Origin of the sequence: Aquabacterium humicola, assembly GCF_030167915.1 — a bacterium.
In the GTDB taxonomy this organism is placed as follows: domain Bacteria; phylum Pseudomonadota; class Gammaproteobacteria; order Burkholderiales; family Burkholderiaceae_C; genus Pseudaquabacterium; species Pseudaquabacterium humicola.
The window spans coordinates 221,314-277,503 of record NZ_JARGNB010000008.1 but is presented as its reverse complement, the minus strand read 5'-3'; the positions used below and the strand labels follow the sequence as shown (position 1 = coordinate 277,503).

47 protein-coding genes and 1 pseudogene (2 of these 48 cut by a window edge) are annotated in these 56,190 nt (G+C 71.8%); 26 read left to right on the top strand and 22 right to left on the bottom strand.

What is annotated here, in order from left to right:
- From ahcY to P1K89_RS28185, 4 genes are all read left to right on the top strand, one after another.
- On the top strand, nt 1–763 hold the 3' portion of the coding sequence (gene ahcY / locus P1K89_RS28200; RefSeq protein ID WP_284619863.1) for an adenosylhomocysteinase. Its footprint begins 689 nt before the window's first position; the window shows 763 of its 1,452 coding nt (coding positions 690–1,452); the start codon falls outside the window, past its left edge; the stop codon is at nt 761–763.
- Nucleotides 763–1,629: a methylenetetrahydrofolate reductase [NAD(P)H] gene (gene metF / locus P1K89_RS28195; protein ID WP_439898042.1), complete on the top strand. Its 867-nt coding sequence runs from the start codon at nt 763–765 to the stop codon at nt 1,627–1,629. Before ahcY ends, metF begins: the two co-directional genes overlap by 1 nt.
- A gap of 498 nt (nt 1,630–2,127) precedes the next feature.
- Complete coding sequence (locus tag P1K89_RS28190; RefSeq protein ID WP_284619861.1) at nt 2,128–5,292, top strand: DUF2135 domain-containing protein; 3,165 nt, start codon at nt 2,128–2,130, stop codon at nt 5,290–5,292.
- Nucleotides 5,293–5,438: 146 nt separating this feature from the next.
- The gene (locus P1K89_RS28185) at nt 5,439–5,624 is read left to right on the top strand and encodes a hypothetical protein (RefSeq protein WP_284619860.1); all 186 of its coding nucleotides are present in this window, start codon (nt 5,439–5,441) and stop codon (nt 5,622–5,624) included.
- Nucleotides 5,625–5,698: 74 nt separating this feature from the next.
- Here P1K89_RS28185 and ggt read toward each other — a convergent pair whose 3' ends face one another.
- Entirely contained in the window at nt 5,699–7,534 is a 1,836-nt protein-coding gene (ggt, locus tag P1K89_RS28180; protein WP_284619859.1) for a gamma-glutamyltransferase, read from the bottom strand.
- An 85-nt stretch (nt 7,535–7,619) separates the two neighbouring features.
- Between ggt and P1K89_RS28175 the strand changes: the two genes are divergently transcribed.
- Nucleotides 7,620–8,528, top strand: a complete 909-nt coding sequence (locus tag P1K89_RS28175) for a LysR family transcriptional regulator (protein ID WP_284619858.1) — start codon at nt 7,620–7,622, stop codon at nt 8,526–8,528.
- Between the two features lie 58 nt (nt 8,529–8,586).
- Entirely contained in the window at nt 8,587–9,507 is a 921-nt protein-coding gene (locus tag P1K89_RS28170) for a LysR family transcriptional regulator (protein ID WP_284619857.1), read from the top strand.
- Here P1K89_RS28170 and P1K89_RS28165 read toward each other — a convergent pair.
- The 4 genes from P1K89_RS28165 to P1K89_RS28150 all read right to left on the bottom strand — a co-directional run bounded on the left by P1K89_RS28165 (nt 9,464) and on the right by P1K89_RS28150 (nt 14,911).
- Nucleotides 9,464–11,311, bottom strand: coding sequence for a DUF885 domain-containing protein (locus P1K89_RS28165; RefSeq protein ID WP_284619856.1), 1,848 nt, complete (start codon nt 11,309–11,311; stop codon nt 9,464–9,466). The genes P1K89_RS28170 and P1K89_RS28165 overlap by 44 nt on opposite strands.
- 62 nt (nt 11,312–11,373) lie before the next feature.
- Nucleotides 11,374–11,610 (bottom strand): hypothetical protein, encoded by a 237-nt coding sequence (locus tag P1K89_RS28160; protein ID WP_284619855.1) that lies wholly within the window; start codon nt 11,608–11,610, stop codon nt 11,374–11,376.
- A 123-nt stretch (nt 11,611–11,733) separates the two neighbouring features.
- A complete protein-coding gene (locus P1K89_RS28155; protein WP_284619854.1) occupies nt 11,734–13,326 on the bottom strand; it encodes a flavin monoamine oxidase family protein in 1,593 nt (530 codons plus the stop codon).
- A 94-nt stretch (nt 13,327–13,420) separates the two neighbouring features.
- Nucleotides 13,421–14,911: a cytochrome P450 gene (locus P1K89_RS28150; RefSeq protein WP_284619853.1), complete on the bottom strand. Its 1,491-nt coding sequence runs from the start codon at nt 14,909–14,911 to the stop codon at nt 13,421–13,423.
- A gap of 174 nt (nt 14,912–15,085) precedes the next feature.
- Here P1K89_RS28150 and P1K89_RS28145 point away from each other — a divergent pair, with 174 nt between their 5' ends.
- Nucleotides 15,086–16,156 carry an alpha/beta fold hydrolase gene (locus P1K89_RS28145; protein ID WP_284619852.1) on the top strand — a complete coding sequence of 357 codons (1,071 nt, stop codon included), beginning with the start codon at nt 15,086–15,088 and terminating at the stop codon, nt 16,154–16,156.
- Between the two features lie 36 nt (nt 16,157–16,192).
- Here P1K89_RS28145 and P1K89_RS28140 read toward each other — a convergent pair whose 3' ends face one another.
- The 5 genes from P1K89_RS28140 to P1K89_RS28120 form a co-directional block, all read right to left on the bottom strand.
- Nucleotides 16,193–17,605 carry a gamma-aminobutyraldehyde dehydrogenase gene (locus P1K89_RS28140; RefSeq protein ID WP_284619920.1) on the bottom strand — a complete coding sequence of 471 codons (1,413 nt, stop codon included), beginning with the start codon at nt 17,603–17,605 and terminating at the stop codon, nt 16,193–16,195.
- Nucleotides 17,606–17,663: 58 nt separating this feature from the next.
- Nucleotides 17,664–18,467 (bottom strand): ABC transporter permease, encoded by an 804-nt coding sequence (locus P1K89_RS28135; protein WP_284619851.1) that lies wholly within the window; start codon nt 18,465–18,467, stop codon nt 17,664–17,666.
- Nucleotides 18,457–19,401, bottom strand: coding sequence for an ABC transporter permease (locus tag P1K89_RS28130; RefSeq protein WP_284619850.1), 945 nt, complete (start codon nt 19,399–19,401; stop codon nt 18,457–18,459). The genes P1K89_RS28135 and P1K89_RS28130 overlap by 11 nt, the downstream gene beginning before the upstream one ends.
- Entirely contained in the window at nt 19,398–20,456 is a 1,059-nt protein-coding gene (locus P1K89_RS28125; RefSeq protein ID WP_284619849.1) for an ABC transporter ATP-binding protein, read from the bottom strand. Before P1K89_RS28125 ends, P1K89_RS28130 begins: the two co-directional genes overlap by 4 nt.
- Nucleotides 20,457–20,545: 89 nt before the next feature.
- The gene (locus P1K89_RS28120; protein ID WP_284619848.1) at nt 20,546–21,727 is read right to left on the bottom strand and encodes an ABC transporter substrate-binding protein; all 1,182 of its coding nucleotides are present in this window, start codon (nt 21,725–21,727) and stop codon (nt 20,546–20,548) included.
- Nucleotides 21,728–21,935: 208 nt separating this feature from the next.
- On the opposite strand from P1K89_RS28120, the gene P1K89_RS28115 reads away from it, so the two are divergent.
- The 5 genes from P1K89_RS28115 to P1K89_RS28095 all read left to right on the top strand — a co-directional run bounded on the left by P1K89_RS28115 (nt 21,936) and on the right by P1K89_RS28095 (nt 26,927).
- Nucleotides 21,936–22,634 (top strand): GntR family transcriptional regulator, encoded by a 699-nt coding sequence (locus P1K89_RS28115; RefSeq protein ID WP_284619847.1) that lies wholly within the window; start codon nt 21,936–21,938, stop codon nt 22,632–22,634.
- Complete coding sequence (locus P1K89_RS28110) at nt 22,627–23,931, top strand: malonyl-CoA decarboxylase (protein WP_284619846.1); 1,305 nt, start codon at nt 22,627–22,629, stop codon at nt 23,929–23,931. Before P1K89_RS28115 ends, P1K89_RS28110 begins: the two co-directional genes overlap by 8 nt.
- Nucleotides 23,932–23,973: 42 nt before the next feature.
- Nucleotides 23,974–24,966: a Bug family tripartite tricarboxylate transporter substrate binding protein gene (locus P1K89_RS28105; protein ID WP_284619845.1), complete on the top strand. Its 993-nt coding sequence runs from the start codon at nt 23,974–23,976 to the stop codon at nt 24,964–24,966.
- Nucleotides 24,967–24,985: 19 nt separating this feature from the next.
- Nucleotides 24,986–26,545: a malonate--CoA ligase gene (locus P1K89_RS28100; protein ID WP_284619844.1), complete on the top strand. Its 1,560-nt coding sequence runs from the start codon at nt 24,986–24,988 to the stop codon at nt 26,543–26,545.
- 169 nt (nt 26,546–26,714) lie between these two features.
- On the top strand, nt 26,715–26,927 hold the full coding sequence (locus P1K89_RS28095; protein WP_284619843.1) for a hypothetical protein: 213 nt from the start codon (nt 26,715–26,717) through the stop codon (nt 26,925–26,927).
- A gap of 66 nt (nt 26,928–26,993) precedes the next feature.
- Here the strand turns inward: P1K89_RS28095 and P1K89_RS28090 are convergent, their stop codons facing one another.
- On the bottom strand, nt 26,994–27,968 hold the full coding sequence (locus P1K89_RS28090) for an AraC-like ligand-binding domain-containing protein (protein WP_284619842.1): 975 nt from the start codon (nt 27,966–27,968) through the stop codon (nt 26,994–26,996).
- Between the two features lie 191 nt (nt 27,969–28,159).
- Between P1K89_RS28090 and P1K89_RS28085 the strand changes: the two genes are divergently transcribed.
- The 7 genes and pseudogenes from P1K89_RS28085 (at nt 28,160) to P1K89_RS28055 (ending at nt 36,320) form a co-directional block, all read left to right on the top strand.
- Nucleotides 28,160–29,365, top strand: coding sequence for an amino acid ABC transporter substrate-binding protein (locus P1K89_RS28085; protein WP_284619841.1), 1,206 nt, complete (start codon nt 28,160–28,162; stop codon nt 29,363–29,365).
- Between the two features lie 119 nt (nt 29,366–29,484).
- Nucleotides 29,485–30,372 carry a branched-chain amino acid ABC transporter permease gene (locus P1K89_RS28080; protein ID WP_284619840.1) on the top strand — a complete coding sequence of 296 codons (888 nt, stop codon included), beginning with the start codon at nt 29,485–29,487 and terminating at the stop codon, nt 30,370–30,372.
- Nucleotides 30,369–31,283 carry a branched-chain amino acid ABC transporter permease gene (locus tag P1K89_RS28075; RefSeq protein ID WP_284619839.1) on the top strand — a complete coding sequence of 305 codons (915 nt, stop codon included), beginning with the start codon at nt 30,369–30,371 and terminating at the stop codon, nt 31,281–31,283. The genes P1K89_RS28080 and P1K89_RS28075 overlap by 4 nt, the downstream gene beginning before the upstream one ends.
- Entirely contained in the window at nt 31,280–32,020 is a 741-nt protein-coding gene (locus tag P1K89_RS28070) for an ABC transporter ATP-binding protein (RefSeq protein WP_284619838.1), read from the top strand. The genes P1K89_RS28075 and P1K89_RS28070 overlap by 4 nt, the downstream gene beginning before the upstream one ends.
- A gap of 17 nt (nt 32,021–32,037) precedes the next feature.
- A pseudogene (locus tag P1K89_RS28065) lies at nt 32,038–32,520 on the top strand (ABC transporter ATP-binding protein); the annotation flags it as partial.
- 291 nt (nt 32,521–32,811) lie between these two features.
- The gene (locus tag P1K89_RS28060) at nt 32,812–34,266 is read left to right on the top strand and encodes an aldehyde dehydrogenase (RefSeq protein WP_284619919.1); all 1,455 of its coding nucleotides are present in this window, start codon (nt 32,812–32,814) and stop codon (nt 34,264–34,266) included.
- 65 nt (nt 34,267–34,331) lie between these two features.
- The gene (locus P1K89_RS28055) at nt 34,332–36,320 is read left to right on the top strand and encodes a PAS domain-containing hybrid sensor histidine kinase/response regulator (protein WP_284619837.1); all 1,989 of its coding nucleotides are present in this window, start codon (nt 34,332–34,334) and stop codon (nt 36,318–36,320) included.
- Nucleotides 36,321–36,355: 35 nt separating this feature from the next.
- Here the strand turns inward: P1K89_RS28055 and P1K89_RS28050 are convergent, their stop codons facing one another.
- Entirely contained in the window at nt 36,356–38,566 is a 2,211-nt protein-coding gene (locus tag P1K89_RS28050) for a hybrid sensor histidine kinase/response regulator (RefSeq protein ID WP_284619836.1), read from the bottom strand.
- Between the two features lie 40 nt (nt 38,567–38,606).
- Entirely contained in the window at nt 38,607–39,329 is a 723-nt protein-coding gene (locus P1K89_RS28045; protein WP_284619835.1) for an HAD family hydrolase, read from the bottom strand.
- Nucleotides 39,330–39,413: 84 nt separating this feature from the next.
- Here P1K89_RS28045 and gcvA point away from each other — a divergent pair, with 84 nt between their 5' ends.
- The gene (gcvA, locus tag P1K89_RS28040) at nt 39,414–40,385 is read left to right on the top strand and encodes a transcriptional regulator GcvA (RefSeq protein WP_284619834.1); all 972 of its coding nucleotides are present in this window, start codon (nt 39,414–39,416) and stop codon (nt 40,383–40,385) included.
- A gap of 33 nt (nt 40,386–40,418) precedes the next feature.
- Here gcvA and P1K89_RS28035 read toward each other — a convergent pair whose 3' ends face one another.
- Together P1K89_RS28035 and P1K89_RS28030 are read right to left on the bottom strand one after the other, a co-directional pair.
- Nucleotides 40,419–43,526 (bottom strand): efflux RND transporter permease subunit, encoded by a 3,108-nt coding sequence (locus P1K89_RS28035; RefSeq protein ID WP_284619918.1) that lies wholly within the window; start codon nt 43,524–43,526, stop codon nt 40,419–40,421.
- Between the two features lie 59 nt (nt 43,527–43,585).
- A complete protein-coding gene (locus P1K89_RS28030) occupies nt 43,586–44,743 on the bottom strand; it encodes an efflux RND transporter periplasmic adaptor subunit (RefSeq protein WP_284619833.1) in 1,158 nt (385 codons plus the stop codon).
- A gap of 214 nt (nt 44,744–44,957) precedes the next feature.
- Here P1K89_RS28030 and P1K89_RS28025 point away from each other — a divergent pair, with 214 nt between their 5' ends.
- Entirely contained in the window at nt 44,958–45,230 is a 273-nt protein-coding gene (locus P1K89_RS28025) for a hypothetical protein (protein WP_284619832.1), read from the top strand.
- 53 nt (nt 45,231–45,283) lie between these two features.
- Nucleotides 45,284–47,341 (top strand): ATP-dependent helicase, encoded by a 2,058-nt coding sequence (locus P1K89_RS28020; RefSeq protein WP_284619831.1) that lies wholly within the window; start codon nt 45,284–45,286, stop codon nt 47,339–47,341.
- On the opposite strand, the gene P1K89_RS28015 is transcribed toward P1K89_RS28020, so the two are convergent.
- A complete protein-coding gene (locus P1K89_RS28015) occupies nt 47,342–48,595 on the bottom strand; it encodes a glutamate carboxypeptidase (protein WP_284619830.1) in 1,254 nt (417 codons plus the stop codon).
- A gap of 19 nt (nt 48,596–48,614) precedes the next feature.
- Nucleotides 48,615–50,105, bottom strand: a complete 1,491-nt coding sequence (locus P1K89_RS28010; RefSeq protein WP_284619829.1) for a PQQ-dependent sugar dehydrogenase — start codon at nt 50,103–50,105, stop codon at nt 48,615–48,617.
- Between the two features lie 222 nt (nt 50,106–50,327).
- On the opposite strand from P1K89_RS28010, the gene P1K89_RS28005 reads away from it, so the two are divergent.
- Both P1K89_RS28005 and P1K89_RS28000 read left to right on the top strand, forming a co-directional pair.
- Complete coding sequence (locus P1K89_RS28005; RefSeq protein WP_284619828.1) at nt 50,328–50,819, top strand: GNAT family N-acetyltransferase; 492 nt, start codon at nt 50,328–50,330, stop codon at nt 50,817–50,819.
- 193 nt (nt 50,820–51,012) lie between these two features.
- Nucleotides 51,013–52,455: a response regulator gene (locus tag P1K89_RS28000; protein ID WP_284619827.1), complete on the top strand. Its 1,443-nt coding sequence runs from the start codon at nt 51,013–51,015 to the stop codon at nt 52,453–52,455.
- Here the strand turns inward: P1K89_RS28000 and P1K89_RS27995 are convergent.
- The 5 genes from P1K89_RS27995 to P1K89_RS27975 all read right to left on the bottom strand — a co-directional run bounded on the left by P1K89_RS27995 (nt 52,359) and on the right by P1K89_RS27975 (nt 54,753).
- Nucleotides 52,359–52,904, bottom strand: a complete 546-nt coding sequence (locus P1K89_RS27995) for a hypothetical protein (protein WP_284619826.1) — start codon at nt 52,902–52,904, stop codon at nt 52,359–52,361. The genes P1K89_RS28000 and P1K89_RS27995 overlap by 97 nt on opposite strands.
- Nucleotides 52,901–53,284 carry a hypothetical protein gene (locus P1K89_RS27990; protein ID WP_284619825.1) on the bottom strand — a complete coding sequence of 128 codons (384 nt, stop codon included), beginning with the start codon at nt 53,282–53,284 and terminating at the stop codon, nt 52,901–52,903. Before P1K89_RS27990 ends, P1K89_RS27995 begins: the two co-directional genes overlap by 4 nt.
- On the bottom strand, nt 53,284–53,700 hold the full coding sequence (locus P1K89_RS27985) for a hypothetical protein (protein ID WP_284619824.1): 417 nt from the start codon (nt 53,698–53,700) through the stop codon (nt 53,284–53,286). Before P1K89_RS27985 ends, P1K89_RS27990 begins: the two co-directional genes overlap by 1 nt.
- On the bottom strand, nt 53,697–54,194 hold the full coding sequence (locus P1K89_RS27980; RefSeq protein WP_284619823.1) for a thiol-disulfide oxidoreductase DCC family protein: 498 nt from the start codon (nt 54,192–54,194) through the stop codon (nt 53,697–53,699). Before P1K89_RS27980 ends, P1K89_RS27985 begins: the two co-directional genes overlap by 4 nt.
- A 73-nt stretch (nt 54,195–54,267) precedes the next feature.
- A complete protein-coding gene (locus P1K89_RS27975; protein ID WP_284619917.1) occupies nt 54,268–54,753 on the bottom strand; it encodes a GbsR/MarR family transcriptional regulator in 486 nt (161 codons plus the stop codon).
- A gap of 271 nt (nt 54,754–55,024) precedes the next feature.
- Here P1K89_RS27975 and P1K89_RS27970 point away from each other — a divergent pair, with 271 nt between their 5' ends.
- Both P1K89_RS27970 and P1K89_RS27965 read left to right on the top strand, forming a co-directional pair.
- A complete protein-coding gene (locus P1K89_RS27970; RefSeq protein ID WP_284619822.1) occupies nt 55,025–56,155 on the top strand; it encodes a PQQ-dependent sugar dehydrogenase in 1,131 nt (376 codons plus the stop codon).
- Nucleotides 56,152–56,190, top strand: partial view of a D-amino acid dehydrogenase gene (locus tag P1K89_RS27965; protein ID WP_284619821.1) — the beginning only. Its footprint extends 1,215 nt past the window's final position; the window shows 39 of its 1,254 coding nt (coding positions 1–39); its start codon is at nt 56,152–56,154; its stop codon lies beyond the right edge, outside the window. The genes P1K89_RS27970 and P1K89_RS27965 overlap by 4 nt, the downstream gene beginning before the upstream one ends.

Below are 56,190 nucleotides of genomic sequence, written 5' to 3'. Positions count from 1 at the left end.
GGTCACCAAGAGCAAGTTCGACAACCTGTACGGCTGCCGCGAGTCGCTGGTCGACGGCATCAAACGCGCCACCGACGTGATGATCGCCGGCAAGATCGCCGTGGTCGCCGGTTATGGCGACGTCGGCAAGGGCTCGGCGCAGGCGCTGCGCTCGCTGTCGGCGCAGGTGTGGGTCACCGAGATCGACCCGATCAACGCGCTGCAGGCGGCGATGGAAGGCTTCCGCGTCGTGACGATGGACTACGCGGCCGACAAGGCCGACATCTTCGTCACCGCCACCGGCAACAAGGGCGTGATCACGCACGACCACATGGCCGCGATGAAGCACAACGCGATCGTCTGCAACATCGGCCACTTCGACAACGAGATCGACATCGCGTCGGTCGAGAAGTACACGTGGGAAGAGATCAAGCCGCAGGTCGACCACATCATCTTCCCCGGTACCGACGGCAAGCCGGGCAAGCGCATCATCATGCTCGCCAAGGGCCGCCTGGTGAACCTGGGCTGCGCCACCGGCCACCCGAGCTACGTGATGTCGTCGAGCTTCGCGAACCAGACCATCGCGCAGATCGAGCTCTTTACGCACAGCGACTACTACGAGCAGGGCAAGGTCTACGTGCTGCCCAAGCACCTGGACGAGAAGGTCGCCCGCCTGCAGCTGAAGACGCTGAACGCGCAGCTGACCGAGCTCTCCGACGAGCAGGCCGACTACATCGGCGTGCCCAAGCAGGGCCCGTACAAGCCCGACACCTACCGGTACTGATGGCCATGGGCAACGCTCATCCCGACTTGCCCGTCAGCATCGAGTTCTTCCCTCCGAACACCCCCGTCGGCAGCGAGAAGCTGAAGACGGTGGTGCAGGAGCTCTCGGTGCTGAAGCCGGAGTTCTTCAGCGTCACCTACGGCGCCGGCGGCTCGACGCGCGAGAAGACGCTGGCCACCGTGCGCGACATTGCCGCAGCCGGCTTCGAGGCCGCGCCGCACCTGTCCTGCGTCGGCTCGACGCGCGAGGGCATCGCGGAGATCCTGCGCACCTACCGCGCGCAGGGCATCCGCCGCCTCGTTGCGCTGCGCGGCGACCTGCCCTCGGGCACGGCCGTCGCCGGCGAGTTCCGCTATGCCGCGGAGCTGATCCGATTCATCCGCGAGACGCAAGGGCCCGACTGGCTGATCGAAGTCGCCGCCTACCCCGAGTACCACCCGGAGCAGCGCTACGCGCGGCGCGACCTGCAGCACTTCGCCGACAAGGTGCGGGCCGGCGCGAACTCGGCGATCACGCAGTTTTTCTTCAACCCGGACGCCTACTTCCACTTCGTCGACGAAGTGCGGGCGATGGGCGTGGACGTGCCGATCGTGCCGGGCGTGATGCCGTTCCACAACTTCTCGCGCGTGGCGCAGTTCGCGGCGCGGGACGGCATCGAGATCCCGCGTTGGGTGGCGCTGAAGATGGAAGGCTTCATGGACGACGCCGCATCGATCCGCGCCTTCGGGCTCGACGTCGTCACGAAGCTGTGCGAGCGCCTGATCGCCGGCGGCGCGCCGGGCATCCACTTCTATGCGCTGAACCAGTCTGCGCTGACGCTGGAGATCGGGCGGCGGCTGGGCTTCGGCACGACGAAGGTGGACTGACCCCGTACTGCCGTTCTCGCCCCGTCGCGGACGGTCGCCACGTGCCGCATGCATGCACCGTGGAAGATCAGGCCGGCGGGGCGCTCTGTTCCGCTCATGTCCTCCGGGCCGGGCTGCGCTGTGACGCCATGGCGGAAATCCGGCCGGCCCTCCTCCTTGACTTCGCTCCACAGAGCGCCCCGCCGTCCTGATCCGCTCCGCCCTGGCAAGGGATCGCACGCCACGGTGTCGCATGAGCCAAGGGCGCTGGGTGCCCGGCGTAGCGAAGTCAAGGAGGAGGGCCGGCCGGGATGCGGCCTGAGGCGTATCGGCGGCGCACGGCCCGGGGGACATGAGCGGAGCCGGGCACCCAGTGGCCTTGGCGCGCTCGGTGCAAGCACGCAAGGTCTCAGCACGAACGCCCGCAACGGGCCGAGAACAGTCGAAGCGACCAGCATCGCGGGCTAACCCCGTTCGGCCCGGCCGGCCGTGCAAGGTGTATCCGACGAGGAGACCACCATGCCCGACCCCCACCGAATCCCTGCGTTCATTGCCCTCACCCGCCGCGGCCTCGCGCGCGCCGCGCTCGCTGCGCTCTCGATCGCCGCCGTACCGCTCGCGCAGGCGTTGACGCCGCCGCAGCCCAAGGTGGCGACACCACCCCCGCTGGCACTGCCGCGCTTCGTCGTGCCGGCCGGTGCCGGCCAGCCGATCGAGCTGCGCCATTACCGCCAGGACACCGAGGTCATCGGCCGCTCGGTGCTGACGCGGCTGACCTTGCAGTTCCACAACCCGAACCCGCGCGTGCTCGAAGGCGAGCTGCAGTTCCCGCTGCCCGACGGCGCGGTGGTCTCCGGTTTCTCGCTGGACATCGACGGCCAGCTGCGCCGCGCGGTGCCGGTCGAGAAGGCCAAGGGCCTGCAGGTCTTCGAGGACACCATTCGCGGCCGCATCGACCCGGCGCTGCTCGAAGCCACCGCCGGCAACCAGTACAAGCTGCGCGTCTACCCGCTGCCGCCGAACGGCCAGCGCACGGTGGTGATGGACCTGGTGCAGGCGCTGCCGCCGGGCACGGCCAACGAGCTGCGCCTGCCCTTCGGATTCGACGGCGGCGCGGCGCGCGCCGAGCTGTCGCTGAAGCTCGCGGGCGTCGACCGCGCGGGGCTGAAGGCGATCGCCCACGGGCTGCCGGCCGGCACGCTGCAGGTCGACGCCGGCGCGCCCGGCGGCACGCGGCTGCTGATCGCGCCGCGTGCGCTGAAGCAGCCGGTCGAGCTGCAGCTGCGCTACGCCGCGCCGGCCGCGGCGCCGGTGCAGGCGGCGGCCTTCGACGGCCAGCATTTCGTCTATGCCGAGCTGCCGGTGCCGGCGATCGAACGCCCGCGCGCGGCGCCGAAGCGCATCGCGCTGGTCTGGGATGCATCGGGCTCCGGCGCCCAGCGCCAGCGCGCGGCCGAATGGGCGCTGCTGGACGCTGTCTTTGCGCGTTGGCCATCGGTGCAGGTGCAGCTGCACGTGCTGCGCGACCGGCTGGAGCCGGCGCGCGCCTTCAGCGTGCGCGGCGGCGACTGGACCGCGCTGCGCCAGGCGATCGAGGCCGAACCCTTCGACGGCGCGACGCAGCTGGGCGCGATCAACCTGGCCGCCGGATCGGCCGACCTCGCGCTCGTCTTCAGCGACGGCCAGTCGACCTTCGGCGCACCGACGCCGCCGGTGTTCGGCCTGCCGGCCTTCGTGCTGCAGTCGGCCATCGGCAGCGCGCCGGCCGCGCTGCGGGCCGCCGTCGAGCCGCAAGGCGGCGCGGTGCTGGACCTGCTGTCGCTGCCGGCGCCGCGGGCCGCGCATCGCATCGCGCACGAGCTGCCGCGGCTGATCGAGCTGCGCAGCCGCGACGGCGCGCAATGGGTGGCCGCGTCGCGCACGGCCGAACACGGCCGGCTCGCCGTGGCCGGCATCGCGCACGCGGCCGAAGGCGTGCTCGAAGCGCGCTTCGAGCTGCCCGGCCGCGGCGTCGACGTGCAGCGCGTGCGCTGGTCGGCCGCGGCCGACACCGGCGCCGCGACGCTGCCGCCGGTCGGCGTGCCGCCGGGCACCGCGCTGCCGGACGACGATTCGAGCCCGCCGCTGCCCGCGCTGCGCTGGGCGACGCTGAAGCTCGACGCCTTGGCCGGGCAGCCGAAGCTGCACCAGCGCGAGATCCAGCGCATCGGCCAGCGCTTCGGGCTGGCGACGCCGGAGACCTCGCTGATCGTGCTCGACAACCTGGCCGACTACGTGCGCCACGGCATCGAGCCGCCGGCCGGCCCGCTGCGCACCGCCTGGCACCAGCAGCGCACGACGGTGATCGCCGGCGAGCAGCGCCAGCAGCGCGACCAGATCGAGCACCTGGTGCGGCGCTTCCGCGAGCGCCAGAGCTGGTGGGCGACGAGCTTCCCGAAGGACGACCCGGCGATCGCGCGCAAGCGCGAGGCCGACACCGCGACGGCTGCCATCGGCGCGTTGCAGGAACGGGCCGAGGCCCGGCGCGATCTCGCGGCCGCGGCCGGCCCGCGGGAGGCGGCCAAGAGCGCCGAAGCGGCGCGCCCGGCCGCGCCGGCCGCGCCGGTCGCGCAGGCCGCTGCGGTGGCACCGGTCGCGCCGCCGGCGCCGATGGCGATGCCGTCGGCCCTGGCCGCAGCGCCGGCCTTGCGGGGCGCGGCCAATGCAACGGCCGACGCCCGCCAGGCCCCGGCCGGCGGCGAAGCCGCGCCGGCCGCCATCGCCCTGGCCCGCTGGCAGCCCGATACGCCCTCGGCCCGCCGCCTGCGCGCGGCCGCGCCGAAAGAGCGTTATGCGGTCTACCTCGACGAACGCCCGCAGCACCTGAAGAGCACCGCGTTCTTCCTCGATGCCGCGGACCTGTTCTTCCAGCAGGGCGACGCGGCGCTCGGCGTGCGCGTGCTGTCGAACCTGGCCGAGATGGAACTGGAGAACCGTTCGCTGCTGCGCATCCTGGGCTACCGGCTGCTGCAGGCCGAGCGGGCCGAGCTGGCGGTGCCGGTGTTCGAGCGCGTGCTGGCGATCGCGCCGCACGAGCCGCAATCCAGCCGCGACCTGGGTCTCGCGCTGGCCGATGCGCAGCGCTGGCAAGGCGCCGCCGACGCGCTGTGGCAGGCCGCGACGCACCGCGGCAACCTGCAGGGCCGCTTCCCGGACATCGACCTGACGGCGGTCACCGAGCTCAACGCGCTGGTCGCCAAGGCCGCGCGCGCCGGCAAGCCGGTGGACACCGCGGCGATGGACCCGCGCCTGCTGGTGCACATGCCACTCGGCCTGCGCGTCGTGCTCGGCTGGGATGCCGACAACACCGACATCGACCTGCACGTGGTCGACCCCGATGGCGAGGAAGCCTTCTACGGCCGGCCGCGCACGCGCCAGGGCGGCCGCATGTCCGCCGACTTCACCGGCGGCTACGGTCCCGAGGAGTTCGCGCTGCGCTCGCCCAAGCCCGGCGTCTACAGCGTGCGAGCCCGCTTCTACGGCCACCGCCAGCAGGTGCTGGCGCCGGCGACCACGCTGATGCTGCGCCTGGTCACCGGCTTCGGCACCGCGGCCGAGAAGGAGCAGCGCGTGATGCTGCGCCTGTCCGGCAGCGGCGAGGACGTGCGGGTCGGCGAATTCCGCGTCGGCGCCTTCCAGGACTGAACGGCGATGACATCCATCGGCGCCGCGGCCGCTTCGTCCGCGCGCCGATGCGGTTCATCGCAACCCGCTGTCGCGTGACGAGGCCGCTGCCTACAGTCCACTCCATCGCAAGACGCCACACCCCACGAAAGCAGACGGAGCCCACCATGTTCAAGCAGATCAGCACCCAAGCCACCGCCTTCGGTTTCGCCGCGCTGGTGACGCTGGCCACGCTGGCCAGCCTGAACAGCCTGGCATCGCACAGCGCCGCGACCAACCCCGAGCTGGCGCGCGTCGAGACGCCGGCGACCTTCACCGTCGTGATCGTCGGCAAGCGCATCGCGCTGAGCTGACCGGGCCGGCCGTCCCCAACGACAAAGCCCCGCATCGCGGGGCTTTTGCATTTCAGGCGCCTTGACGAGTCCGATCAGTCGCCGGCGACGATGCCCTCGCGCCGCGGATCGGCGCCGCCGAAGAGGCCGCCGGCCGGCATCCGCTGGATCGCCTGCAGTCCGCTGGTCATCGCCGTCTCGCGCACCTCGTGGCCGCGCGCCTTCAGCGCCTCCACCGTCGCCGCCGGGAAGCGCTTCTCCTCCAGCAGGGTCGGGCCGTTGGTCGAGCCGAAGTTCGGCAGGCTGATCGCCTGCTGCGCGTTCAGGCCCCAGGCCAGCGTGCCGAGCAGCGTCTTCGCGGTGTAGTGGATGATCAGCGCGCCGCCCGGCGAACCGGCGCTCATCAGCAGCTGCCCGCTCGCCTTGTCGAAGACCAGCGTCGGGCTCATGCTCGACCGCGGGCGCTTGCCGGGCTGCACGCGGTTGGCGATCGGCTTGCCTTGCGCGTCCGCCGGCGCGAACGAGAAGTCGGTCAGCTCGTTGTTCAGCAGGAAGCCGCGCACCATCTGGCGCGCGCCGAACTGGTCCTCGATGGTCGTGGTCATCGCGATCGCGCGGCCGTCGCCGTCGACGATCGAGATGTGCGAGGTGCCGTACTCGACCTGCTCGGGCATCGCGGCCTGCGCGAGCTTCGCGCCGCCCGGCGTGCCCGGCTGCGCCACCTTCATCGACTGCGCGCCGATCAGCGCCGCGCGCTGCTTCAGGTACTCGGGGGCGATGAGGCTGCGCCAGTCGCCGGCCGGCGGCGCGACGAAGTCGGGGTCGCCCAGGTACATCGCGCGGTCGGCGAAGGCCAGGCGGGCGGCTTCGGTGTAGCGGTGCAGCAGGTCGGCGCTCGGCAGGCCGTTCTCCAGCGCCGGGCCCTGGGCCGGCGCCTGCTCCAGCATGCCCAGCATCTGCATGATCGCGATGTGGCCCGACGACGGCGGCGGGAAGCCGCAGAGCCGGTAGCGCTGCCAGTCGCTGCACATCGACTCGCGCTTCTTCGGCTGGTAGGCGGCGAGGTCGGCTTCGCTGAGGGTGCCCGGGTTCGTCGCATGGCCGCGCACCTTGGCGACGATGTCGCGCGCCACCTCGCCGCGGTAGAACGCATCCGGCCCCTGCGCGGCCACCGCGCGCAGCACAGCGGCCAGGGCCGGGTTCTTCAGCACGGTGCCCACTGGATGGGGCTCGCCGTCGGCCTGGTAGAAGTAGGCGGCGGCGGTCGGGTCGAGCTTCAGGAACTTCTCGCCCTTGAGCAGCGTGTGCAGCCGCGGGCTCACCTTGAAGCCCTGCTCGGCCAGCACGATCGCCGGCTGGAAGAGCTGGGCCCACGGCAGCTTGCCGTGCTGCTGGTGCGCCATCTGCAGCACGCGCAGGGTGCCCGGCGTGCCCACCGAGCGGCCGCCGACCACGCCTTCGTGGAACGTCATCGGCTTGCCGTCGGCCTTCAGGAACAGCTTCTCGTCGGCGGCGGCCGGCGCGGTCTCGCGGCCGTCGTAGGCCTCGACCGCCTGGCCGTTCCAGTGCAGCACGAAGGCGCCGCCGCCGATGCCGCTGGATTGCGGCTCCACCAGCGTCAGCACCATCTGCACGGCGATTGCCGCGTCGACCGCCGAGCCGCCGGCCTTCAGCACCTGGTAGCCGGCATCGGTGGCCAGCGGATTCGCCGCGGCGACCGCGAAGCGCTTCGTCGACCAGCCCGGCTTTTCGGTGTAGCCGCTGGCGGCTTCGGGCGCGACGTACTTCTCGACCTTCGCCGCTTCGTCGGCCGGCGGCTGGTAGCGGAAGCCCGCGGGCGCGCTGGCGCAGGCGGCGAGCAGCGCGGCGAGCGCGGTGGGCACGAGGCGGACGGTCAGGCGGTCCCGCAGGCGGCGATCGGTCGTGGTCATCGGATGGACATCGAGTGGCAGCAGCGCGGCACTCTAGGCAGCCCGGCGGCCGATCACAATCGCAGCGGCGCCAAAAGACTCTTCGATGGAATTTGACAATCTCGACGACCTGCGCGTGCTGCTGGCCACCGCCGACACCGGCAGCCTGACCGCCGCCGGCCGGCGCTGCGGCCTGAGCACCGCGGCGGTCTCGGCGGCGATGAAGCGGCTGGAGAGCGCGCTCGGCGCGCGGCTCTTCGACCGCACGACGCGCTCGCTGCGACCGACCGCCGAAGGCGAGGTGATGGTCGACCATGCCCGGCGCGCGCTCGACCTCGTCGCCGAGGGCCAGGCCAAGGTGCGCGGCGAACGCGGTGAGCTGGCCGGCACCATCCATATCACCGCGTCGAGCGCGATGTCGCAGCGCCTGCTGGCCGGCTGGCTCGGCGAGTTCGCCGCGCTGCATCCGAAGCTGGAGATCGACCTGCAGGTCAGCGACTCCTGGCTGGACCTGGTGAAGGACGGCGTCGACCTCGCGCTGCGCAACGGCCCGCTGCCCGACTCGACGCTCGCCGCGCGGCTGCTCGCGCCGGCGCATCGCCAGGCCTTCGCCAGCCCCGAGTTCCTGTCGCGGCAGGGCACGCCGGGGCACCCGGCCGAGCTGTCCGAGCTCGACTGCATCATCGGCCGCCTGCGCGGCCGCCGGCTCGACCGCTGGCGCTTCACGCCGCGCGCGCAGGGGTGCGAGCCCTTCGATGTGCCGGTCCACGGACGGCTGGCCTGCGACAACGCGGCGGTGGCGCTGCAATGGGCGCGGCAGGGGCGCGGCATCGTCTACCTGTCCGAGGTCGACCTGCACGAACCGGTGAAGCGCGGGGAGATGACGCGCCTGTTCGACGGCTTCGACGGCGAGGCGGCGCCCTTGTATGCGGTGCTGCCGAGCCACCGCTTCACGCCGCACCGCGTGAAGGTGCTGGTGGACGCGCTGGCGGCGTGGTTCGCGAGCCGGACATGAGCACGCCAGGCCGCCCGAAGGGCTCATTCGGCAGCGCGCAGCGCGGAGGTCGGGGCCGGTGAACCAGCGCCACGTCACGCTGCGCCAGTTCCGCTACTTCGTCGCCGTGGCCGAGAGCGGCTCCGTCGCCGCCGCCTCCCGCATGCTGGCGATCGCCCAGAGCGCGTTGACCAAGAGCCTGGGCGAGCTGGAGGACGAGCTCGGCAGCGCGCTGTTCGTGCGCAGCTCCAAGGGCATGACGCTGACCCCGCAGGGCCACCGCTTCCTGGCCAGCGCGCGCAAGGTGATCGGCGCGGTTGCCGACGCGGTGCGGCTGCATGCCGAGCAGGCCAGCGGCGCCCTCAGCGGCACGCTGGCGATCGGCGTCACCAGTCTGGTCGCGGGTTATTACCTCAGCGAGCTGCTGAGCCGCTTCCGCCGTGTCGCGCCCGGCGTGCAGGTGCTGGTGACCGAGGAGACGCCGCCCTTCCTCGAGCACCTGCTGATCAACGGCGAGGTCGATGTCGCGATCATGGTCAGCAGCGCGCTGGGCGAGCCGCAGGCGCTGGTGGTGGAAGTGCTGACGCGCAGCGCGAACCGCGTCTGGCTGCCGGCCAACCACGCGCTGGCCGAGCAGGAGGAGATCGCGCTCGCCGACTGCGCGCTGCACGACCAGGTGGTGCTGGAGGCCGACCGCATCGACGAGCTGATGGCCCGCGTCTGGGCCCGCCACCAGCTGAAGCCGCGCGCGCTGCTGCGCACCAGCTCGCTGGAGGCGGTGCGCTCGCTGGTGGGCGCCGGCGCCGGCATCGCGGTGCTGCCGGACTTCCTGTACCGGCCGTGGACGCTGGACGCCGAGCATGTCGAGGCGCGGCGGCTGCGCGACGAGGTGCCGACGGTCGACGTCGGCCTGGTCTGGCGCCGCGGCTCGGGGCTGAAGCCGGCGGCGCAGGAGTTCATCGACCTCGCGCGCGAGCAGTCGAAGACGCGCCGCTCCTGACGTCGTTCTTCGCGGCGCGGCTTTCGCCCGCAATCCACTCCTCGATGCGCCGCTGCAGCAGGGTCAGCGGCAGCGGCCCGTCGTCGAGCAGCGCGTTGTGGAACCGCCGCAGGTCGAAGCGCTCGCCGAGCGTGGTTTCCGCCTGCTTCCGCAGCGCCTGGATCTTCAGCTCGCCGAGCTTGTAGCCCAGCGCCTGGCCCGGCTGCAGCAGGTAGCGATCGACCTCGCTCGCCGCGTAGGCCTCGTGCAGGCCGGCCTCGTCGACGAGGTAGCGGATCGCGCGTTCGCGGCTCCAGCCGAAGGCATGCAGCCCGGTGTCGACCACCAGGCGGCAGGCGCGCAGCATCTCGGCGCTCCAGGCGCCCAGGCGCGAGTACGGGTCCTTGTACAGGCCCAGCGCCGGCCCCAGCGTCTCGGCGTAGAGCGCCCAGCCTTCGCCGTAGGCGACGTACCAGCCGGTGCGCCGGAACTTGGGCAGGCCGCGGATCTCCTGCGCCCGGGCCGTCTGCAGGTGGTGGCCGGGCACCGCCTCGTGCAGCAGCGTGTTCTCGATGTCGTAGGTCTGGCGCGTGGCCAGGCTGGTGACGTTGGCCTCGAAGAAGCCGGCGCGGCTGCCGTCCAGCGCACCCGAGGTGTAGAACTCCGACGCGTCGCCGTGGTAGGCCTCCATCGCCCGGATGCCGTAGGGCAGGCGCGGCAGCTCGGCGAAGAGCCGGGGCAGCTCGGCGTCGACGCGCTTGGCGATGTCGCGGTAGGCGCGCAGCATCTCGTCGCCGCTCTTGAAGCGGAAGCGCTCGTCGGCGCGCAGGCCGGCCATGAACTCGGCGCGCGGGCCGCGGCCGCCCAGCTGCCGCACCAGCGCATCCATCTCGCGGCCGATTCGGGCGACCTCGGCCAGGCCGGTGTCGTGCACCTGGCGGGCTGTCAGCGTCGTCGTCGAGTGCTCGCGCACCGCGAGCTCGTAGTACGCCATGCCGGCAGGCAGCTGCGACGCCGCCAGCGTCTGGCGGCACGCGGGCAGGTACTCCTGCTCGACGAAGCGGCGGAAGGCGACGAAGGCGGGCCGCACACGTTCGGCGAAAACGGTGCGCGCCGCCGCTTCGAGCCGAGTGCGCTCGGCCGCCGGGATCGCCGCCGCGAAGTCCCTGAACGGCGCGAACAGCGGGTCGGCGTCGAGCGCACCGGTGGTGAACGGGTCGAACTGCGCCGGCACCCGGCTCATCGCCTCGGCCGCCGGCAGCCAGCCGCTGCGCATGCCGATGCGCAACATCGCCACCTGCTCGTCGAGCGATCGCGGCACCAGCGCCAGGCGCTTGAGATACCGCTCGTAGTCCGCCACGGTCTCGAAGCGGCTGGCCTTGGCCAGCGACGGCAGGTCGTGCTGCGGGCCGCTCGTCGGGCCGACGAACTGCCAGCCGCCCAGGCCCGAGAACGGCAGCGGGCCGTACAGCGCGTCGATGCGCTGGCCGAGCTCGAGGTCCTCGATCATCAGCGCGCGCGACAGCCGGTCCTGCGCATTGAGGCGCCGCGCATCGAAGCGCCGCAGCTCGGCCAGCAATCCCTGGTAATGCAGGCGGCGCCGTGCGTGCGCGGCTGGCGTGCGCTCGGTCAGGCGATCGTCGAAGCGGCGGTCGCCGACGTAGGTGGCGCTCTCGGGGTCGTCCTGCAGCTGCCACTGGTGGGCCCGCTCGAAGAGCGCGGCCAGCGCGCGGTCGGGCGGCGGTTCGGCGCTGGCCGCCTGCAGCGGGGCGGCCGCGAGCAGCGCCGCCGCCGCGATGGCCGTCAGGGCCCGCGGGGTGATCATCTGTTTTCTCCCTTCATCTTGTCGAAGGGCGAGAGGCTAGCGCAAAGCCCGGCGACCGCCGCTCAGCGGGGCGGGGCCTGCGTGGTGTCGTCGAGGGCCGGGCGCAGCGCCTCGGCCGGCGGCCGCGGTGCCGCGCAGCCGCGCCCCAGCAGCCAGCACACCGCATCGCGGTTCAGCGGCACGCCGCGCTGCCAGGAGGCACGGGTCAGCGTCGTCGCGGCTTCCTCGATGGAGGTCACGGTGGCGTCGCAGAACGCCGCGGAAGCCGGCGGCGACGGCTGATCGAGGGTGGGGGTCATGGCAGCGCTTGTGACGTGGGGGATTGGTGCCCATCGTCTCGCGCTTCGCCGCGCCGGTCGTCCCACAATGGCACGACGCCGCTGTGCGCTAGTGCACTGCGGCGGTGGCGGCGGCCCGGCCGGTCAGCGCAGCGCCCGCCAGACCTGGTCCGCCGCGCGCGCCCCGGACAGCAGCGCGCCTTCCATGAAGCCCTGATAGCTGTAGAACGAATCGGTGTGCTCGCCGGCGAACCACAGGCCGGGCGCGCCGGGCTTGGCGCACTGGCCTTCGAGCGTCGTGAAGTAGCCGGGCTGGTTGTTGGTGTAGGCACCGCGGAAGAGCGGGTTGCGCGACCAGTTCTCCAGGTGCGCGATCGCCCGGCCCTGCGCATCGCGCCGCACGAAGGCCCCGCAGCCGGGCCAGATGCGTTCCAGGTCACCGAGGAAGGCCGTGGCTTCGGTCTGCAGCCTGGCCGGGTCGAGGCGCGCGCCGCGCTCGCCGCCGGAGTAGTCGGTGATCACGCCGCGCTGGCCGACCAGCGCCGTCTCGGGCGAGGTCTCCCAGGTGTTCTGGTGGTTCGGCAGGTCGCTGTAGCTGCCGCCGTTGCAGTGCTGCCGCTCCAGCCACGGCCGTGCGCGGAAGCCGATCATCATCTTGCTGTTGGTGCCGTAGTCGAGCCCGGCGATCGCGCTGCGGCTGTGCGCCGCGAGCCCGACGCCGGCCTCGAACTCGACCAGCCGCATCATCGGCGCCGGCAGCGCGAGGATGGCGGCGGCGTGCACCCGCTCGACGGTCTTGTTGCCCTGCGCGAAGGCGAGCTTCAGCCGCCCGTCGGCGAGCCGGCCGACGCGCAGCAGTTGATGGCCGTAGGCCACGGCCCGCGGCAGGGCGCGCTCCAGGCCGGTGGCGATCGCGTCGTTGCCTTCGACGATGTGGAAGCGCTCGTCGCTGAAGTTGCCGAAGGGCGTGAAGTGGCTGCGCTTGTTGGCCTGCGCGAAGAACAGCAGCGCCAGGCTGCTCTGGCGGTGAATCTCGCGGCCGAACTCGATGGTGTAGGCGGTGTCCATCACCCGACGCAGCAGCGGCCCGGCGCCGCGTGAGTCGAGGTAGTCCGACAGCGGCAGGCGGTCGAGCTCGGCGTCGTAGGCGTTGTGGCTGTCGGCGGTCGGCCCGCCGGACAGGCGCTTCAGGTCGTCGTTCATGGCCGCGCTGAATGCACGGTATTCCGCCACCACCTCGGCTTCACTCCACTGCCGGCCCATGAAGAAGAAGAACTCCTCGCCAGGCTGCTTCTCGTGGCTTTCCAGCGTCAGGCCGAACGCATTGGCCAGGCCGCGCACAGTGCTGTGCGTGGTGTCGATCAACTCCGCGCCACGTTCGACCACCTGGCCGGGGAAGTGGTTGCGCAGCGACCAGACGCGGCCGCCGCTGCGCGTGCCGGCTTCGTACAGCTGCGCGCCGATGCCCTTGGACGCCAGCACGGTCGCGGCGTAGAGGCCGGCGAAGCCGGCGCCGACGATCGCGACATCGGCCGGCGCCGACTGCGCGCGCGCGAACGGCGCACCGAGCGTCATCAGCGCCGCGCCACCGGCCGCGCCCTGCAGCAGGCGCCGCCGCTGCCGCGATGCTTCGCGCCGCTGCGCGACGGCTTCGGCCTCGGGCTGGCCGGTGCGGTCGCACCAGGCGGCGGTCGCGGCACAGCGGGCCAGGAAGCGGAATGCGGCGCTGCGGCTCATGGCGTGGTCGTCGAGTGGCGGTGCGTCGCATGCTAGTCGACGCCGCCCCGGCGGCACACCCCCCGCCGGAGGGCCCGGGGCCCCGCGTGCGCCGTCAGCCGTGCCCGAACGGGCAGGACCGCGCCGGCTTGGCGGCCGCGCGCGGCGCCGGCGCGGCGTTCCGGCGCAAGCGCAGCCGCACCGGCATGCGGCTCGGCGTCAGCGTGAAGTGCAGCAGTTCCTCGATCTCGTCGGGACGGCAGGCGAGCTCGACCTCGAAGTGCTTCAACAGCATCGACAGCACCAGGCGCATCTCGACCCCCGCCAGATGCCGCCCCGGGCAGACGCGCGGACCCGCGCCGAACTGCAGGAAGGCGCGCGCATCGTGCGCGCCGTCGGCCGGCGCCACCGCGCGCGACCAGCGCGAGGGATCGTAGACCTGCGGCCGGGCAAAACGCCGTTCGTCGACCTGCGCGGGCCGGTTGAGGAAGAACAGCCGCGTGCCGACCGGCAGGTGGATGCCGCCCACCTCGGTCGGCTCGCGCGCCTCCAGCCCCAAAAAGGCGACCACCGGCCTCAGCCGCATCGCCTCGGTGGCCAGCGCCTCGAACGCATCGAGCTCGCGCACCTGCTCGTGCGCGGCGCACACCGCATCGTCGCCCAGCGCCAGGCAGGCCTGGGCATGCAGGCGGCGCTGCAGCGCCGGGTCCTGCGCGAGGTACAGCAGGGTCCAGGCGAGGCTGTGCGCGGTGGTGTCCTCGCCACCGAGCAGCAGCGTCAGCACGTTGGCGACGACGCTGCGGTCGTCGAAGCCGCTGCCGGGGCGGTCGACCTCGAGCAGCATCGCCTCGAGCGCGTTGCGCGGGCCCTCGGCCGGATCGTCGCGCAGCCGCTCGCGGGCGCGGGCGATGCGCTCATGCGCATAGGCATGCACCACCTTCAGGTCGCGGTCCAGGCGCCGATCGGCGGGCAGCTTCAGCCAGTGCCACAGCGGGAACGGCATCATCGTGCGCTTCATGATCGCGGGGAAGATCGACGCCAGGTGATCCTGGATCACGTTGCCGGGCTGCTCGATGGTGTTCGGGTCCTCGCCGAACGACAGCGCGCTGGTCACGTCCACCGTGTAGCGGATCAGTTCCTGCGTCATCTCGAGCACCTCGCCGCGTTCGGCGGCCCGCTGCCAGCGCCGCAGCAGGCGGGCGGTGATGCGCTGGATCGTCGGGAAGAAGCTGCGGAAGTGCGTGACGTTGAGCGACTGCATGATCAGCCGCCGCTGCGGCAGCCAGTCGTCGCCCTCGGCGGCGAAGACGCCGTCGATGCCGAGCTCCGCGAAGATGGGCCGGATCATGCCGGCGCGGCTGATCGTCTTCGGCCGGTCGCGCAGCACGGCATGCGCGAGCTCGGGGTCGTCGAACACCAGCACGTCGCGGTTGGCCAGCCGCAGGCGGTAGGCGCCGCCGAACTCGCGCGCCCAGGCCTCGAGCTGCAGATGCATGCGGGTGGGATCCAGGCGGTGCAGGTGGCCGATCAGCGGCAGCGCGGGCGGGCTGGGCAGGTCGTGCAGCGTGCGCGGCGCGGTGCGGGGCAGGGACAGGCTCGGGTTCATCGTCGATCCTTCGGGTCAAGCAGGAGCGGCACGGCGGCCGCGGTGCACGCATCGTCGGCGTGGCGCCGCGGGCCGTCATGGGCGCAATGTCCCGATCCGGCGCGGCCGCGGGTCCCTCGACGGACGGACGCAGGACGCTTGTCCCGACTTTGCACACCGACTTAGGATGCTTCGATGCGCGCCGCCCAGCAGATCCGCTTCGCCCAGGCCGTCGACGGCGTGCGGCTGGCCTACGCGATCAGCGGCCAGGGCACGCCGTGCCTGATCAAGGCGGCCACCTGGCTGAGCCACCTCGAGCACGACTGGGAGAGCCCGGTCTGGCGCCACCTGCTGCGCGCGCTGTCGGAGCGCAGCCGCTTCATCCGCTACGACGAGCGCGGCTGCGGGCTGTCGGACTGGCTGGTGCCCGAGCTGACCTTCGAGAGCTGGGTGCGCGACCTGGAGACGGTGGTGGAGGCGGTCGGCGCGGAACGTTTTGCGCTGCTGGGCATCTCGCAGGGCGCGGCCGTGGCCATCGCCTACGCGGTGCGCCACCCCGAGCGGGTGATCCGCCTGGTGCTGCACGGCGGCTATGCGCGCGGCCGGCTGGTGCGCAGCACCTCGCCCGAGCAGCGCGACGAGGCCGAGACGATGTGCCACCTGGCCGAAATCGGCTGGGGCAAGGACGATGCGGCGTTCCGGCAGTTCTTCACCACGCAGTTCATCCCCGGCGGCACGACCGAGCAGCACCGCTGGTTCAACGAGATGGAACGGCTGTCGACCTCGCCGCAGAACGCCGCGCAGTTCATGCGCGCGTTCAACACCATCGACGTCACGCCGCTGCTGCCGCAGGTGCGCTGCCCGGCGCTGGTGTCGCACAGCCGGCACGACATGCGCGTGCCGTTCGCCGAGGGCCGGCTGCTCGCCAGCGCGATCCCCGGCGCGGCCTTCCTGCCGCTGGACAGCGGCAACCACCTGCTGCTGGAGCACGAGGAGGGTTGGCGGCTGTGGCTGGACGCGGTGGGCGAGTTCCTCGGCCGGCCCGCCGGTGCGCTGGTCGACGCGTTCCCCGCGCTGTCGGCGCGCCAGCGCGAGCTGCTCGAACTGATCGCGCGCGGCTTCGACAACGCGCAGATCGCGGCACGCCTGACGCTGTCGGAGAAAACCGTGCGCAACCAGGTCTCCGCCATCTTCGACCGGCTGGCCGTCGAGACGCGCGCGCAGGCGATCGTGCGGGCGCGCGAGGCCGGATTCGGGACCGGCTGACGCCCCGCGGGGCCGCGGCGCCGCGGCCCGCCGCCGTCAGAGCTTGACCATGACGTGGCGCGCGACGGTGTAGTCCTCCAGCGCGTACATGCTCATGTCCTTGCCATAGCCGCTCGACTTCATGCCGCCGTGCGGCATCTCGTTGACCAGCATGAAGTGCGTGTTGATCCAGGTGCAGCCGTACTGCAGCGCGCGGGCCACCTTCATCGCGCGGCCGACGTCCTGCGTCCACACCGACGACGCGAGGCCGTAGTCGCTGTCGTTGGCCCAGGCGATGGCCTGCTCGGCATCGCTGAAGCGGGTGATGCTGACCACCGGGCCGAAGACCTCGCGCTTGACGATCTCGTCGTCCTGGCGCGCCCCGGCGATCACCGTCGGCTCGTAGAAGAAGCCGGCGCCCGCGCGCAGCTTGCCGCCGGTGGTGACCTCCATGTGGCCGGTCATCTGCGCACGCTCGACGAAGCTCGCGACACGCGCGCGCTGGCGGTCGCTGATCAGCGGGCCGATCTCGGCGTCGGGGTCGTCCTGCAGGCCGACCTTGATGCCCTTGACCGCGCTGGTCAGGTCGGCCACCAGCTTGTCGTGCACCTTGGCGCCGGCATAGATGCGGCAGGCCGCGGTGCAGTCCTGGCCGGCGTTGTAGTAGCCGAAGACCTTCAGGCCCTCGACGACCGATGCGAGGTCGGCGTCGTCGAAGACGATCACCGGCGCCTTGCCGCCGAGCTCGAGGTGCGTGCGCTTCAGGCTGGTGCTGGCGGCCTGCAGGATCTTGCGGCCGGTGGAGACGTCGCCGGTCAGCGAGACCATCGCCACCTTCGCATGTTCGACCAGCGGCTGGCCGACCGAGGCGCCGCGGCCGGTGAGGATGTTGATCACGCCCTTCGGGAAGATCTCGGCGGCGATCTGCGCCAGCAGCAGCGCGGTGAGCGGCGTCTGCTCGCTGGGCTTCAAGACCACGGTGTTGCCGGCGGCCAGCGCGGGTGCGGTCTTCCATGCCGCCATCATCAGCGGGTAGTTCCACGGCGCGATCGAGCCGACCACCCCGACCGGATCGCGTCGGATCATGCTGGTGTGGCCGGCGAGGTACTCGTTGGCCACCGTCCCGCCGACGCAGCGCGCGGCGCCGGCGAAGTAGCGGTAGCAGTCGACGATGGCCGGGATCTCGTCGCCCAGCGCGCGGGCGTAGGGCTTGCCGCAGTTCAGCGATTCCAGGCGCGCGAAGTCCTCGGCCCGCGCCTCGATCGCGTCGGCGAGCTTCAGCAGCAGCTTCGAGCGCTCCATCGGCGTGGTGTCGCGCCAGCCGTCGAAGGCGCGGTGCGCGGCCGACACGGCCTTGTGCACCTGCTCGGTCGAAGCTTCGGGCACGGCGGCCAGCAGCTCGCCGGTGGCCGGGTTCAGCACACGCTCGGCCTCGCCCTCGCCAGTGACGAAGGCGCCGTCGATCAGCAGCTGGGTGGGCAGGGTGAGCTCGGGCATGGTGGTCTCCAGGGGCGGGAGTGAGGTCGGGTCAGCGGGCGCCCGGTTCGTCGGAACGGGTCAGCCAATAGGCGGCGAGGATGGGCAGGAAGGTCAGCGCGATGATCACCACCGCGACCACGTTGGTCACCGGCCGCTGGCGCGGGCGGATCAGCTCCTGCAGCATCCAGATCGGCAGCGTGGTCTGCTGCCCGGCGGTGAAGGTGGTGACGATGACCTCGTCGAAGCTCAGCGCGAAGGCCAGCAGCGCGCCGGCCAGCAGCGCCGAGCCGAGCTGCGGCAGCACGATGTGGCGCAGCGTCTGGAAGCCGTCGGCGCCGAGGTCCATCGACGCTTCGATCAGGTTGGGGTTCAGGCGCCGCAGCCGCGCCACCGCGTTGTTGTAGATCACGACGACGCAGAAGGTCGCGTGGCCGATCACGATGGTCCAGAACGAGAACGGGATCTGCAGCGTGCCGTAGGCCGAGCGCAGCGCGATGCCGGTGATGATGCCGGGCAGCGCGATCGGCAGCACCAGCAGCAGCGAGATGCTGTCGCGGCCGAAGAAATCCGCGCGCGCCAGCGCCGCGGCGGCCAGCGTGCCCAGCAGCAGCGCGATCGCGGTGGACCATGCGGCCACCTCGAAGCTCAGGCGAATGGCCGCCCAGACGTCCTCGCGCGCCCAGGCCACCGCGAACCAGCGCGTGGTCAGCTCCGGCGGCGGAAAGACGTAGCTCTTGTCCTCGGCGCTGAAGGCGTACAGGATGATCAGCGCCAGCGGCACGTGCAGGAAGGCGATCACGCCCCAGGCGCTGGCCTTGAGCGCCCACGGTGCCTTCGTCGGATCAGAGCGCATCGAAGGCTCCCAGCCGGCGCGCGAACCACAGGTACGCGCCGATCACCAGGATCGGGACGAGCGAGAAGGCGGCCGCGAACGGCACGTTGCCGGCGGTGCCCTGCTGCAGGTAGACGACCTGCCCGATGTACATCGTCGAGTCGCCGATGACCTGCGGCACGATGTAGTCGCCCAAGGTCAGCGAGAAGGTGAAGATGGACCCCGCGGCGATACCCGGCAAAGCGAGCGGCAGGATCACCCGCTTCAGCGTCGTCGACGGCGGCGCGCCGAGGTCGCCCGAGGCTTCGATCAGCGAGCCGGGAATGCGCTCGATCGAGGCCTGGATCGGCAGCACCATGAACGGCAGCCACATGTAGACGAAGACGATGAAAGTGCCGAGCGTCGAGAAGCTCAGCGATTGCCCGCCGATGCCCGGCAGCGACAGCAGCGCCTCGAGCGCCCAGGTCATGTGCACCTGCGCCGCCAGCCACGACACCGCGCCTTCCTTGGCCAGCAGCAGCTTCCAGGCATACAGGCGCACCAGGTAGCTCGACCACAGCGGCAGCATCACCGCGAGGTACAGCGCGGCCTTGGTCGCGCCGCGCGCATGGCGCGCCATGTAATACGCCAGGGGGAAGGCCAGCACGATGCTCGCCGCGGTGACCGCGGTGGCCATCGCCACGGTGCGCAGCGCGACGTCGAGGTTCGCGCCGTCCAGCAGCTCGCGGAAGTTCTTCAGCGTCGGCTCCTTCACCACCTGGCCGGTGAAGTCGTCCAGCGAGAAGAAGGCGTTGGCCAGCAGCGTCAGCAGCGCACCGACGTAGACCACGCCGAACCACAGCAGCGGCGGCGCCAGCAGCGCCAGCAGCAGCAGGCCGCGGCGGGTGTAGAGCAGGTCCGAGAGCCGGCGGCGCAGCGAGGGCGCCGGCGCGGGCAGCGCCATCGCCAGGTTCACGCGGCGGCTCCCAGCGGCGCGGGGGCCCCCTGGGCCGCGCTGGACACGGCGGGCGGCTCATCGCCCAGCGCGTGCACCGCCGCCGCATCCCAGTGCAGGTGCACCAGCGTGCCGGCCTCGGGTACCGGCGTGCCCGGCGGCAGGTCGGCCTGCAGCACCGCGATGCCGGTGTCGACCTTCACCCGGGTGAAGGCGCCGAAGTACTGCACCTCGATCACCGGCCCGCCGGCGCGGGCCCCGGCGGACGCGCCGGTGCGGATGCGCTCGGGCCGCAGCATCGCGCTGGCGCAGCCGGTGAGCCGGCGGGCGGCGTCGCCGTCGAGCACGTTGGCGGCGCCGACGAAGCGCGCGACGAAGGGCGTCGCCGGCCGGTCGTAGATCACCTGCGGCGTGCCCACCTGTTCGAGCCGGCCGCGGTGGAACACGCCGATGCGGTCGCTCATCGACAGCGCCTCGTGCTGGTCGTGCGTCACGAAGACGAAGGTGATGCCCAGCCGGCGCTGCAGCGCCTTGAGCTCGGTCTGCATCTGCTCGCGCAGCTTCAGGTCCAGCGCGCCCAGCGGCTCGTCGAGCAGCAGCAGCTGCGGCCGGTTGATCAGGGCGCGCGCCAGCGCCACGCGCTGGCGCTGCCCGCCGGACAGCTGCGCCGGCCGGCGCTCGCCGACGCCGTCGAGCTGCACCAGCGCCAGCATCTCGTTGGCCTGCTTTCGGCGCTCGGTCTTGCCGATGCCGCGCACCATCAGCCCGTAGGCCACGTTGTCGGCGATCGACATGTGCGGGAACAGCGCGTAGTCCTGGAAGACGGTGTTGACCGGGCGCGCATACGGCGGCTGCAGCGTGACCTCGGCGCCGCCGATCAGGATGCGGCCGGCGGTGGGCAGCGTGAAGCCGCCGATCATGCGCAGCACCGTCGTCTTGCCCGAGCCCGAGGGCCCGAGCAGCGTGAAGAACTCGCCCGGCGCGATGGCAAGGTCGACGCCGTCGACCGCACGCACCGCGCGCGGGCCGCTGCCGAAGACGCAGTGCACGCCCTCGAGCCGGACCGCCTCAGACATGTCCGCCCCTCGCCCGAGGGGATGCGGGCCGGCTTGGGGCGGCCCGGCGCTCGGCCCGCTTGGCGCTCACTTTGGACGTCACCAGATCCTCAACGGCCACCGAGGATCGCGATGTAGTCCGACACCCACTTGTGGTACGGCACGCACTGGTTGCCCTGCGAGGCGCACTGCGTCACCGGCGTGCGCCAGAACGAGATCTTGTCGAAGGACTCGTAGCCCTGGCGCTTGCAGCCCTCGTCGCCGAGCAGCGCATTGCCCTTGCAGGCCGCGGGCACCGAGGGCACCGAGCCGAACCAGGCCGAGAGGTCGCCCTGCAGCTTCGGGTTCAGCGAGTGCTCCAGCCACATGTAGGCGCAGTTGGGGTTCTTCGCGTCGGCATGCAGCATCGTCGAGTCGGCCCAGCCGGTGGCGCCCTCGACCGGCACCACGGTGGCGATCGGCCGCTTCTTCGAGCCGAGGATGTTGGCCTGGAACTGCCAGCTCGACGAAGCGACGACACCCTCGTTGGTGAAGTCGTCGATCTGCACGAAGGCGTCGTGCCAGTACTTGCCGACGATCTTGCGCTGCCCGCGCAGCAGCTCGAGCGCGGCCTTGTACTGCGCCTCGGTCAGCTCGTAGGGGTCCTTGATGCCGAGCTCTGGCTTCTTGGCCTTCAGGTACAGCGCCGCGTCGGCGATGTAGATCGGCCCGTCGAAGGCCTGCACGCGGCCCTTGTTGCTCTTGCCGTCGGGCAGGTTCTGCTCCTCGAAGACGACGCTCCACGAGGTCGGCGCCTTGTCCTTGAAGACCGTCGTGTTGTACATCAGCACGTTCCAGCCCCACTGGTAGGGCACGCCGTAGTGCGTGTTGTTCTCGTAGTGCCAGGGCGCCTTCTGCAGCCGCGGATCGATGTTCTTGTAGCTCGGGATCAGGGCGGTGTTGATCGGCTGCACCTTCTTGCCGCGGATCAGGCGGGTCGACGCGTCGCCCGACGCGGTGACGAGGTCGAAGCCGCCCTCGTTCATCAGCGCGACCATCTCGTCGGAGGTGCCGGCGGTCTTCACGTTGACCTTGCAGCCGGTCTTCTGCTCGAAGCCGGTGACCCAGTCGAAGGCCTTGTCGGTCTGGCCGCGTTCGATGTAGCCCGGCCAGGCGACGATGTCGACCTTGCCCTCCCCCTTGCCCAGCTTCTGCAGCATGCCTTTCTGGGCGACGGCGTGCGAGGCGAAGGCGGCCAGGGCCGCGGCGGCAAGGAACGAAGGGAGGAGCGACGGGATCTGGGATCGGCGCATGAGCGTTCTCCGGCTGGTGGCGCGAGGCGCGGATCTTCCGGCGCGGGCCGGGCCCCTGTGAAATGCAATCGAACGCCGGCGAGCTCTCTCTTTTCGAGATACCTGGGGTAAGCCCTAGCGGAATCAGAACGACTGGCCGCCGATTCGCGCCCCTCGATGCGCAGAAGTTTTCTTGTCATCACGTAATTACAGGATTACAGTGCGCCGCATGGTCGAACCGGTCCCCCTGCGCGGCACCTCGCTGCACGACGGCGTCGCCGCCCGGCTGCGCACGATGGTCTTCGAGCGCGAGCTGGCCCCGGGCGAGTACATCGACGAGCTCAAGCTCGCGGCGGCCTGGCAGATCAGCCGCACGCCGCTGCGCGAGGCGCTGAAGGTGCTGGCGGCCGAGGGCCTCGTCGAGCTGGTGCCGCGGCGCGGCTGCCGCGTGATCGAGCTGACCGATGCCGATGCCGAGCAGCTGTTCCCGGTGATGGCGATGCTCGAGGGCCGCTGCGCGCTCGAAGCCACCGAGCGCGCCACCGATGACGATCTGCTGCACCTGCGCCGGCTGCACGAGGCGCTCGAGCGCCATGCCGCGGCCGGGGACATCGACGGTTATTACCGCGCCAACCACGATTTCCACTCCACCGTGCAGCGCCTGGCCGCGAACCGCTGGCTGGACCGCGTCGCCGGCGACCTGCGGCGCTTCATGCGGCTGTGGCGCGGCCGCCAGCTCAAGCTCGACGGACGCCTGGCCGCCTCGCTGAACGAACACCGCGTGCTGCTCGACGCCATCGAGCAGCGCGACGCCGCACGCGCCGAGCGCGCGATGCACGACCACCTGATGGCGCAGCTCGCCGCCCTGAAGGCGCTGCAACGCAGCGAGCAGGCTCGGCCACGAAAGGGACGCAAAGAGCATGCTTGAACAACTGCGAACCGCCGCGCGGCGCGTGCAGAGCGAACGTGCGGTGCGCGCGCTGCTCGGCGACTGCCGGCGCCTGCTCTCCGAGCGCGGCGAGGCCAACAGCCCGGCCATCGCCACGGACATCGTCGGCGAGCTCGACCACCTGACCGACGAGCAGCGCCTGGGCTTCTTCGAGCACCTGGCCCAGGACTTCGGCCCCGACGTGCAGCAGGTGCTCGCCGCGGCGCAGGCCTATGCGCAGACGCCGACCGATCCGCAGCGCCTGCTGCAGCTGACGCAGGCCGCCGAGCCGCCGCGCCAGGAGCTGTTCCGGCGCCTGAACCGCGCGCCGGGCGGCACGCGCGCGATCGTGCGGCTGCGCCGCGCGCTGCTCGAGCGCCTACCGAAGCAGCGCGCGCTGGCCAGCGTCGAGAACGACTTGCTGCACCTGCTGTCGAGCTGGTTCAACCCGGGCTTCCTGCAGATGAAGCGGGTGGACTGGAACTCGCCGGCGCAGCTGCTGGAGCAGATCATCCGGCACGAGGCGGTGCACGAGATCGACGGCTGGGACGACCTGCGCCGCCGCCTGCAGCCCGATCGCCGCTGCTTCGCGTTCTTCCATCCGCAGCTGCCGGACGAGCCGCTGATCTTCGTCGAGGTGGCGCTGGTGCCGGAGATGGCCGCGGCGGTGGCGCCGCTGATCGACAAGAAGTCGGCGCCGCTGGAGCCTTCGCAGTTCAAGGTGGCGGTCTTCTATTCGATCAGCAACTGCCAGCCGGGCCTGCGCGGCGTGTCGCTGGGCAACTTCCTGATCAAGCGCGTCGCCGATGAGCTCAAGCGCGAGCTGCCGCAGCTGAAGACCTTCTGCACGCTGTCGCCGATTCCCGGCCTGATGGCCTGGCTGCAGAAGTCCAAGGACACGTTTGCCGCACTGCCCGCGCCGGCGGCCGCGGCCGCCGCGCAGACGCTGGCCGCGCTGCGCGCCGCCGCCGGCGACGACCTGCATGCGATCACCACCACGGCCGGCCTCGACGCGCTGAACGACGACGGCCAGGCCGCGCTGATGACGCTGGCCGCGCACTACCTGGTGCATGCCTCGCCCCTGCCGCAGGGCGATCCGGTGGCGCGCTTCCACCTCGACAACGGCGCGCGGCTGGAGCGCCTGAACCCGCGCGCCAACCTGTCGGCCAAGGGCTTGAAACAATCCGCCGGCCTGATGGTCAACTACCTCTACGACCTGGCCCGCATCGAGACCTGCCACGACCGCTTCGTGCATGGCCGCGTCGTGCATTCCCGCGCCGTCGGATCACTGCTCTGACGGCCCCTTACGTTCCCGACAACACTTCACAACGGAGACACCATGACTGCTCGATCTTCCGCCCGTCGCCATCTGTTGTGCGCCGCCGCTGCTGCCAGCCTGGCCGCGCTGCCGATGGGCTCCGCGCTCGCGCAGGCCTGGCCGGTCAAGCCGGTGACCATCGTCGTGCCCTTCCCCGCCGGCGGCGGCACCGACGCCTTCGCGCGGCCGCTGTTCGCGATGATGTCGAAGAACGCCGGCAAGCAGTTCATCATCGACAACAAGGGCGGCGCCGGCGGCACGGTGGGCGCCAGCCTCGCGTCGCGCGCGGCGCCCGACGGCTACACCTTCTTCATGGGCGCGGTCCACCACGCGATCGCCCCGTCGATGTACCCGAAGCTCGACTACCAGCTGGAGACCGACTTCGTGCCGGTGGGCCTGATCGCCAGCGTGCCGCAGGTGATCGTCGTGCATCCGCAGCGGCTGCCGGTCAACGACCTGAAGGGCCTGCTGGAGCACCTGCGCAAGAACCCCGGCAAGGTCAACTACGGCTCGGCCGGCAACGGCACCTCGCACCACCTGGCCGGCGAGCTGTTCAAGCTGCAGACCAAGACCTTCGTCACCCACATCCCGTACCGCGGCGCCGGCCCGGCGCTGCAGGACCTGATCGCCGGCCAGGTCGACATGATGTTCGACGGCCTGGGCTCGTCGGCCAGCCACATCAAGGGCGGCCGCATCAAGGCGATCGCGGTCGCGTCGGACAAGCGCGCGCCCGGCTTCCCGGACCTGCCCACCGCGGCCGAGGGCGGCGTGCCGACCTACCAGGTCGCGACCTGGTACGGCCTGTGGGCGCCGAAGAACACGCCGAAGGAGGCGGTCGACGCGATGATCGCCGAGATGAAGAAGGCGCTGAACTCCGACGAGCTGAAGGCCACCTGGGCCGGCCTGGGCGCGAACCCGCCGAACAGCTGGGGACCGGACTTCGGCAAGTTCGTCTCCAGCGAGGTCAAGCGCTGGCATGAAGTCGTGAAGAGCTCCGGCGCGAAACTCGACTGAGATCCAGCGGCACCACGACATGAACGACCAGAACCTCTTCTCGGCGCTGCGCGCCGCGTTCCCCGCCGACCTCGACACGGTGGCGATCGAGACGGCCGACGGCCCCGCCGGCCAGCCCTTCACGCCGGCGCACTACACCTGGCGCGACCTGGAGCGCGGCACCGCGATGCTCGCCAACCTGCTGAAGGGGCTGGACCTGCCCGCGAGCACGCGCATCGCGGTGCAGGTCGACAAGAGCGTCGAGGCGCTGATGCTGTACCTGGCGGTGCTGCGCGCCGGCCATGTCTTCCTGCCGCTGAACACCGCCTACCAGGCGGCCGAGATCGAGTACTTCATCGGCAACGCCGAGCCGGCGGTGGTGGTGTGCACGCCGAAGAACTTCGCGTGGGTCAGCCGCATCGCCTTCAAGGCCGGCGTCAGCCATGTCTTCACGCTGGGCGACGACCGCTCGGGCAGCCTGCTCGAACGGGCATCGCACTGCAGCGACCAGCACAAGCCGGTGGACCGGCAGGCCGACGAGCTGGCGGCGATCCTCTACACCAGCGGCACCACCGGGCGCAGCAAGGGGGCGATGCTGAGCCACGGCAACCTGCTGTCGAACGCGCGCACCCTGCAGGCCTACTGGGGCTGGAAACCAGGCGACGTGCTGATCCACGCGCTGCCGATCTTCCATGTGCACGGCCTCTTCGTCGCCTCGCACGGCGCGCTGCTCAACGGCAGCCGGATGATCTGGTTCAACCGCTTCGACCCGGCGGCGGTGATCAGCCGGCTGCCCGAGGCCACGGTGTTCATGGGCGTGCCGACGCTGTATGTGCGCATGCTGGCCGACGAGCGGCTGAACCGCGAGGTCTGCCGCTCGATGCGCCTGTTCATCGCCGGTTCGGCACCGCTGCTGCCCGAGACCTTCGACGCGTGGCGCGAACGCACCGGCCACACCATCCTCGAGCGCTACGGCATGAGCGAGACGGTGATGCTGAGCTCGAACCCGTACCACGCGGTCGAGGGCGAGCGCCGCGCCGGCACCGTGGGCTTCCCGCTGCCGGGCGTCAGCGTGCGCATCGCGGATCCCGCCAAGCCCGGTGCGACGCTGCCCACGGGCGAGATCGGCGGCATCGAGGTCACCGGCCCGAACGTCTTCTCCGGCTACTGGCGCATGCCGGAGAAGACCAAGGAAGAGTTCACCGCCGACGGCTGGTTCAAGACCGGCGACGTCGGCCGCTTCGACGAGCGCGGGTACCTGAGCATCGTCGGCCGCAGCAAGGACCTGATCATCAGCGGCGGCTACAACGTCTATCCGGCCGAGATCGAGGGCTTCATCAACGAGATGCCCGGCGTCGCCGAATCGGCGGTGGTCGGCCTGCCGCATCCGGACTTCGGCGAAGGCGTGATCGCGGTCGTCGTGCCCAAGCCGGGCGCGACCTTGGATCCCGCGGCCATCGTCGGCGCGCTGAAGGGCCGCATCGCCAACTTCAAGGTGCCCAAACAGGTCTTCGTCGAGCCCGAGCTGCCGCGCAATGCGATGGGCAAGGTGCAGAAGAACCTGCTGCGCGAGCAGCACCAGGGGCTGTTCGCGCGCTGAGCGCACGCAGGGACCGCGCCGACACCACCGCCGTGCCCGGCGCGCACGCGCGCGCCGCCATGCGCTGCGTCAAAGCCGCTTCCGCTCGCCCGCGCCGCAGCACTGTCGCAAAGCGCATGACAGGCCTATAGTCCTCCCCAGAGGGGGCTTTCCCTCGACGGAGGCTGCCATGTTCAGGCGCTTCTACACGCATCCGCTCGCCGTCGGCTCGGCGATCGCGATCACCTTCCTCATGCTGCTCGGGATCACGCATCTCGGCGGTCGCGACGGGGCCTACCACATGCTGGCGCGCGCCAGCGACCAGGTGGCCCAGCAGGTGGTGATCGTCGGTCACCGCATGGTCCAGACGGTCGAGATCATCGGCAAGAAGCTGCGGGACTGACCCGCCGGCCGACGCGGCGGGCGGATCGGCGCATCAGCGCACAAGCACCGCCGCCAGGCGGCGCTGTCAGCGCACGAGCACCGCCTGGCCGTAACCCTCCCGCCGATACACGCTCGGCGGCACGCCGAAGCGTTGCGCGAAAACGCGGCTGAAATGCGGCAGGCTGTTGAAGCCGCGATCCAGCGCGATGTCGGTGATCGATCGCCCCATCTGCGCCGGATCGGCCAGGTCGCGCCGCACCGCCTCCAGGCGCTCGCGCAGCAGATAACCCGCCACGCCCTCGGGTTCGTCGGCGAAGGCGTTGTACAGCTGGCGCCGGCTGCAGCGCAGCGCGAGCGCGATGTCCTCGACGCCGAGCGACGGATCGCCGAGCCGGTGCGCGACCAGTTGCTTGATGCGGTCGCGCAGCGCCTCGCGCTGCGTCAGCGCGGTGCCGTGGCCGGCCAGGTCCAGCAGCGACAGGTGCACCAGCTGGGTGATCGCCGCGCCGACGCCGCGTGCGGCCTCGTCGCCCATGTCCGGCAGTTCCTGGTAGGCGCTGCGCATGGTCTGCAGCGCGAGCCGCGCGATGCCGTGGCCGCCACCCAGCGGCCGCGCGACCAGTTCCGTCAGGTTGAGCCCGCGCTCGGCCAGGTCGGCCTTGGGCACCATCACGATCAGGTGCTCCACCGGCTCGGGATTGGCAACCGCGTAGGTCTGGGTGGTGTCGTAGAGGCTCCATTCGCCGGGCCCGACCCAGGCCTGGCGGCCGAACTGCTCGACGCCGGCGCAGCCGCGCTGCGGCGCGACGATCTTGAGGTAGCCCTCTTCGCTGCGCCGCACCAGCGACTGCGTGCGCATCACGCGGTGGCGGCCGGATTCCAGCCGCGTCAGCACCACCGGGCCGGCGCGCGTGGTGCTGATGCGGCCGTCGAACACCGTGTCGCCGTAGAGGTCGGAATCGAGCCCGCCGAACAGCTTCCAGACCCAGTCGCGCCAGTACGGCAGCTTGTCGCGCGCACTGACGTCGTCGGTGCTCATCGTCGCGGTGGTGATGGCCATGGCGTGGACTCCCTGCACGGCTTGCAGCAGCCGCGCGGATTATCGGAAGCCGCATCGAGCCGTGGTCACCCGCTAGGGAAAGCTCGGGGCGGCGTGCACAAAACGGCAAGCGGGCGTGCATGGCCGGGCAAGACGTGACGAACCGTCGTTCCTACGATCTGTCCCGTCAACACACCGACGAAGGAGACGCCATGGCTGCATCGCATCCCTCGAACCCGTCGCGCCGCCGCGCCGCGACCGCGCTCGCCGCCGGCCTGGCCTTTCCCGCCGTGCTGCGCGCCGCGGAACCTGCCGTGCGCATCGGCTACGCGATCGCCCGCACGGGCCCCTGGGCCGGCGGCGCGCAGGTCAGCCAGGAACCGAACTACCTGCTGTGGGCCGAGCAGGTGAATGCCGCCGGCGGCCTCGACGTCAAGGGCAAGAAGCGGCCGATCGAGCTGGTGAGCTCCGACGACCGCAGCGACATCGAGACCTGCGTGCGCAGCTACGAGAAGCTGATGGGCAGCGACAAGGTCGACCTGATCCTGCCGCCCTGGGGCTCGAACGCGAACTTCGCGGTCGCGCCGCTGGCCAACCGCTTCGGCTACCCGTTCATCGCGCCGACCGCGTTGTCGAAGAAGCTGATCGAGATGAAGCTGCCGTACTTCTTCCTGATGCTGCAGCAGCCGGCGCCGATGACCACCGCGCTGGTCGACATGCTGAAGGCCAACGGCGCGAAGACCGCCGCGGTGATCTATGTCGACGACCTGTTCGGGCTGGAGAACTACGCCGCGCTGAAGGTGGCGCTGGCCGGCAGCGGCATCAGCCTGGTCGAGGAGAAGAGCTACCCCGGCGGTGTCAAGGACCTGGCCCCGGTGCTGCGCAGCATCAAGGACAAGGCGCCCGATGCCTTCATCGGCTTCACCTACCCGCCCGACACCATCCTCGCCAGCAAGCAGGCCAAGGAGATCGGCTTCAACCCGAAGTTCTTCTACGCCTCGGTGGGCACCGCGTTCCAGCTCTACCGCAACGTGATGACGCCGGCCGGCGCCGAGGGGGTGCTCGGCATGGGCTCGTGGAACTCGAAGACCAGCGCCGGCGCGAAGGCCTACTTCGATGCGCACACGAAGAAGTTCGCCGGCAAGGAGCCCGACCGCTGGGCCTCGGGCGCCTGCTGGGCGTCGCTGGAGATCCTGCAGGCCGGCGTTGCCAAGGTGGGGCTGGATCGCAAGGCGCTGCGCGACTACATCGCGAAGACCGAGCACAAGACCATCCTGGGGCCGATCCGCTTCGAGGGCAGCGAGAACGTCGCGACGCCGGGCGCGGTGAGCCAGTGGCAGAACGGCGAGTTCGAGGTGGTGTGGCCGAAGAGCATCGCCACGGCGTCGCTGGTGGCCAGCAAGCCGGCGTGGAAATGAGGCCCACCCCCGAAGCGGCCTGCGGCCGCCTCCCCCTCAAGGGGGCAACACCAGCGGCCCGGCAGAGCCGGTTCCGCGGTGTTCGCTTGGAACCTCCGCAACAACCCAAGAGCTGAGCGATGTCCGTCGGCGCCTGGCTCGAACTGCTGGCCTCCGGCCTGATCGCGGGCGGCGTCTACGCGCTGGTCGCGCTCGGGCTGAACCTGCAGTACGGGCTGATGCGCATCATGAACATCTCGCACGGCGAGTTCCTGATGCTGGGCGCCTATGCGACCTGGGCCGCCACCGTCGGGCTGGGGCTGTCGCCGCTGCTGATGCTGCCGGTCAGCTTCGTGCTGCTGGCCGCGCTGGGCCTCGTCGTGCACCGGCTGTGCTTCCGCAAGCTGGCCGCCACGTCGCCGACCGTCGACATCTTCGAGGCGCGCAGCCTGATGGTCGGCTTCGGCCTGATGTTCCTGGTGCAGAACTTCGCGTCGCTGCTGTGGGGCGGCGAGCTGCGCGGCTACGACTTCCTGACGATGCCGGTGGTGGTGCCGCTCACTTCGGGCGGCAGCCAGTTCGCAGCCAACAAGCTGCTGGTGTTCGCGCTGGCGCTGCTGTTCTCCGGCGCCTTGATCGCGCTGCTGCGGCTGACCCTGCTCGGCAAGGGCGTGCGCGCGCTGATGCAGTCGCCCACCGGCGCGCAGCTGGTGGGCATCCCGATCGAGCGGCTGCACCCGCTGATGTTCGGGCTCGGGCTGGGGCTGGCCGGTGTCGCCGGCTGCCTCTTGTCGATGATCGAGGCGATCACGCCGGCTATGGGCGAGCCCTACACGGTGACCGCGCTGATCGTCATCACGCTCGGCGGCTTCGGCAGCATGGCCGGCAGCCTGGCCGGCGGGCTGCTGCTGGGCGTCGTCGAGGCGCTGGGCATGCACTTCACCAGCCCGAGCCTGAAGATGCTGCTGTCCTACGGCGTGTTCATCGGCGTGCTGCTGTGGCGGCCCAACGGCTTGTTCAAGAAATGACGCTGAGCCCCACGACGAGGCGCGATGCGCTGCTGATCGCCGGCGCCGCCGGCTGGCTGCTGGCGCTGCCGGCGTATGCCGGCGACTTCATCACCTCGCTCGCCCTGAGCTGCCTGATGTACGCCGCGCTGGCGTCGAGCTGGTCGACCTTCTGCGGCGCGACGCGCTACCTGTCGCTCGCCACCTCGGCCTTCTTCGGCATCGGCGCCTACGTCTGCGCGCTGGGGCTGGACAAGCTGCCGTGGCCGCTGCTGATCCTCACCGGCGCGGCCGCCGCGGCCGGGGTGGCGGCGATCATGGGCAGCGCGGTGCTGCACCTGCGCGGCACCTACTTCGCGGTGCTGACCTTCGGCATGACGGAGCTGATCCGCCATGCGGTGACCTACGGCGAGAAGCAGGTGGCCGGCACCGTCGGCCGCGTGCTGGCGGTCGTGCCCGAGCCGATCGTCGTCTACGTCACGGTGCTGATCATCGCGGTGGCGGCCCTGGTGACGGCGATCGCCGTGCGCTCGAGCCGCTTCGGCCTCGCGCTCGCCGGCATCGGCGCCGACGAGCAGCGTGCGCAGACGCTGGGAGTGAACACCCGGCTGGTGAAGATCGCCGGCTTCGCGCTGACGGCCGCCTTCGCCGGCGCGGCGGGCGCCGCGATGGCCGTGCGCTGGACCTACATCGACCCGCACACCGTCTTCAATCCGTTCATCGGCTTCCAGACCGTGCTGATCGCGCTGATCGGCGGCGCGACCACGCTGTGGGGGCCGGTGCTCGCCGCGGTGGTCTTCTCGCTGCTCGCGGAGACACTGCGCCTGCAGCTGCCGCAGCTGTACATGATGGTGCTGGGCGTGCTGCTGATCCTGTGCGTGCTGTACCTGCCGGGCGGGCTGGCGTCGCTGCGCTGGAGGCGGTCGGCATGAGCACGCCGGCCTTGCTCGAAGCCAGGGCGGTGACCGTGCGCTTCGGCGGCCTGACCGCCGTCGACCACGTCAGCGTCGCTTTCGGCGAAGGAGAGCTGGTGGGCATCATCGGCCCCAACGGCGCCGGCAAGACGACCTTCTTCAACGCGATCTCCGGCGTGCAGCCACTGACCGGCGGCGAACTGATCGTGCAGGGCGACCGCCTGACCGGGCGCGCGCCGCACGTCTTCTCGCACCACGGCATCGCGCGCACCTTCCAGACGCCGCGGGTCTTCGGCGACATGGCGGTCACCGACAACGTGCGCTTCGGGCTGCAGTTCGCGGGCCGGGGTCGCTCCGGACCGCCGTCGCTGCGCGACGAAGCGGCGATCCTGCGGCTGATCGGGCTGCAGGCGCAGTCGGCGCTGCCGGCGGCCGCGATCACGCCATCGCAGCAGCGGCTGCTCGAGATCGGCATGGCGCTCGCAACGCGCCCGCGATTGCTGCTGCTCGACGAAGTGGCCGCCGGCCTGACCGAAGCCGAAATCGAGGCGATGGCGCGGCTCATCCGGCGGCTGCGCGACGAGCTGCGGCTGTGCGTCGTGTGGATCGAGCATGCGGTGGCGACCTTGCTGCGCCATGTCGAGCGCGTGCTGGTGCTGCACCAGGGGAAGAAGCTCGCGGATGGCACGCCGTCGGCGGTGCGCTCGAATGCCGAGGTCATCGAGGCCTACCTGGGCGACGAGGTGACCGGTTGAAGACGACGGACCTGCCGATGGCCACCTCGATGGCCGAGCTGAAGATCGAGCAGCTGTGCGCCGGCTACGGCGGCTTCAAGGTGCTGCGCGACCTTCAGCTGCACGTGCGCCCCGGCCTGACCGTGATCCTCGGCCCCAACGGCGCCGGCAAGACCACGCTGCTCAAGGCGCTCGCCGGCTTGATAGCGCGCGAAGGACGCGTGCAGTTCGACGGCACCGAGCTGCCCGCGCAACAGCCCGCGGAGAACGTGCAGCGCGGCCTCGCGCTGGTCGCCGAGGGCCGCCAGCTGTTCCCGCAGATGACGGTGCTCGAGAACCTCGAGCTCGGCGGCTGGCTGAAGGACAAGGGCGAACGTGCCAAGCGCCTCGAACAGGCGCTGAAGGATTTCCCCAAGCTCGCCGAACGCCGCCACCAGCTCGCCGGCACGATGAGCGGCGGCGAGCAGCAGATGCTGGCCGTGGCACGGGCGCTGATGAGCGCGCCGCGCCTGCTGATGCTCGACGAGCCCTCGCTCGGCCTGGCGCCGCGGATGGTCGACGAGCTGCTGGCGATCGTTCGGCGCATCGCCGATGCGGGCACCACCGTGCTGATGGTCGAGCAGAACGTGCGCAAGGCGCTGGCGGTCGCCGACCGCGGCCACGTGCTCGAACGCGGGCGCCTGATCGCCGGCGGGCCGGCCTCGCTGCTCGCGCGCTCGACCGTCATCCGCCAGGCCTACCTCGGCGCCTCCGCCCCCGCGTCGACGGGCGCGGCGGCACCGAACACCACTTCACCCGCGAAGGAGACCCCCATGTCCGACCTGTCGATGCTGATCAACGGCCTGGCCGTGCAGGCCGAAGGCGGCCGCCAGTTCGAGCGCCGCAACCCGCTCGACGGTGGCATCGCGTCGCGCGCGCCGGCGGCGTCGACCGCCGATGCGCTGGCGGCCGTCGACGCCGCCGCCGAAGCCTTCAAGACCTGGAGCCAGACCGGCCCCGGCGAGCGCCGCGCGCTGCTGCTGAAGGCCGCCGCGGCGCTGGAAGCGAAGACGCCGCAGTTCATCGAGGCGGTGGCCGCCGAGACCGGCGCCACCGCGATGTGGGCCGGCTTCAACGTGCACCTGGCCGCGGGCATGCTGCAGGAAGCCGCCGCGCTCACCACGCGCATTGCCGGCGAGGTGATCCCGAGCGACGTGCCGGGGTCGCTGGCGATGGGGGTGCGCCAGCCCGCGGGCGTGGTGCTGGGCATCGCGCCGTGGAACGCGCCGATCATCCTGGGCGTGCGGGCGATCGCCGCGCCGCTGGCCTGCGGCAACACGGTGATCCTCAAGGGCAGCGAGAACTGCCCGCGCACGCACGGGCTGATCGCCGAGGCCTTCCAGGACGCGGGCTTCCCGCCCGGCGTCGTCAATTACCTGACCAACGCGCCGGCCGATGCGGCGTCGCTGGTCGAGGCGATCGTCGCGCAACCGGCCGTGCGGCGCGTGAACTTCACCGGCTCGACGCGCGTGGGCAAGCTCGTCGCGCTGACCTGCGCGAAGTACCTGAAGCCGGTGCTGCTGGAGCTCGGCGGCAAGGCGCCGCTGGTGGTGCTGGACGACGCCGACCTCGATGCCGCGGTCAACGCCGCCGCCTTCGGCTGCTTTGCGAACTCGGGCCAGATCTGCATGAGCACCGAGCGCCTGATCGTCGACCGCCGCATCGCCGATGCCTTCGTCGACCGCTTCGTCGCCAAGGCCGGTGCGCTGCCGCTGGGCGACCCGCGCGGCAAGGACCCGGTGGTGCTGGGCAGCGTGATCGGCATGGGCACCGTCGAGCACTGCAATGCGCTGATCGACGACGCGCTGGCGAAGGGCGCGAAGCTGCTGTGCGGCGGCAAGGCCACCAATACGCTGATGCCGGCGACCGTGCTGGACCACGTGACGCGCGCGATGCGCATCTACCACGAGGAGACCTTCGGCCCGGTGAAGTGCATCGTGCGCGTGGCCGACACCGAAGGCGCGATCGCCTGCGCCAACGACAACGAGTACGGGCTCGCCGCCGCGGTCTTCGGCCGCGACATCGCGCGCGCGTTCAACGTCGCCCGGCGCATCGAGTCGGGCATCTGCCACGTCAACGCGCCGACGGTGCACGACGAGGCGCAGATGCCCTTCGGCGGCGTCAAGGGGTCGGGGCTCGGACGCTTCGGCGGCGCGGCGGGCATCGCCGAGTTCACCGACCTGCGCTGGATCACCGTGCAGACGACCCCGCGTCACTACCCGTTCTGATGCCACGGCGATCGCGCTAAGCTGCTGGCGCCCCGCCAGCAGTTCCGCGGGGCGGGAGCCGCTGCGTGATCGACGATGGACCGCATGAGCCGGCGCATGCCGATGTCGGTGCCGGCACCGACGCGCCGGGCGACACCCACGTCGACGCCAGCGTCGATGCCGCCCGCACGCTGCGCGAGCTGACGGCGATCGTCGACAACGCCGCGGTCGCCATCCTCTTCCTGCGCCGCCAGCGCATCGAGCGCTGCAACAGCCGCGCGGCCGAGATGTTCGGCTTCGCCTCGGCCGACGCGATGGTCGGCCTGCATGCGTCGCTGCTGCATCCGGACGAAGCCAGCAACCAGCGCCTGCGCACGATGGCCGAGCCGCTGATGACCAGCGGCCAGTCCTTCCACGGCGACTGGCTGCTGCGCCGCAGCGATGGCGCGCCGCTGTGGTGCAACGTCTACGGCCGCGCGATCGATCCGCAGCGACCCGAGGACGGCTCGGTGTGGGTGGCCGAGGACATCAGCCACCTGCGCCAGGTGCAGCGCGAGATCGAGGCCATCATGCGCAATGCGCCGGTGGGCATCGGCTTCACCCGCGACCGCGTGATCGTGCGCCACAACGCGCGCTTCGCCGAGATGTTCGGCTACGGCGTCGACGAGGCCGTCGGCCTGCCGGCGCGCGTCACCTTCATCGACGACGCGCACTACGAGGAGGTCAGCCGCGTGGCCGGCCCGCTGCTGTCGACTGGCAAGCCGTTCCGCACCGAGCACTACATGCGGCGCAAGGACGGCTCACGCATCTGGGTCAGCCAGATCGGCTACCTGCAGGACCCGGACGACCCGACCGCCGGCACGATCTGGATCATCGAGGACCGCACCGCGGCGCTCGAGACCGCGCAGGCGCTGCAGGCCGCCAAGGAGCAGGCCGAGCGCGCGAACCGCGCGAAGAGCCGCTTCCTCGCCAACATGAGCCACGAGCTGCGCACGCCGCTGAACGCGGTGCTCGGCTTCGCGCAGCTGCTGCAGCTCGATCCCGCGCTCGGCGACCGCCAGGCCGCCGCGCTGGATGCGATCCGCCAGAGCGGCGAACACCTGCTGGCGCTGATCAACGACGTGCTCGACCTGTCGCGCGTCGAGGCCGGCAAGCTCGAGCTGCAGTCGCAGCCGATCGACCTGCGCCAGTTCCTGCAGACGGTGCTCGAGATCGTCGGCGTGCGCGCCCAGGCCAAGGGACTGGGCGTCACGCTGGACCTCGCGCCCGGGCTGCCGCGGCGAGTCGAAGGCGACGAGCACCGGCTGCGCCAGGTGCTGCTGAACCTGCTCGGCAACGCGGTGAAGTTCACCGCCGCCGGCACGGTCGCGCTGCGCGCACGCAGCGATCGGGTGGACGACGAACACGTGCGCCTGCGCTTCGAGGTGATCGACAGCGGACCCGGCATCCCGCCCGAGCAGCTCGAGGGCATCTTCCGGCCCTTCGAGCAGGCCGGCGACGCGCAGCAGCGTGCCGGCGGCAGCGGCCTCGGGCTGGCGATCAGCCGCGAGCTGGCGCGCGCGATGGGCGGCGACGTCAGCGTGCACAGCGTGCCCGGCAGCGGCAGCACCTTCACGCTGGACATCGTGCTGCCGCTGATCGAAGCCTTCGAGTCGCTGCCGATCGACCGGCGCCAGATCCGGGGCTATGGCGGCCGGCGCCGCCGCGTGCTGGTGATCGACGACATCGCCGACAACCGCGCGCTGATCGTGCAACTGCTCGGCGGCCTCGGCTTCGAGGTCTTCGAGGCCCCGGACGGCCAGGCCGGCCTGGACCGTGCCGCGGAGCTCAGGCCCGACCTCGTGCTGATGGACAACACGATGCCGGTGCTCGACGGCCTGAGCGCCACCCGGCGGCTGCGCCGCATGCCGGGCTTCGAGCGCACCCCGGTGATCGCGCTGTCCGCCAGCGCCGCGCCCGCGGACCAGCAGGCCAGCCTCGACGCCGGCGCCGACGCCTTCATCGCCAAGCCGGTGGTCTTCGACCTGCTGCTGGAGCAGATGGGCAAGCTGCTCGGGCTGCGCTGGCAGGCCTGAGGGGGCGCAGCGGGCCGGCGCCGCACGCCGGCCGGTCAGGCCCCGCCGGACGCGCTGGTGGCCGTGTGCGCGCCGGCGACCCGGCCACCGTTGTCCAGCCAGTAACGGATGCGCGCCACCAGTGCCTCCGGATCGAAGGGCTTGGACAGGAAGTCGTTCATGCCGGCGGCGCGGCAGCGTTCGCGGTCGTCGGCGAAGACGTTGGCCGTGAGCGCGATGATCGGCGTGTCGCGGCAGGCCTCGAGCTGGCGGATGCGCCGCGCGGCTTCCACGCCGTCGACGTGCGGCATCTGCACGTCCATCAGGATCAGCGCATAGGGGGTGGCGGTGCCGCTGCGCTGCTGCGCCAGCGCGAAGGCCTGCTCGCCGTTCTCGGCCTGGTCGACCAGCAGCCCGGCCTGCCGCAGGACCTCCAGCGCCACCAGCCGGTTCACCGGCTCGTCCTCCACCAGCAGCACGCGGGCCCCGCGCAGCCCCTGCGCCGACGGTCGCACGGCCGCACCGGCCGGCGACGGCGGCACCGGCTCGGCCAGGCCGTCGCCCAGCGCCAGCCGGGCAGTGAACCAGAACGTGCTGCCGCCCCCGGGCTCGCTGCGCAGGCCCGCCTCGCCGCCGAACATCTGCGCGATCTTGCGCGTGATCGCCAGGCCCAGCCCGGTGCCGCCGTAGCGGCGCGTGGTGGTGCTGTCCGCCTGCTCGAACGCCGCGAACAGGCGGGCCGCGGCCTCGGGTGCAACGCCGATGCCGGTGTCCTCGACCTCGAAGCGCACCAGCGCATGGCGTTCGCCGGCGGGTTCTTCGTGCGCACGCAGCACGATGCCGCCGCGCTCGGTGAACTTGATCGCGTTGCTGGCGTAGTTCAGCAGCGCCTGCGTCAGCCGCGTCGGGTCGCCGACGAGGCTGCGGCCCGATGCGGCGACCTCCACCCGCACCGACAGGCCCTTCTCGGCCGCGCGCGCGCCGATCATCGCCGCCACGCCGTGCACCAGCGCGCCCACCTGCATCGTGGTCTGCTCGAGCGCCATCTGGCCGGCCTCGATCTTCGACAGGTCGAGGATGTCGTCGATGATGCCGAGCAGGTGCCGCGACGCCGCGACGACGGTGTCGAGCTGCCCGGCCTGCTGCGGCGTGACGCCGGCGCGGCGCAGCAGGTACAGGGTGCCGAGCACGGCGTTCATCGGCGTGCGGATCTCGTGGCTCATGTTGGCCAGGAAGGCGCTCTTGCTGCGCGTGGCGGCCTCGGCCTCGTCGCGCGCCTGCCGCAGCGCGCGGTTGGCCGCGGTCAGCTCGGCGGTGCGCTCGGCCACCTGGCGCTCCAGCGCCGCCTGCTGCGCCTGGAGCGCGTGCTGCGCCGCGGTCAGCGCCGCGGTGCGCTGGGCCACGGTCCAGCGCAGCCACGCGCTGGTCAGCATCAGCAGCAGCAGCGCCAGCGCGGCGCCCGCCAGCGCCCAGGGCACCCAGGGCGCGAGGCGCTCGCGCTGCTGCGGCGCCAGCGCCCGGCGCAGCGCATCGAAGTACACCGAGTCGGCATCCTGCCGCCACGCGGCCAGCCGCGCATCGATGCGCGCCAGCAGGTCCGCGTGGCGGCCCTTCGCGGCCGCGAAATAGAGGTTCGAGGCCAGGAACAGCAGCGGCGTCTCGCGCAGCCGGAACTCCGAGGCGCGCAGCGCGGCGGAGAAGCTGTTGGTCACCACGGCGTCGGCCCGGCCCGCGGCGACGGCCTCGTAGGCCTGCGCCAGCGACTGCACCGGCACGGCCTGGTACTGCAGCTGCGCTTCGGCCATCAGCCGGCCGATCTCCTGCTCCTGCACGCCGCCGCGCAGCAGCGCGATGCGCCGTCCGGCCAGGTCGGCCAGCGACTGCACGCGCACGTCCTCGCGGCTGTAGACCTGGCTCCAGCTGCTGGCGACCGAGACGGCATGGAAGTCGAAGCGGCGGCTGCGCTCCTCGGTGAAGGCGACGTCGGGCATCAGGTCGATCTCGCCGGCCTCGAGGCGCCGCAGGCAGTCGGCCCAGTCGCAGCGTGCATAACGCAGCTGCCAGCCTTCGGCGCGTGCGACCGCCTCGATCAGCTCGACGAAGAGCCCGGCCGGTCGGCCGGCGGCGTCGCTGTGGACCTTGGGCGGGTTCTCGTACAGCCCGACGACCACCGGCCGCGCCGGCAACCCACCGGGACGATCCCCCGCGACGATGCGCGCGGCCCCGAGCAGCGCGAACAGGCCGCCCAGGATGAATGCGATGCGCATCACTGCGCGACCAGAGACCATCGATGCGGCCTTTCTCGTGTCACTCCCCGTGCCGGCCCGGCGGACCGGCGCCAGCGATGGTGCCAGCATCCGGCGAGGTGGTCCATGCCCGCGCAAACAGGCTTTCCGGGCTCAGGCCGCGGTAGTCGGCGGCGACCGCGATCAGGTGATCGAACGCCTTGAAGTCCTCGGCCGGCATCGTGGTGGTGAGCGCCACGGCGCGCATGCCGGCGCGGCGGGCCGCTTCCAGGCCCAATGGCGCATCCTCGATGACGATGCAGTCGCGCGGCTCGGCGCCACAGGCCTGCGCCGCCTTCAGGAACACCTCGGGGTCCGGCTTGCCGCGTTGAACGTCGGCCGCGCCGACAACGGCGTCGAAGTGATCGCGCAGGCCCAGGCCATCGAGCGTGAAGCGCACGTTCGAAGGCGGCGCCGCGGTGCCCACGGCCAGGCGCACCCCCTGCGCCCGCGCCTGCGCGATGAACGCCTCCAGGCCCGCCAGGGGCTTCAGGTGCGGTGCGTAGAGCCTGCGGTAGAGCCCCTCCTTCACTTCGGTCAGGGCCTCGCATTCGGCATCGGAGAGGCCGCCGTCCAGCCAGTCGCGCAGGATTTCCGCGGCATGCCGGCCGGTGGTGCGCCGGAAGAACGCCTGCGGGTCGATCTGCCGCCCTCGCGACGCGAAGAACTGCACCCAGGACGTCGTGTGGAACGCCATGTTGTCCACCAGGGTGCCGTCCATGTCGAAGAGGATCGCGCGCTTCATCGATGAATTCAGTTCACGGGTTGATTGGCCGCACTCTAGCGACGCCACAATGGGCGAACCATCGAATTCCGTGCCGGCTCATTCGTGAATCCAGCTCACACCAGACGTCCGCGGCGGCGCCTGCCCTCGCTGCAGATGTTGCGTGCCTTCGAGGCCGTGGCCCATCACGGCAGCGTGACGCTGGCGGCCGAGGAGCTCAGCGTCACGCACGGGGCCGTCAGCCACCAGGTGAAGGCGCTGGAGGCGCAGCTGGGCGTCAGGCTGATCGAGCGCCAGGGCCGGCGCATCGCGCTGACCGAGCCCGGGCGCCGGTATGCGGCACCCCTGCAGGCGGCCCTGGATGGCATGGCGCTGGCCACCGAGCAGCTGATTCAGCCCACGCGGCGGGCCTCGCTGACGATCGAAGCGACGGCCACCTTCGCGGTGCGCTGGCTGATCCCGCGGCTGGGCTCGTTCTGCCACGCGCACCCCGACATCGACGTGCGCGTGGCCACGGCCGGCGACGTGCGCGAGTTCGACCACCGCAGCTTCGACGCCTCGATCCGCTGCCTGGACGACGCGGCCCTGCGCACGCTGCAGCGGCGCCGCGACTGGCAGGAGATGGCGGTCCACCCGTTCCTGGACGAGACCAAGTTCCCGGTGTGCAGCCCGGCGCTGCTGCGTGCCCGGCCGCTGAGGAAGCCGGCCGACCTGCGCCGCCACACGCTGCTGCATGCGCGTTCCACGCCCGGCGCGTGGCAGGACTGGCTGGCCGCCGCGCGCGTGCAGGACCTGGACGCCACCCAGGGCCTGACCTTCGACAACCTGCACTTCACGCTGCAGGCGGCCACGCGCGGGCTGGGCGTGGCGATCGGCACGCGGCCGGTGGTGCAGGAGGCGCTGGACGCCGGCACGCTGGTGCAGCCCTTCCCCGGCATCGAATGCGACCCGCGGCGCTACTACCTCGTGTGCCCGGCCGTCACCGACGGCAAGCCCGCGATCGCGACCTTCCGGCAATGGCTGCTCGCGGCGGCGCACGAGGCGCCCGGAGCACCGCTGGCGCCCGACGAGGCCTAGCGCCTGCGCCGGGCACCGCGTGCACCGCGATCGCTAACGGCTCGCCGGCGCGGCACCTGGGCCGGAGGCCGGGGCCGGGTGGACGAAGCGCCGCCGCCAGCGGCTCATGAAGGCGTGGTGCACGTCGTCGACGAAAGTGAAGATGACCGGGATCACCAGCAGGCTCAGGAAGGTCGAGGTGATCAGGCCGCCGATCACGACGATGGCCATCGGCGAGCGGAAGCTCGGGTCGACGCCCAGGCCGAGCGCGATCGGCATCATGCCCGCGCCCATCGCGATCGTCGTCATCACGATCGGCCGCGCGCGCTTGCGGCAGGCATCGAGCAGCGCGTCCCAGCGGTTCAGGCCGTGGTCGCGGCGCGCGATGACGACGTAGTCGATCAGCAGGATCGAGTTCTTCGTCGCGATGCCCATCAGCATGATCAGCCCGATCAGCGACGGCATCGACAGCGGGCTGTGCGTGACGAACAGCGCCAGGAAGGCGCCGGGAATCGACAGCACCAGCGCCGCGAGGATGGTCACCGGCTGCACGAAGTCCTTGAACAGCAGCACCAGCACGACGTAGATGCACAGCACGCCGGCGCCCATCGCGAGCAGGAAGCCGGAGAACAGGTCGCCCATCGCCTCGGCGTCGCCGGCCGAGGTGCGCGTGATGCCGGGCGGCAGGTTCTGCAGGCTGGGCAGCGCCATCGCGCGGGTCTCGACGTCGCCCAGCGCCTGCCCCTGCAGCTCGATCTCGAAGTTGACGTTGCGGCGGCGGTCATAACGGTCAATCTGAGCGGGTCCGGCATCGATGGCCAGCGTCGCGACATTGCCCAGCATCACCGGCCCGCGGGCGCCGGGCACCGGCAGCCGCGCCAGCAGCTCGAGGTCCTGGCGCGCGTCGGCGGGCAGCCGCACGACCACCGGCACCTGGCGCTGCGCGAAGTTCAGCTTCGCCAGGCCCTGGTCGTAGTCGCCCGCGGTGGCGATGCGCAGCGCATCGGCCAGCCCCACCGACGTGACGCCGAGGTCGGCCATGCGCGCGAAGTCCGGCCGCACGATCAGCTCGGGCCGCTGCAGGCTCGAGGTCGAGGTGACGCTGCCGATACCGGGGATCGAACGCAGCTCGCGCTCGACCACCTTGGCGTGCTCGGCGAGCACCTGACCGTCCTCGCCGGCGAGCACGAGGATGTACTTCTCGGCCGACCCGCCGAAGGCCACCTTCACGCGCACGCCCGGCAGCACCGCGAGCGTCTCGCGCAGCTGCGCCTCGATCTGCTGCTTCGACAGCCCGGGCCGCTCCTTGCGCGGCGTCAGGTTCAGCGTCAGGGTCGCGCGGCGCACGTCGGCCATGCCCGGCGGGGCGAACGGGTCCGCGCCGGAGTTGCCGCCGCCGATCGCGGTGTAGACCTGCTTGACGTGCGGGTGCTTGCGCAGGATCTGCAGCGCGGCCTCGGCGCTGGCCTCGGTCTGGCGGATCGTCGAGCCCGGCGGCAGCGTCAGCGTGACCTGGGTCTGCGACAGGTCGTCCGGCGGGATGAAGCCGGTGGGCAGCAGCGGCACCAGCGCGACCGCGCCGACCAGGAATACCAGCGTGCCGAGCATCGTCCACCAGCGGTGGCGCACGCACCAGGCGGCCCAGCCTTCGTAGATCTCGAGCCAGCGCGGGCGCCGGTCGGTCTTCTTCGGCGGCTTCAGCAGGTAGGCCGCCATCATCGGCGTCAGCATGCGCGCGACGACCAGCGAGAAGAACACCGCGATCGCCGCGGTCCAGCCGAACTGCACGAAGAAGCGGCCGACGATGCCGGTCATGAAGGCCGTCGGCAGGAACACCGCGATCAGCGTGAAGGTGGTGGCGATCACCGCCATGCCGATTTCGTCGGCCGCCTCCATCGCCGCCTGGTAGGGCGACTTGCCCTGCGCGAGGTGGCGCATGATGTTCTCGATCTCGACGATCGCGTCGTCGACGAGGATGCCGACCACCAGCGACAGCGAGATCAAGGTCACGCCGTTGAGCGTGAAGCCCAGCAGGTACATCGCCGCGAAGGTCGGGATCGCCGACAGCGGCAGCGCCGCGGCGGCCACCAGCGTCGCGCGCCAGTCGCGCAGGAACAGCCACACCACCAGCACCGCGAGCGCCGCGCCTTCGTACAGCAGGATCATCGAGCCTTCGAAGTTCTCCTTCGCCGGGTCGACGAAGTTGAAGGCCTCGGTGATCGTGATGTCCGGGTGCGCGGCCTTCAGCGCGTCGAGCGCCGGCTTCACGCCATCGGCGACCTCGATCTCGCCGGCGCCGCGCGAGCGCGAGATCTCGAAGCCGACCACCGGCTTGCCGTCGAGGTAGGCGGCCTGGCGGCGTTCGGCCACCGTGTCGGCGATCGTCGCGACCTGGTCGAGCCGGATGCGGCGGCCGTCGGTCAGGGAGATCTCCATGCGCGCCAGCTCGCCGGCCGACTGCACGGTGGCCACCGTGCGCACCGACTGCTCCGCGCCGCCGATGTCGGCGCGGCCGCCGGAGGCGTCCTGCTGCACGTTGCGCAGCTGGCGCGAGATGTCGCCGGCGGTGACGTTCAGCGCCAGCAGGCGCGCCGGGTCGAGCTCGATGCGCACCTCGCGGCTGACGCCGCCGACCCGCGCCACCGCGCCGACGCCGCGCACCGCCAGCAGCGCCTTCGTCACCTCGTTGTCGACGAACCAGGACAGCGCCTCGTCGTCCATCTTCTTCGACGCGACGGTGTAGGTCAGGATCGGCATGCCGGCGAGATCGGCCTTGGCGATGATCGGGTCGCGCAGGTCGGCCGGCAGGTCCGAGCGCACGCGCGAGACGGCCGAGCGCACGTCGTCCACCGCCTCCTGCACCGGCTTCTCGAGCCGGAACTCGACGGTGATCGTCACCAGCCCGTCGCCGACGTTGGTGTAGAGGTGCTTGACGCCCTGGATCGAGGCGATCGAGTTCTCCAGCTTGCGCGCGACCTCGGTCTCCATCTGGCCCGGCGCGGCCCCCGGCAGCGACGCGGTGACCACGACCATCGGCAGGTCGATGTCCGGGAAGTTCTGCACCTTCGCGGCCTTGAAGGCCAGCAGGCCGGCGATCGTCAGCAGCAGGAACAGCAGGATCGACGGGATCGGGTTGCGGATCGACCAGGCCGAGACGTTGATGCCGCCGGCGACCCGCGCGGCGTGGCCGTGGCCGTCGTTGGACGCCGAATCAGCGGCACTCATTGCACGACCTTCACGAGGTCGCCATCGGCGAGGAACGCGCCGCCCGACGCGACGACGCGCACATCCGACGTGATGCCGCCGGTGATCTCCACGCGGTCGCCGATGCGCCGGCCGACCGCCACCTTCGTCAGCGTGACCCGGTTGTCCGTGCCCAGCCGGTGCACGTAGCTGAAGCCGTCGCGCAGCAGCACCGCGCTCTGCGGCAAGGTCAGGCCGGGCGACGAGCCGAACGTGAAATCGCCGCGCACGAACATGCCGGGCTTGGCATCGCTGCCGGGTGCCAGGTCGACATAGACGAGGCCGTTGCGCGTCTGCGCATCGACCGTCGGCGCCACCATGCGCACCGTGCCCTTGACGGTCTGGCCGCTGGCGGTGGTCACCGTTGCGGCGACCCCAGGTTTCAGGCGCACGAGGTCGCCCGCCGGCACCTCGGCGCGCCACTCGAGCCGGCCGCGGCGGATCAGCCGGAACAGCTCCTGCCCCGGCTGCGCCATCGCGCCCTCGGTGGCCGTGCGCGCGGAGATCACACCATCGTCGGGCGCGACGATGCGCGTCTGCGCCAGGCGCACCTCGTCGGCCTTCACCCGCGCCTTCAGCGATTCCACGCGCGCGCGGGCGGTCTGCTCGGCGGTGAGGATCTGCGTCGTCTGCTGCTGGCTCAGCACGCCGGTGGGCTGCAGCGTGCGCGCCCGGTCGGCATTGGCGATGGCTTCCGCGTGCAGCGCTTCGGCTTCCTTCAGGCTGGCGCGCGTCGCGGCGACGTCGGCGCTGAGCCAGTCGGTCGACAGCCGCGCCAGCAGCTGGCCGCGCTTGACGGTGTCGCCCACCTGCACCCCCACCTCGACGAGCTTGAAGCCGGCCGCGGCCTCGACGCTGATCACCGCCTCCTGCCAGGCGCCGACGGTGCCGGCGGCCGACAGCTTCAGCGGCCACTCGGCGCGCTGCGGCAGGGCCGCCTGCACCGTCAGCGCGGCCCGGCCGGGCGCGGACGTCGCATTCGGCGACGGATTGGCCGACGCCGCGGCCTGCGCGCCGGCCGGCCGCGCGGCGAGCAGCAGCGCCGCGAGCACGAGCGCGATCGCGAGGGAACCTTCAAGCGACAACAACGGCAGCAGGGGTCGCCGCCGCAGCGGCACCGGTCGTTTTTCGATCATGGTGCGGTTGGCTATACGGGGAACCCCGGATGTTGACACGAGTCGACGAGGGCGCTTTGGCACCGCAATCCCGAACGCGGCGAAGGGCCTCGGGCTTCCCTTAAGAGCCCGCTGATCTTCCATACAGTATCCTTGCGGGTTCGCACGACGCAGCCCTGCCTTCTCTCGCCGGCGCCGTGCCCACTCTCCCAGCGTCTCCCAGGAGGATTCCCCGATGGCCAAGGAAGAGGTCAAGACCCGCATCGAGCCGGACGGTCTGCGCTACAAGAGCAAGGCCCCGGGCTCGCCGTTCGCGCCGGCCGGCGCCTTCGGCGGCTCGACGATGTCCTGCTTTCTGTGCGGCGTGCACCGCCCGCGCGCGATGCTGAAGATGCGCAAGCTGCTCGGCCGTTCGCAGACGGTGTGCGATCCGTCGTGCAAGGCGGTGGCGGCGCAGCAGGCCGGTGGCGGCTCCTCCGCGCCGACGAGCACCGTGTCGGAAGGCTGATCCCTGATCCTGCCCTGATCGCGCCGCCGGTTGGTCGGTGGACCTGACGTCCCGTGTCCTCTCCGGCGGCCGATCCTTTCGAAGCCCTCAATGCGCAGCAGCGCGCGGCCGTCGAACACGGCGACGCCCCGCTGCTGGTCATCGCCGGCGCGGGCTCCGGCAAGACGCTGACCCTGGCCGCCCGTGTCGCGCGGCTGGTGCTCGCCGGCGCCGATCCGCAGCGCCTGATGCTGCTGACCTTCTCGCGCCGCGCGGCCCAGGAGATGCAGCGCCGCAGCGGCCGGCTGCTGCACCAGGCCCTGGGTCTGGGGGCCACGCAAGGCCCGCCCGCCCTGCCCTGGGCCGGCACCTTCCACAGCCTGGGTGCGCGCCTGCTGCGCGAGCATGCGGCGCAGATCGGGCTGGCCGAACACTTCACGATCGCCGACCGTGCCGACAGCGAGGACCTGATGGGCCTGGTGCGGCAGGAGCTGGGCCTGGCCGCGACGCGCGAGCGCTTCCCGCTGAAGGCCACCTGCCTCGCGGTCTACTCGCGCTGCGTCAATGCGCAGGCGCCGCTGGCGTCGACGCTGGCGACGCACTTCCCCTGGTGTGCCGCCTGGGAAGCGGAGCTGAAGCGCCTGTTCCGCGCTTATGTCGCCGCCAAGCATGAACAGCACACGCTGGACTACGACGACCTGCTGCTGGCCTGGCACCAGCTGCTGCAGCATGTCCCGCTGGCGCGTGCGCTCGGCGAGCGCTTCACGCATGTGCTGGTCGACGAGTACCAGGACACCAACCGCCTGCAGGCCGCGATCCTGCAAGCGCTGAAGCCCGACGGCCGCGGCCTCACCGTCGTCGGCGACGACGCGCAGTCGATCTACGGCTTCCGCGCCGCCGAGGTGCGCAACATCCTCGACTTCCCCGCGCAGTTCGGCCCGGCGACGACGGTGATTCCGCTGGAGCGCAACTACCGCTCGACCGCGCCGATCCTCGACGCGTCGAACGCCGTCATCGCGCTGGCCGCCGAGCGGCACGCGAAGACGCTGTGGACCGCGCGCGAAGGCGGCGTGCGGCCGCAGATCGTGACGGTCGACGACGAAGCCGCGCAGGCCACGTGGGTGGCCGACCGCGTGCTCGAGCAACGCGAGGCCGGCGTGAAGCTCACCGCGCAGGCCGTGCTGTTCCGCTCGAGCCAGCACAGCGCGCCGCTGGAGCTGGAGCTGACGCGGCGGCGCATTCCCTTCGTCAAGTACGGCGGCCTGAAATTCCTCGAGGCCGCCCACGTGAAGGACCTGCTCGCGGTGCTGCGCTGGGCCGAGAACCCGAAGAGCCGGCTCGCGGGCTTCCGCGTCGCGCAGCTGGTGCCGGGCATCGGGCCGGCGGCCGCCCGCAGGCTGCTCGACGCGACCGACGCCGCGGTGGATGCGCAGGCCGCGCTGGCCGCCTTCGCGCCGCCGGCCGCCGCGCGCGAGGACTTCGCCGCGCTCGTCGCGCTGATGGCCGCGCTGCGTCGCGACGGCAGCGCGTGGCCGGCGGAGCTCGAGGCCGTGCAGCGCTGGTACCAGCCGCACCTGGAGCGCCTGCATCCGGACGACGCGGCATTGCGCCTGGGCGACCTCGCGCAGCTGCAGCGCCTGGCCGCCGCGCAGCCCACGCGCGAGCGCTTCCTGACCGAGCTGACGCTGGACCCGCCGCAGGCCACCAGCGACGAAGCCGGCCCGCCGCACCTCGACGAGGACTACCTGATCCTGTCGACCATCCACTCGGCCAAGGGCCAGGAATGGAGCGCGGTGTCCGTGCTCAACGTCGTCGATGGCTGCATTCCGGCCGACATGGCCACCGGCGACGCGGCGCAGATCGAGGAAGAGCGCCGGCTGCTCTACGTCGCGATGACGCGCGCGAAGCACCAGCTCGCGCTCGTCGTGCCGCAGCGCTTCTACGTCACGCAGCAGACGCGCCGCGGCGACCGGCACCTCTACGCCGGGCTGACGCGCTTCGTGCCGCCGGCGGTGGCCGACCTGTTCGACCGCATCGGCCCGGCCGCCTGCGAGCCCGCGCCGCCGGCGCTCGCGGCGCCGGCCGTGCCGTTGATCGACATCGCGCAGCGACTGCGCTCGGCCTGGGACTGATCACTCGCGCCCCAGCTCGATCAACAGCCGCGCCGCGAGGTACAGCCGCGGCACGATCGAATCGATCTCGATGTACTCGTCGCGCGCGTGGTAGTTCCAGCCGGCCAGGCCCAGGCCTTCCAGCACCGCCGGCTTGCCGGAGCGCCCGGCGAAGCCCGCATCGGTCGCGCCGCCGGTGGTCGGCACCAGCACGAGCGGCCGGCCGTCGAGCTCGGCATAGAGGCTTTGCGCCTTCAGCGCCAGCGCGCGGCCGCGCTCGCTCGCGATGTACGGCGGCCGGCCGACGATCACGCGCACGCTGACCTCGGTGTCCGGCACGCGCCGGCTTTCGGCGACCCGCGCCTTCAGCGCCGCTTCGAGCCTGGGGGCGCTGTCGGCCTGCAGCAGCCGCACGTCGGCGGTGGCGCTCGCGCTGTCGGGAATCTGGTTGCGGATGGCGCCGGCCTGCGCCCAGGTCCAGTTCAGCTGCGCGCCGGGCACGCCCTTCGCGACGTCCTGCGTCTGCAGCACCTGGTGCGCCAGCTCGATGAAGGCATTGCGGCCGCTGTCGGGCGCGACGCCGGCATGCGAGGCGCGGCCCCTGACCTCGAGCACCGCGGTGGCGGTGCCGGCGGCCGAGAGCAGCACGCCTTCGCGCCGGGTCACGTCCTTCGCCGCGGTCGGCTCGAAGCTCAGCACCACGTCGTGCTGTTCGCCAAGCTGCGCCAGCCGTTCGCCGGAGCCGATCGAGCCGATCTCCTCGTCGGCGTTCAGCAGCACCGTCAGCTGCGCGAAGTCGCGCCAGCCGGCGTCCTTCAACAGCGCCAGCGCATGCAGGATCAGCGCGACGCCGCCCTTGTCGTCGGCGATGCCCGGGCCGTGCAGCCGGTTGCCGTCGATGCGCCACGGCTGCTGCGCCAGCGTGCCCGCCGGGTAGACGGTGTCCAGGTGCCCGATCAGCAGGAAGCGGCGCCGGCCGTTGCCGGTGAACGTGGCCTGCACCATCGGCCCATGGCCAGCCGCCGGCGGCAACCGGTCGACCACCGCGCCGAGGGCCTGCAGCCGCTGCGCCGCGAGCTCGGCCACCCGCGCGAGACCCGCGGCATCGCGGCTGCCGGACTCGATCGACACCAGCTGCCTGAGCGTCTCGATCAGCGCCGGCTGCGCGGCCTGCGCGGCGGCCAGGAGCACGTCGTCGCGCGCGGCCCGCACCGGCGAGACCAGCGCGCACACCGCGGCGAACACGAGGGCGAGGACAGCGGTCGACCGGCTCATGCAACCCCCTGCGCGGCCGTCACGGCACGACGGCGATGCGCGCGATGGTGCCAGCACCGAGCACGTACAGCGCCCCATCGGCACCGATGCGCAGGTCGCGCGGCGCGCTGTCGACCTGCGCGAAGCTGCTGGCCATCACGGTTTCGCCCGCTTCGGCCGGCGCGAGCCGGGCGACGAAGCGGCTGCCGAGGTCGGCAAAGAAGTAACTGCCATGGTACGCGGCCGGAAAACTGCCGCCGGCCGGGTAGAAGGCCGCGCCGACGATCGCGATGCCGCTGAAGAAGCCGCCGGGCCCCGATCCCGGCGGCGTGGCGTCGCCATGCCGGTAGGCGAACAGCGGCGCGGTGTGGCCGGCCGCGACGCCGTTCGGTCCTTCCGACGCCGGCCAGCCGTGGTTCGCGCCGGCCGCGCCGAGGTTGACCTCCTCCCACGCAGCGGCGCCGACGTCGTTGATGTGCAGCCGCCCCGTGCCGGGCTGCACCGCGAAGGTGAACGGGTTGCGCAGGCCCATCGCCCACACCGCGCAGGCCAGCTGGCCGGGCGTCGTGCAGAAGGGGTTGTCCCCGGGAATGCTGCCGTCGTCGTTGAAGCGCAGCAGCTTGCCGAAGGGGTGGCTGCGGTCCTGCGATTTCGCGCTGTCGGCGTTGTCGCCGACGCCGACGTAGAGCTTGCGGTCGACGCCGAAGTGCAGTGCGCCGCCGTTGTGGTTGGTCGCCTGCGACAGGGCCGGCAGGTCGACCAGCACCTGCTCCGGTCCGCTGGCGACGTCGCCCGTCGCCACCAGCCGGCTGATGCGGTTGTGCGCACCGCCCTGCGCCGAGGTGTAGTGCAGGTAGACGAAGCCGTTGCTCGCGAAATCCGGGTGCAGCGCGATGCCGATCAACCCGCGTTCGCCGACCGCCGCGGTGGCCATCGCGGCGAACGGCGTCGGCAGCAGTTGCCCGTTCTTGACGATGCGCACCGCGCCACCCTGCTGGGCGACGAACCAGCGCCCATCCGGCGCCTGCGCGAACGCGGTGGCCGACTGCAGGCCGGCGACCCAGCCCTCGGTCTTCGTGAAGCCGGCCGGCAGCGCGCGGCTGCCGCCGAAGCGCACGGTGACGCTGGACCACGCAGAGCGCGTGCCGTCGGCCGCGCGGGACCGGGCGCGCAGCACGTGCTGGCCGGCGGCATGGGCCTGCGCATCGACGCTGGCGGCGAACGGCGCGGCCGTGTCCTCCGGCAGCGTCAGGCCGTCGATCTGGAACTCGACCGCCGCGGCGCCGGGTGCGTTCGCGGCCAGGACCAGCGGGCCGCTCAGGCCGTCGGCCAGCGCCGTGGGGGACGTGATCACCGGGGCTGCGACCGGTGACGGCGGCGGCGGTGGCGGCGGGGACGGCGGTGGCGGGGCCGGCGGCTGCGGCGCCGGCGCGGGTGGCGGCGGCGATGGTGTTTCGCCCCCGCCGCCGCCGCCGCAGGCCGCGACCCACAAGCTCAGCAACAGCAGCAGCGAACGATGGCGCGGGTGCATGCGAAGCCTCCGGCGGCAGCAGGCCGCGCGGCACGTTGTACCCGCTCCGGCGAGAGGGCGCGGCTACCGATCGTGTCCGGCCGCGCGCCACGCGGCGGCCGAACCCGCCGCGTCCGCTGGTCACCGCGTCGGGCACCGCGCCGCGCCGGCGGGACCTGCGAAATGGGCCTGGGTCGCCGATGAAACGGTTGCTTGTGATCGGCAGCGATGCAGAATCGCCGCGTGGTTTCCAGCGCCGTCACCCTGCGCCCCGCGCGCGCCGCCGATGCCCGCCAGATGGCGGCCATGTCGCGCGACCTGATCGAGGCCGGGCTGCCCTGGCGCTACCACACCGTGCACATGCTGCGGCTGATGGCCGACGACGAGACGATCGCCCTGGTCGCCCACGACCATGCCGGCGTGCAAGGCTTCGCGGTGATGCAGTTCGGCGACGAGCGGGCGCACCTGGTGCTGCTGGGCGTGCGGCCGCAGCAGCAGCGGCGCGGCATCGGGCACCGGATGGTCGAGTGGCTGCTGAAGTCGGCGCGCATCGCCGGCATGGCATCGATCCAGCTCGAGCTGCGCGCCGACAACCCCGGCGCCCACCGCTTCTACCTCGGCCTCGGCTTCGCCGACGTGCAGCTGCTGCCGGGCTACTACGACGGTCTGATCGCCGCGCGGCGCATGCGGCTGCTGCTGCGCGAGCCGGCCGGCGGCGCCGACGCCACCGGCTGACATCCCGGCCGACGCCCCGACTGCCCCACGCTGATCGACCCGGCGACGCAGCGACATCCGCACGGTTTGCGCCGTCGATCGGCAGCATTTCGTCGCATCGCGGTCGCGATGCCGACGCTATGCTCCCCGCCATTGCTGCAAGTACGTCCGCGACCCTGACAGGCGTCGCCAGGGCGATCGAGGTTTCACGCTGATGAACGAGTACCTGTTGTGGGCCCTGGCGGCCGTGCTGATCGTCTGGCTGCTGGCCGGGCGCCCCGGCTGGCCGCGCAAGCGCGAGCGCAGCGACCCGCACGCGCTGACACCCAGCATCCAGATCGACAGCGGCATCGCCGACAACCTGGCCGAGGCCGAAGCCGAGCGCCAGCAGGCCGCCCGCCTCGATGCCGAGAAGGCCGACGCCGCGCGCGCCGCGCAGGCCGAGCAGGCGCGAATCGAGGCCGAGCAGGCGCTGCTGGAGGCCGAACGCGCCGAGGCCGTCCGGCAGGAGAACGAGCGCCAGCAGGCCGAAGCGGCCCGCCTGGAAGCCGAACGACTCGAAGACGAGCGGCTCGCCGCGGAATACGCCGAGGCCGAGCGCCAGCAAGCCGAGCGCCTCGAAGCCGAGCGCCTGGAAGCCGAACGGCAGGCGGCGGAAGCCCAGCGCCGGGCGGCCGAAGCCGAGCGCGAGGAAGCGCGCCGGCTCGAGGCCGAACGCATCGACGCCGAGCGCCGCGAGGCCGAGCGCCTGGCCGCTGAAGCGGAGCGCGCCGAGGCCGCCAGGCTCGACGCCGAGCGCGCCGAGGCGGCCCGGGTCGACGCCGAGCGCATCGAAGCCGAACAGCGTGAGGCCGCTCGCCTGGCGGCGGAAGCCGCACGCCTCGCGGCCGAGCGGGCCGAAGCCCTTCGCATCGAAGCCGAGCGCGCCGAGGCCGCGCGGTTGGAAAGCGAGCGGCGCGAGGCCGAACGCGTCGCCGCGGAACAAGCCGCCGCCGCGGCCGCGGCCGAAGCCGCACGCCTCGCGGCCGAACGCGAGGCCGCCGCCCGCGCCGAAGCCATCCGCCTCGATGCCGAGCGCCGGGCCGCCGAGGAGCGTGCCGCCCAGGAAGCCCGTGCCGCGGCCGAGGCCGCCGCCCGCCGCGATACCGCCGAAAGCGCCGCGCCCGCCGCCGCCGCCGTGGCCGCGGCCGCCGCCCACCTGCCCACCGACCACGCGCCCGCCGCGCCGCGGGCGGCCCGCACGCCGGCCGACACGCTGGTGATGGTCGCCGACGATTCGAAGGTCGTGCGCGTCAAGACCAGCCGCGTGCTGGCCAAGCACCAGTACCGCGTCGTCTTGGCCGAGGACGGCATGGACGCGGTGCGCCTGTTCGGCGACGCGCTGCCGCACGTGCTGATCACCGATGTCGAGATGCCCGGCATGGACGGCTTCGAGCTGACCCGCCATGTGCGCAGCAACCCGCGCACCGCGCACGTCCCGATCATCATGATCACGTCGTCGGACGAGAAGCACCGCGCCGACGCGAAGGCCGCCGGCGTCACCGTGCTGATGGGCAAGCCCTACGAGGAAGACGCGCTGATCGCCGAGATCGAGGCCGCGTTGTCGCGCCTGTCCGGCGCCGCCGCCGGCACGCCGGCGCTCGCCCTCGACGCCTGAGCGCGCCGGGCCGCCGCCCTCGCGAAGGCCGCAGGGCGAGCCCCGAGGGCATCCCGATCGATCTTCACGCCGCCGGCGCCGATCAGCGCGCCGGCCGGCACGCCGTGCAGGCACAGCACGGCCAGCCACCACGACAGGTCGTCGGCACGGCCGTCCCAGGACGAGGTGACCAGCGCCCACAGCGCGCAGGCGACCGCAGCGATTGCGGCGCCGGCCAGCGCGCGCCAGCCGGCCCCGAGCGACCGCTGGGCCGGGCCGAACCACCAGAGCGCGAAGCCGACGCCGCACAGCAGCGCGGGACCGATGCCCAGCAGGTACGAGAACGGCAGCGGGAACAGCATCCAGTTGTAGGGCGCGCCACCGACCAGCGGACCGTAGAAGCCGAAGCGCATCACCAGCCGCCAGGCCTCGGGCGGCACCTGCGGACGGATCAGCCCGGCGCGTTTCATGCACGCGCCCCCGCGCCGCCCGGCTCGCCTGCGGGTGCTGCCGGCGCCGTCGGCGTCGTCTGCGCGCGCAGGGTCGCGCCACGCACGCTGCTGGCGACGAAGATCACGCTGACGAAGATGCCGGCCAGCGCCAGGCCGATCACCAGCCGCAGCTGGTCGGTCCACGCCGCGCCGTTGCGCAGGCCGCCGAACGCCGGCACGAGGATCAGCGAGCCGCACATCGCCAGCACGTCGGTGCTGCGCAGCCAGAAGGCCGCGCCTGCATCCGAATCGCACAGCTCGCGCAGCAGCCGGCGCGTCGTGCCGCGCAGGTAGGCCATCGCACCGCCGACGACGACTGTCGTCAGGCCCAGCGACACGAAGAAGAGGTCGGTGTCCATCAAAGCTCTCCTCGGCCCGACGCGCACCGCGCGTCGGCTTTCAGGGCCCGGTGCGTCCACAGCCCGCCGAGCAGGTCGATGGTGCCGAAGAGCACCAGCATCGGTGGCGCGAGGCCGAGGACGGCGAACGCGGTGAAGACCGCGAACACGGTGCCGCGCGTATACACCGACGCGACGAAGAAGGGCCTCAGCTCGTGCCGGCCCGCGACCCAGGCGAAGACGCCGATCATGAAGGCGGTGACGCCGACGACACGGAACCACACGTCGGTTGCCGGCGGCATGCGCAACACGGACAGCAGCAGGTCCGGCGCGATCACCGCGACGACGCCGGTCGCGAAGAGGTAGACGGCGAACACCTGGGCACTGACGGCAGCTCGGGAACGGGTGGTGCCTGGGCGGAAGCTGATAGCGCTCATAGGACGCGTCCTTGCAGAGTGGCCGAAGCCGGGTTGGGTGCCGGATCGTGCGCACAGGCACCGTTGCGGCAGTGCGGCCGCCGCGCCGCGCGGTGCGCCGCGAGGCTGCTGAGCCACGGCGCCAGCCGGTGCAGGCCGAGCCGGGACAGCGCGTGCCGGTGCCGGGCGATCCACGGGTACAGGCGCTCGGTGACCGGCCGCGTCAGCGGATGGGTCCACGCGGTGGCGATCGCGTCCAGCCCCAGCAGGCCGTAGAGCAGCCCGAAGGCATCGACGCCGACATGCCACGCGCCCTGCGGCTCGCGCACGTGCAGCCGCGCCAGCATCGCGTCGCGCGTGATGCCGTCGGCGCGGTACGGCGCGTCGTCGAAGGCGGGCGCCGAGCAGTCGACCAGCTCGATCCAGTCGTCCTGGTCCAGCGCCTTCAGCGCGTGCATCTCGCCGGCGCACAGCGTGCACGAACGGTCGTAGAAGACCTGCAGTCGATCAGTCATCTCGCTTCCTTTCCGTAATTTCTGTCCAGAGAGAAATGTTTGAGCGCAAATGAACCCGGGCGCGGCCACGCCGCTAGTCGGCGGCCTTGCCGCGCACCAGCGCCTGGATGCGCGCGCCGAGCTTCATGATCTTCATCAGCGTGTCCGGCGGCAGGCGCAGCATCTCGTCGCCCCAGGCGGACAGCGTCTCCATCAGCGCCAGCGTCTGTGCGATGCGCTGGCGGCTGGCCGCGGGTTCGCGCGCGATGTCCGGATGCGCGAGGCATTCACGCAGCACACCGGCGGTGGGGTCGAACTCGCGCGCCTTGCGCTCGCGGATGACGGTGCGGAACAGTTCCCACACGTCGCCCTGCGCCTCGAAGTGGTCGCGCCGGTCGCCCAGCAGGTGCACCACGCGCACGAGGCCCCAGTTCTGCAGTTCCTTCAGGCTGTTGCTGACGTTCGAGCGCGCGACGCCGAGCGTCTCGACGATGTCGTCGGCATGCATCGGCCGCGCGGCGATGAACAGCAACGCATGGATCTGCCCGACGGTGCGGTTGACGCCCCAGCGCGAGCCCATCTCGCCCCAGTGCAGCACGAAGCGCTGCGACACCGGCGTCAGCCGCGACGCCGCGGTTTCCGGGGTGGGCGCGGCCTCGGGCGCCGGGACCGACGCCGAAGCAGCGTCCGCAGGCCGCCCGGCATCGGGGCCGGGATCACGGTCGGGGGCGTTGTGGGACGTCATGGCGGTCATCGTAGGCTTTCCTGAATTTCTGTCAAGACAGAAATGAATGGGAGGCACTCCCGCTTGCGACTATGCTGGCCGGCCGTCCGACCTCACCCGCTCCGCCATGCAGGCCCTGCTCCGCCGCCCTGCGCTTGCCGCCGCCTTCGCGCTGCTGACCGCCGCCTGCGCCCCCTTCGCGGCGGAGCTGCCGCTCGACAAGATCGAACTGCCGCCCGGCTTCTCGATCGAGCTGCTCGCGCGCGTGCCGAACGCCCGCCAGATGGCGATCGGCGAACGATCCGGCGGCGGCCACGTGCTGTACGTCGGCTCGATGGACGAAGGCAAGGTGCATGCGCTGGAGCTCGACGCGCAGGGCCGGGCCGGCAAGCTGCACGTGATCGCCAGCGGGCTGAAGAGGCCGGTGGGCGTGGCGCTGAAGGACGGCGCGCTGTATGTCAGCGCGGTCAGCCGCATCCTGCGCCTCGACGACATCGGCAAGCGCCTGGCCGACCCGCCGGCGCCGAAGGTGGTGCGGGACGACCTGCCGACCGAGACGCACCACGGCTGGAAGTTCATCGGCTTCGGCCCCGACGGCTGGCTCTACGTGCCGGTCGGTGCGCCCTGCAACATCTGCGAACCCGAGGCCGACCGCTACGCGACCATCCTGCGCATGCAGCCCGACGGCTCGAAGCTCGAAACCTTTGCACGTGGCGTGCGCAACAGCGTCGGCTTCGACTGGCATCCGCAGACGCGCGAGCTCTGGTTCAGCGACAACGGCCGCGACAGCCTGGGCGACGACCTGCCGCCCGACGAGCTGAACCATGCGCCGAGGGCGGGGATGCACTTCGGCTATCCGTACTGCCATGGTGGCACGCTGGCCGATCCGGAGTTCGGCGCCAGGCGGCCGTGCAGCGAGTTCACGCCGCCGGCGCAGGCGCTGGGTCCGCATGTCGCGGCGCTGGGCCTGCGCTTCTACACCGGCACCCAGTTCCCCGAAGCCTGGCGCGGGCAGATCTTCATCGCCGAGCACGGCTCGTGGAACCGTTCGAAGCGCATCGGCTACCGCATCAGCAGCGTCAAGCTCGACGGCAACAAGGCCGTGTCGTACACGCCGTTCGCCACGGGCTGGCTGCAAGGCGAATCGCGCTGGGGTCGCCCGGCGGACGTGCTGGTGGCACCGGACGGCTCGCTGCTGGTGTCCGACGACCACGCCGGAGCGATCTATCGCATCCGCCACGGACGCGCTGGCCGATGAAGATCCTGATCATCGGTGCCGGCGTGATCGGCAGC

Bases quoted from the DNA above. Each gene is read 5' to 3' on its own strand.
- metF (WP_439898042.1), top strand. From the start codon at position 763: ATGGCCATGGGCAACGCTCATCCCGACTTGCCCGTCAGCATCGAGTTC.
- P1K89_RS28190 (WP_284619861.1), top strand. From the start codon at position 2,128: ATGCCCGACCCCCACCGAATCCCTGCGTTCATTGCCCTCACCCGCCGC.
- P1K89_RS28185 (WP_284619860.1), top strand. From the start codon at position 5,439: ATGTTCAAGCAGATCAGCACCCAAGCCACCGCCTTCGGTTTCGCCGCG.
- ggt (WP_284619859.1), bottom strand. From the start codon at position 7,534: ATGACCACGACCGATCGCCGCCTGCGGGACCGCCTGACCGTCCGCCTC.
- P1K89_RS28175 (WP_284619858.1), top strand. From the start codon at position 7,620: ATGGAATTTGACAATCTCGACGACCTGCGCGTGCTGCTGGCCACCGCC.
- P1K89_RS28165 (WP_284619856.1), bottom strand. From the start codon at position 11,311: ATGATCACCCCGCGGGCCCTGACGGCCATCGCGGCGGCGGCGCTGCTC.
- P1K89_RS28160 (WP_284619855.1), bottom strand. From the start codon at position 11,610: ATGACCCCCACCCTCGATCAGCCGTCGCCGCCGGCTTCCGCGGCGTTC.
- P1K89_RS28155 (WP_284619854.1), bottom strand. From the start codon at position 13,326: ATGAGCCGCAGCGCCGCATTCCGCTTCCTGGCCCGCTGTGCCGCGACC.
- P1K89_RS28150 (WP_284619853.1), bottom strand. From the start codon at position 14,911: ATGAACCCGAGCCTGTCCCTGCCCCGCACCGCGCCGCGCACGCTGCAC.
- P1K89_RS28145 (WP_284619852.1), top strand. From the start codon at position 15,086: ATGCGCGCCGCCCAGCAGATCCGCTTCGCCCAGGCCGTCGACGGCGTG.
- P1K89_RS28135 (WP_284619851.1), bottom strand. From the start codon at position 18,467: ATGCGCTCTGATCCGACGAAGGCACCGTGGGCGCTCAAGGCCAGCGCC.
- P1K89_RS28125 (WP_284619849.1), bottom strand. From the start codon at position 20,456: ATGTCTGAGGCGGTCCGGCTCGAGGGCGTGCACTGCGTCTTCGGCAGC.
- P1K89_RS28120 (WP_284619848.1), bottom strand. From the start codon at position 21,727: ATGCGCCGATCCCAGATCCCGTCGCTCCTCCCTTCGTTCCTTGCCGCC.
- P1K89_RS28115 (WP_284619847.1), top strand. From the start codon at position 21,936: ATGGTCGAACCGGTCCCCCTGCGCGGCACCTCGCTGCACGACGGCGTC.
- P1K89_RS28110 (WP_284619846.1), top strand. From the start codon at position 22,627: ATGCTTGAACAACTGCGAACCGCCGCGCGGCGCGTGCAGAGCGAACGT.
- P1K89_RS28105 (WP_284619845.1), top strand. From the start codon at position 23,974: ATGACTGCTCGATCTTCCGCCCGTCGCCATCTGTTGTGCGCCGCCGCT.
- P1K89_RS28100 (WP_284619844.1), top strand. From the start codon at position 24,986: ATGAACGACCAGAACCTCTTCTCGGCGCTGCGCGCCGCGTTCCCCGCC.
- P1K89_RS28095 (WP_284619843.1), top strand. From the start codon at position 26,715: ATGTTCAGGCGCTTCTACACGCATCCGCTCGCCGTCGGCTCGGCGATC.
- P1K89_RS28090 (WP_284619842.1), bottom strand. From the start codon at position 27,968: ATGGCCATCACCACCGCGACGATGAGCACCGACGACGTCAGTGCGCGC.
- P1K89_RS28085 (WP_284619841.1), top strand. From the start codon at position 28,160: ATGGCTGCATCGCATCCCTCGAACCCGTCGCGCCGCCGCGCCGCGACC.
- P1K89_RS28080 (WP_284619840.1), top strand. From the start codon at position 29,485: ATGTCCGTCGGCGCCTGGCTCGAACTGCTGGCCTCCGGCCTGATCGCG.
- P1K89_RS28075 (WP_284619839.1), top strand. From the start codon at position 30,369: ATGACGCTGAGCCCCACGACGAGGCGCGATGCGCTGCTGATCGCCGGC.
- P1K89_RS28070 (WP_284619838.1), top strand. From the start codon at position 31,280: ATGAGCACGCCGGCCTTGCTCGAAGCCAGGGCGGTGACCGTGCGCTTC.
- P1K89_RS28060 (WP_284619919.1), top strand. From the start codon at position 32,812: ATGTCCGACCTGTCGATGCTGATCAACGGCCTGGCCGTGCAGGCCGAA.
- P1K89_RS28050 (WP_284619836.1), bottom strand. From the start codon at position 38,566: ATGCGCATCGCATTCATCCTGGGCGGCCTGTTCGCGCTGCTCGGGGCC.
- P1K89_RS28045 (WP_284619835.1), bottom strand. From the start codon at position 39,329: ATGAAGCGCGCGATCCTCTTCGACATGGACGGCACCCTGGTGGACAAC.
- P1K89_RS28030 (WP_284619833.1), bottom strand. From the start codon at position 44,743: ATGATCGAAAAACGACCGGTGCCGCTGCGGCGGCGACCCCTGCTGCCG.
- P1K89_RS28025 (WP_284619832.1), top strand. From the start codon at position 44,958: ATGGCCAAGGAAGAGGTCAAGACCCGCATCGAGCCGGACGGTCTGCGC.
- P1K89_RS28015 (WP_284619830.1), bottom strand. From the start codon at position 48,595: ATGAGCCGGTCGACCGCTGTCCTCGCCCTCGTGTTCGCCGCGGTGTGC.
- P1K89_RS28010 (WP_284619829.1), bottom strand. From the start codon at position 50,105: ATGCACCCGCGCCATCGTTCGCTGCTGCTGTTGCTGAGCTTGTGGGTC.
- P1K89_RS28000 (WP_284619827.1), top strand. From the start codon at position 51,013: ATGAACGAGTACCTGTTGTGGGCCCTGGCGGCCGTGCTGATCGTCTGG.
- P1K89_RS27995 (WP_284619826.1), bottom strand. From the start codon at position 52,904: ATGAAACGCGCCGGGCTGATCCGTCCGCAGGTGCCGCCCGAGGCCTGG.
- P1K89_RS27990 (WP_284619825.1), bottom strand. From the start codon at position 53,284: ATGGACACCGACCTCTTCTTCGTGTCGCTGGGCCTGACGACAGTCGTC.
- P1K89_RS27985 (WP_284619824.1), bottom strand. From the start codon at position 53,700: ATGAGCGCTATCAGCTTCCGCCCAGGCACCACCCGTTCCCGAGCTGCC.
- P1K89_RS27980 (WP_284619823.1), bottom strand. From the start codon at position 54,194: ATGACTGATCGACTGCAGGTCTTCTACGACCGTTCGTGCACGCTGTGC.
- P1K89_RS27975 (WP_284619917.1), bottom strand. From the start codon at position 54,753: ATGGGCTCGCGCTGGGGCGTCAACCGCACCGTCGGGCAGATCCATGCG.
- P1K89_RS27970 (WP_284619822.1), top strand. From the start codon at position 55,025: ATGCAGGCCCTGCTCCGCCGCCCTGCGCTTGCCGCCGCCTTCGCGCTG.